The sequence below is a fragment of the Streptomyces sp. NPDC037389 genome (assembly GCF_040636475.1).
GTDB classification, from domain to species: domain Bacteria; phylum Actinomycetota; class Actinomycetes; order Streptomycetales; family Streptomycetaceae; genus Streptomyces; species Streptomyces hesseae.
Map to the genome: position 1 here is coordinate 1 of NZ_JBEZUS010000023.1, position 47399 is coordinate 47399.

The window sequence follows — 47399 nt, forward strand, 5'->3', positions numbered from 1 at the left end:
GCGTTGACTTTTGGCACGCTGTTGAGTTCTCAAGGAACGGACGCTTCCTTTGTACTCACCCTCTCGGGCTTTCCTCCGGGCTTCCCTTCGGTGTTCCACCACTCTATCAGGAGTTTTCCGCCCCCGTTTCCGCTCCGTTCACCTCGCATACACAAAGGCATGCAGGCACACAGCAGCGGATCCAGGGAAAGGATCTCATCCATTGGAGTGCCGCCCCCGCCTCGCCAGCAGCTTGCTGCGGGCCTCGGTGGTGGGCAGGAACCCGACAGTACAGCGACTGCCAGGTCGAGGCAAATCGATTACGCACCGCACACGGTTCCCGCCCCGGCTCCTACGCGTGCGCAGCGCGCACGCTCGTGCGGAATCCTCAGTTCCTATGACTTAGGCTTCCGACCAGTGCGCCGTCCAGGACAGGTAGTGACGGCGCGTGATGATTCTCCACCTCTGGGAGGCTTCCCATGACCACCGTGTCGTCCCCGATCGCCGGACGCGCCATCGGACTCGCGGCAGTGCCCGATCCGGTCTTCTCCGGCGCGATGGTGGGACCCGGTACCGCTATCGACCCGGTCCGTGAGCCGCACGCCGCGGTTTCCCCGGTCGACGGCGTCATCGTCTCGCTCCACCCCCACGCCTTCGTCGTCGTCGACGGCGAGGGCCACGGAGTGCTGACGCACCTCGGCATCGACACCGTTCAGCTCAACGGCGAGGGCTTCGAGCTGCTCGTCAACAAGGGCGACACCGTCACGCGCGGCCAGGAGATCGTGCGCTGGAACCCGGTCGCCGTCGAGGAGGCCGGCAAGTCCCCGGTCTGTCCCGTCGTCGCGCTCGAGGCGACCGCGGACTCGCTGGGCGACGTCGTCGAGGACGGCGACGTGAAGGCCGGCGACGCCCTCTTCTCCTGGCAGTGACCTTTCACCTTCGGTGATCTTGAGCCGTCCGGCCGGACGGCGCGTACGACATCCACCGCGGCGGCCATGAGCCGCCGCATCCAACCGGAGACGTGAAATGGAGACAACGCTGCGAGGCGTCGGCGTGAGCCACGGTGTGGCGATCGGCGAGGTCCGGCACATGGGCACGGCGGTCCTGGAACCGCCGGCCAAGCAGATCCCGGCGGACGAGGCGCCGCGTGAGCAGGGGCGCGCGCGACAGGCCGTCGAGGCCGTCGCCGCCGATCTGATCGCGCGCGGCAACCTGGCCGGCGGCGAGGCCCAGCACGTGCTGGAGGCCCAGGCCATGATGGCCCAGGACCCCGAGCTGATGGCCGACGTCGATCGACGCATCACCGTCGGCAGCACCGCCGAGCGCGCGGTGTACGACGCGTTCGCCGCCTACCGGGCGCTGCTCGCCAACGCCGGTGAGTACCTGGCCGGCCGGGTGGCCGACCTCGACGACGTGCGCAACCGCATCGTGGCGCGGCTGCTGGGCGTGCCGATGCCGGGTGTGCCGGACAGCGACGAGCCCTACGTGCTGATCGCGCGGGACCTGGCTCCGGCCGACACCGCGCTGCTGGACCCGGCGCTGGTGCTGGGCTTCGTGACCGAGGAGGGCGGGCCGACCAGTCACTCCGCCATCCTGGCGCGGGCGCTCGGGGTGCCGGCCGTGGTGGCGCTGCCCGGCGCCGGTGAGCTTGCCGAGGGCACGGTGGTGGCCGTGGACGGCAGCACGGGTGACGTCTTCGTCGACCCGAGCGAGGAGAAGCGCGCCGAGCTGACCAAGGCGGCCGAGGAGCGGAAGGCGGCGCTCTCCGCGTCGTCCGGTCCGGGTGCGACGTCCGACGGTCACAAGGTGCCGCTGCTGGCGAACATCGGTGGTCCGGCCGACGTGGCGGCCGCGGTCGAGGCGGGTGCGGAGGGCGTGGGCCTGTTCCGTACCGAGTTCCTCTTCCTGGACGACAGCGCGAAGGCGCCGTCCGAGGCCAAGCAGGTCGAGGCGTACCGCGCGGTGCTGGAGGCGTTCCCCGAGGGCCGTGTGGTCGTGCGCGTGCTGGACGCGGGCGCGGACAAGCCGCTGGACTTCCTGACCCCGGCCGACGAGCCCAACCCGGCGCTCGGCGTGCGTGGTCTGCGGACGCTGCTGGACCACCCTGAGGTGCTGCGCACTCAGCTCACCGCGCTGGCCAAGGCGGCCGAGGGGCTGCCGGTGTACCTCGAGGTCATGGCCCCGATGGTGGCGGACCGCACGGACGCCAAGGCGTTCGCGGACGCGTGCCGCGAGGCCGGGCTCCGGGCGAAGTTCGGTGCGATGGTGGAGATCCCCTCCGCCGCGCTGCGGGCCCGCTCGATCCTTCAGGAGGTCGAGTTCCTCTCGCTGGGCACGAACGACCTGGCGCAGTACACCTTCGCCGCCGACCGTCAGGTGGGCGCGGTCTCGCGTCTTCAGGACCCGTGGCAGCCGGCTCTGCTCGACCTGGTGGCCGTGTCGGCCGAGGCCGCCAAGGCCGAGGGCAAGAGCTGTGGCGTCTGCGGTGAGGCGGCGTCCGACCCGCTGCTGGCCTGTGTGCTGACGGGTCTGGGTGTGACCAGCCTGTCGATGGGCGCGGCGTCGATCCCCTATGTGCGGGCGACGCTGGCCAAGCACACGCTGGCGCAGTGCGAGCGGGCGGCCGCGGCCGCCCGTGCGACGGACTCGGCCGAGGAGGCCCGTCTGGCCGCGCAGGCGGTGCTCTCGGGCGAGTAAGGCCCTGTCACGCCATAAGTGACGAGTGAGGGGTGTCCCACCTGCCGGTGGGGCACCCCTCACCTCTTTCTATTCGAGCTGTTCGAGCTGGAGGCCCGCCAGATAGTCGACTCCGGGCTCCGGGGGTACGGGTTCGCCGGTGCGGGTGTCGGTGCAGTAGGCGGCGAAGACCTCGCCCGCCGTCAGGGGGCGCAGTCCGTCGCCGTCCAGGCACCAGCCGCGGACGGTCTCGGGCTCGCCGGGACGGTTGGTGCGGAGGACGACGCCGCCGGGGCTGCCCAGGGTGATGCCCGCCGCGAGGACCGTGCAGAAGAGCAGGGCCGCTGCTTCCCCGAGCCTCAGCAGTCCGTCGTGGCACTCGGCTTCGATGACGGCGACCAGCGGGGTGTTCGCGTCGTCGGGCGCGGAGACGCTGCACACGAGGTGGTGTCTGCCGTCGCCCGCCGTTTCGACGATGCGGCGCAGGAGCTTCGATGCCCTGGCGAAGGCGGCCCGGCCGGCGTCCTCGCCGGGTTCGAGGAGGGCGGAGGCGTATTCCCAGGTCGCCTGTTGTTCGGCTTCCCGGACGAGGTCGGGCAGCAGGTGAGCGAGGGGGCGGCCGTCGTAGGTGAGGGTGGCGCCGGTCGCCGCGATGTCGGCGGTGTAGCGGGTGCGGCTGGTGGGGGTGTCGGGGTCGAGGCGGGTGTCGGCGCAGTACTCCTCGTAGGCGGTGGGGTCGAAGAGGGCGAGGCTGATGTGGGTGCCCTGGGCGGCGAGTGCTCTGAGCAGGCCTTCGACCTGCCGGAGGTAGCCGGCGTGGTCGTCGAAGCGGAAGCTGCGGTATCGCCGCATGGCGGCGAAGTCCGTCTCGTCGGCGAGGACGGCCACGGTGCTCGGTGTTTCGTGGCGCAGCCTTTGTCGCGCGGTCGGTCGCTTCGGGCCGTTGCCGGTCGTGCGGCCGTTGTCGGTGTGCGGCATGAACTCCCCCTCGGCGCTACGTGAACCAATGCTCACTCAGCGTAACCAAGGGCACTGACAACGGCCCTCCGCGCTCCGTTCGCCCAGGTCAGCCGCGTTCGCGGGCCAGGCGCTCGTAGAAGCCCAGCAGTTCGGCGTTGTCGACGGACCCGGGGTTGACCGCCTTCTCCAGGGGGGTGCCCTGAAGGAGGCGCTTGACCGGGACCTCGATGCGCTTGCCGGTGAGGGTGTGGGGGACGGCGGGGACCTCGATGACCTCGTCGGGAACGTGGCGCGGGGAGAGCTGCTCGCGGATGGTGCTCTTGATCTTCGCGAGCAGGGTGTCGTCCAGTGTCGCGCCCGGTGCGAGGTGGACGAAGAGGGGCATCCAGTAGCCGCCGTCGGGCTGTTCGACTCCGATGACGAGGGACTCGCGGATCTCGGGAAGGCGTTCCACGGCCTCGTAGATGTCGGCGGAGCCCATCCGTACGCCCTGGCGGTTGAGGGTGGAGTCGGAGCGGCCGTGGATGACGACGGTGCCCCGGGAGGTGAGGGTGATCCAGTCGCCGTGCCGCCAGACGCCCGGGAACATCTCGAAGTAGCTCTCGCGGTAGCGGTGGCCGTCGGGGTCGTTCCAGAAGTGGATCGGCATGGAGGGCATGGGGTTGGTGACGACCAGCTCGCCGACCTCGTCGACGACGGGCTTGCCCTGGGCGTCCCAGGCCTGGAGGTCGGTGCCCAGGCAGGGGGCCTGGAGCTCGCCGATGTACACGGGGAGGGTGGGGACGGCGCCGGCGAAGCAGCTGCACACGTCCGTGCCGCCGCTGACGGAGGCGATCCACATGTCCTCGGAGACCTCGTCGTGGATCCAGCGGAAGCCGTCGGGCGGCAGCGGGGAGCCGGTGGTGGCGACGCAGCGGACGCGGGAGAGGTCGAAGTCGCGGCCGGGGTGGACGCCTGCCTTGCGGCAGGCCATGACGTAGGCGGCGGAGGTGCCGAAGAGGGTGGTGCCGGTGCGTTCGGCGACGCGCCACTGGGCGGCGGTGTCGGGGTGGCCGGGGCTGCCGTCGTAGAGGACGACGGTCGCGCCCACCAGGAGGCCGGAGACGAGGAAGTTCCACATCATCCAGCCGGTGGAGGTGTACCAGAAGAAGCGGTCGCCGGGGCCGAGGTCGCAGTGGAGGGAGAGCTGCTTGAGGTGTTCGACGAGGATGCCGCCCTGGGACTGGACGATGGCCTTGGGCAGTCCGGTGGTGCCGGAGGAGTAGAGCACCCACAGGGGGTGGTCGAAGGGGAGCTGTTCGAAGACCGGCTCGGTGTCGGCGGCGGTCAGGGCGTCCCACTCCAGCGTGCCCTCGGGGGCCGGGGTGCCGAGCAGCGGGATGTGGACGACGGCGCGCAGGGTGGGGAGCTCGGCGCGCAGCTCGGCGACGACGTCGGCGCGCTCGTGGCGCTTGCCGCCGTAGTGGTAGCCGTCGACGGTGAAGAGGACGACGGGTTCGACCTGCTGGAAGCGGTCGAGGACGCTGCGGGCGCCGAAGTCGGGGGCGCAGGAGGTCCAGACGGCGCCGACGGCGGCGGTGGCGAGGAGGGCGACGACGGCCTGCGGGACGTTGGGCAGGTAGCCGCTGACGCGGTCGCCGGGGCGGACGCCGAGGCGGCGCAGCTCCGCGGCGAGCGAGCCGACCTGGCGGCGGAGTTCCGCCCAGGTCACGGGGCGGGGGTCGTGGGTCTCGTCGACGTGGAGCAGGGCGGGCTCGTCGGCTCGCGCGGGGTCCTCCGCGGTGCGCAGGGCGTGCTCGGCGTAGTTGAGGGTGGCGCCGGGGAACCAGCGGGCGCCGGGCATGGCCCGGTCGGCGAGGACGCGCTCGTAGGGGGTGGTGAAGCGGACGTCGCACCACTCGGTGACGGCCCGCCAGAAGGTCTCCGGTTCGGCCACGGACCAGCGGTGGAGGGCCGCGTAGCTCTCCACGGGGTCGCCGGGGACGGGGGCGGGCGCGCCGTGGCGTTCGGCGGCCCGGGCGTGGAAGCGGGTGACCTGCGCGTTCGCGACGCGGTCCGCGCCGGGCCGCCACAGGGGCGCCGGCTGGTCGACGGGCTGCGGTGCGGTGGTCATGTGGCTGCTCCCGGGCTTCTGCGCGTCGTGGGCGGAGCTGTGCGCACGAACGGGGTGCGCGCGTGCGGTGGCTGTGAGGACGATGCCATGTGATCGACTCGTGCACCAGGGCCGGTGTCACACCGTCGCGGGAGGGGCACGTCCTTGCGGGGGTGAACGGGGGTTGAACGGTGCGCGGAGCGGCCCGGGCGGGTGGCAGGGTGAGCGGCATGGACGCGGGTGACCTTGTGCGATCGGTGAAGTGGATGGCCTCGTTGCGGGCGGTGGGGAGCGCGCAGGGGCTGCGGTCCGTGCGGTCGGCCTGGCGGCGGCACCGGGTGGACGCGGTGGCGCTGCCCCGGCAGGGGGCGGCGCGGGCCCGGGTGCCGGGGGTGGCGGAGGGCGCGGATCCGGAGCCGGGGGGCGGGGTGGTGCGGTTCGCCCGTTCCTCGCTGCGGGTGCGGGTGGCGGCGGGCGGCGCGGTGTTCTGCGGGTGGGACGGGGCGGTGCCGGAGCCGTCGTACGCGCTGGCGGGCGGCTGCCCGGAGGCGGACGAGCGGGCGGTGCTGGAGCCGGACACGGACGGCGGCTGGCGGGTGGTCTCCGAGCGGGTGCTGGTGGCGGTGTCCCGGCACGGCACGGTGGAGGTGCGTACGCCGGGCGGGGTGGTGCTGCGGCGCGACCTGGCGCCGCGCTGGTGGGAGCCGGCGGGCGCGGAGGGGGGCGGGCGGTGGGTGCAGCGCTCGGAAGTGGCGGCGGACGCGCGGTTCTTCGGGCTGGGCGGGCGGGCGTCGGGGCCGCGGCTGCGCGACGGCGTGTACCGGCTGTGGAACACCGATCCGGGCGGGGCGTTCGGGCCGGGGGACGATCCGCTGTACATCACGATGCCGGTGCAGCTGGTGGTGGCGGACGCGGGGACGCACCTGGTGTTCCACGACAACACCTGGGACGGCCGGGTCACCCTGTGGGAGGGCGAGGAGGGCGCGGGCTCGGGGCACGACCGGCCGGGGCGCTGCGAGACGCGGATGGAGGGCGGCCCGCCGCGCTACTGGGTGATGGTGGGCACCCCGGCGCGGGTGCTGCACGGCTGGGCGGCGCTGACCGGGGGTGCCGCGCTGCCGCCGGCGTGGGCGCTGGGCCATCAGCACGCGCGCTGGGGCTTCGGCAGCGAGCGGGAGGTGCGGCGGGTGGTGGCCGGCTACCTGGAGCGGGGGCTGCCGCTGTCGGCGGTGCACCTGGACATCGACCACTACCGGGGGCACCGGGTGTTCACCGTGGACCGGGAGCGCTTCCCGGATCTGCCGGGGCTGGCCGCCGAGCTGAAGGAGGAGGGGGTGCGGCTGGTGTCGATCGTCGATCCGGCGGTGAAGGCCGAGCCGGGGCTGGCGGAGTACGACACGGGGGTGGCGGCGGGGGCGTTTGTTCAGGACGCGCGGGGGCGTGAGGTGCGCGGCGAGGTGTGGCCGGGCGAGTGCGTCTTCCCGGACTTCACGGATCCGGGGGCGCGCGCGTGGTGGGGCGGGCTGTACGCGGAGCGGCTGGCGCAGGGCTTCTCCGGTTTCTGGCACGACATGAACGAGCCGGTGTCGTTCGCGGCCTTCGGCGATCCGACGCTGCCGCGCTCGGCGCGGCACGCGCTGGAGGGCCGGGGCGGCGACCACCGCGAGGCCCACAACGTGTACGGGCTGGCGATGGCCCGGGCCGGGTACGAGGGACTGCGGGAGCTGCGCCCGGACGAGCGGCCGTTCCTGTTCTCGCGCTCCGGCTGGGCGGGGATGCAGCGCTACGGCGGCACGTGGTCGGGGGACGTGGCGACGGGCTGGCCGGGGCTGCGGGCATCGCTGGCGCTGGTGCTGGGGCTGGGGTTGTGCGGGGTGCCGTATTCGGGGCCGGACGTCGGGGGGTTCACGGGGTTCCCGTCGCCGGAGCTGTATCTGCGGTGGTTCCAGCTGGGCGCGTATCTGCCGCTGTTCCGTACGCACGCGGCGATCTCGGCGGGGCGGCGGGAGCCGTGGGAGTTCGGGGCGGAGGTGCTGGAGCACGCGGGGGCGGCGCTGCGGGAGCGGGCGCGGCTGCTGCCGTACTTCGTGACGCTGGCGCATCTGGCGCAGCGCACGGGGGCGCCGTATGTGCGGCCGGTGTGGTGGCGTTCGCCGGAGGACCGGGCGCTGCGGGACTGCGAGGACGCGTTCCTGCTGGGTGATTCGCTGCTGGTGGCGCCGGTGCTGGAGCTGGGGGCGGACCGGCGGGCGGTGCGGCTGCCGCGCGGGCGCTGGTACGACACGGCGACGGGGCGTCCGTACGAGGGGCCGGGACAAGTGCTGCTGGACGCGCCGCTGTCGCGCGTTCCGGTGCTGGCGCGGGCGGGTTCGGTGATTCCGGTGGCGGGTGCGGACGGGGAGGTGGAGCTGGAGGTGTGGGCGCCGGCTCCGGGGCGTACGGGGGGTGGGGTGCTGATCACTGATGCGGGGACGGGGTGGGAGGGGCCGGAGGTGGTGCGGTTTACCTCGCGGGCGCGGGGTGGGGTCGTGACGGTGGAGCGGGAGGGGGCGGAGGAGGTGGGGTATCGGGTGCGGGTGCGGGGGTGAGCCTGGGGCCCGCTGCGCGGGTACGGCCCCTTCCGTACCGCCCCCGGAGCTGGTATTCCCGTGGCCATGTCGAGATTCTCCGCGCTCTGTCGCGCGCTCGTCCTTCCGTTCGCCGCGCTCACGGCCCTCGCCTCCGCGCCCGCCGCCCAGGCGGCCCCGTCCGGGCCGAAGCCGCCCCCGGGGTTCGTCGCCCTCGCCGACGTCGATCCGACGATCGTGCAGGAGATGCGGTACTTCACCCCGCACAACTTCACCGGCCACCGGATCGACGGCTACGAACGTCCGCGGTGTCTGCTGACGCGCCCGGCCGCCGAGGCGCTGCGGCGGGCGCAGCGGGTGCTGTTGCGGCAGGGGCTCTCGCTCAAGGTGTACGACTGCTACCGGCCGCAGCGCGCGGTGAACGACTTCGTCGCGTGGGCGAAGAATCTGGGCGACGAGCGGATGAAGACGGAGTTCTATCCGCGGGTGGCCAAGTCGCGGCTGTTCGAGGACGGCTACATCGCGGCGAAGTCCGGGCACAGCCGGGGCAGCACGATGGATCTGACGATCGTGCGGTTGCCGGCGTGGCCCACGCGTCCGTATGTGCCCGGTGAGCCACTCGTGCCGTGCTTCGCTCCGCGGTGGCAGCGTTTTCCCGACAATTCCCTGGACATGGGGACGGGTTTCGACTGTTTCGACACCCTCGCCCACACCCTCGACCCACGGATCCAGGGGCAGCAGCGCGCCAATCGGCTGCGGCTGAAGTCGGTGATGGAGGGGGCGGGGTTCGGCAACCTCCCGGAGGAGTGGTGGCACTACACGCTGCGCGGTGAGCCGTACCCGGACACGTACTTCGACTTCCCGGTCCGCTAGAGGTTTGTCAGACCGTTGCCGGGGTTCGCGCCGTGATGCCCGTCGCCAGGGCGTGTTCGACGACGGAGACCAGGACCCGCTTCACCGATTCGCGTTCGCGGGCGTCGCACATCACCACGGGCACCTCGGGGTCGAGGTCGAGGGCGTCGCGCACGGCCTCGGCGGAGTGGCGGGGGGCGTCGTCGAAGCAGTTGACGGCGAGGGTGAAGGCGATGCCGCGCCGTTCGAAGTAGTCGACGGCGGCGAAGCAGTCGGCCAGGCGCCGGGTGTCGGCGAGGACAACGGCGCCGAGGGCGCCCTGGGCCAGTTCGTCCCAGAGGAACCAGAAGCGGTCCTGGCCGGGGGTGCCGAAGAGGTAGAGGACGAGGTCTTCGCGGAGGGTGATCCGGCCGAAGTCCATGGCGACGGTGGTGGTGCGCTTGGCCTCGACGCCCGAGGTGTCGTCGACCGGGCGGCCCGCCTCGGTCAGCAGTTCCTCGGTGCGCAGGGGCATGATCTCGCTGACGGAGCCGACCAGCGTGGTCTTGCCGACGCCGAAGCCGCCGGCGACCAGGAGCTTGAGGGTCAGCGGCGCGGCCTGGGGCCGTATTCCGCGGTCGGGGCGCCCGAAAACCATGGGATTTCCTCCGAATTCAGGGTCGGTGCGACATGGCGCTCCCCCGTGGTCGTGCCCCCCGTGCTCCCCCTCGGTAGTGATCGTTCCGTACGGACGGCGGTCTGTTCAAGCCCCTTTCGGCCTCTGCCGTGGGCCGGCCGGCCTCACAGGGCGCGCAGGCCGTCGATCACCTCGCGCAGGATGCCCGCGTCGGGCAGTTCCGCCGGCGGGACCGGGCGGGAGGCCCGGACGTACCCGGCGTCGATCAGATCGCCGACCAGGACCCGGACCACGCCGACCGGCAGATCGAGCGTGGCGGCCAGCTCCGCGATGGAGTGGGGCTCCCGGCGGGCGAGGTCGGCGATGTCGAGGTGCTCCGGCGAGAGGGTCCGGTCGGCGATCGCGTACGCGCCGCCGGGGTGGGCCAGCAGGAACTCCTCGGCGATGACGAGCGCGATCAGGTCGAGCCGTCCCTCGGCCGGGGCCTTTGTGCGGCCCCGGGTCATGGTGTACGGGCGGACCACGGGGCCCGCCGCGTCGTCGTACCACTGGGCGGTGTGCTCGCCGCCGGGCGCCGAGCCCGGCCGGGCGGCCGGACCCCACCGGCCGGTGGTCCCGGCCGTGGGCCCGGAGGGTGTCTGCCGCGGGAACGCGGTGGGGTCCTCGGTCATACCACCGGTCACTCGCCGGCGACGCCGGTGCGCGGAGCGGTGGCCAGGTGCGCGCCCACCCGCTTGACGAGCAGCGTCATCTCATAGGCGACCTGGCCGATGTCGGAGTCGGCGTCGGCGATGACGGCCAGACAGCTGCCGTCGCCGGCGGCGGTGACGAACAGGAACGCCCGGTCCAGCTCGACCATGGTCTGGCGGACCTCGCCCGCGGAGAAGTGGCGGCCCACGCCCTTGGCGAGGCTGTGGAAGCCGGAGGCGACGGCGGCCAGGTGCTCTCCGTCCTCCCGGGACAGGCCCTTGGAGGTGCCCTTGGCCAGGCCGTCGCTGGAGAGCACCAGCGCCTTGCCGATGGTGCCGACGCGCTCGACGAGGTCGTCGAGGAGCCAGTTGAGCGCGCCGGATCCGGCGCGCGGGCTGCCCTCGCCCGTCGCCGACGGAGTGTTGCCTATCGCGGCCTGGTGCGCGGTCATCGACCGTCCCCCTCAGTTGTCGTTCCTGGTGCTGTGGTGCTCGTCGTCATCTCATTGTCCTCCCGTGCCCGTTGCCAGCCGCGCTGGAGGGCGGCCATGCGTGCCCGTACCTCCTCGGCGTCGCGGTCGGGTTCCGGGCCGGGACGGGTGCGGGCGGCCGGCGCAGGGGCGGGCTCCCGCAGCTGTGGGGCGAGGCTGGCCTGCCGGACGCGCCGGGGCAGGCCCCCGGTGGGGGTGCGCTCGTCGTGGGGGCCGTCGGCGGCCTGCTGGTGGGTCTCCTCGTCGGGGAACGCCGCGCGACGGGCCGGGGGGCGTACGGGGGGCCGGCCGCCGGTGTCCTCCCGGTCGGCCCGTCCGCCGCTCCGGGCGATCTCGGTGAGCAGCGCGGACGGGATGAGGACGACGGCGGTGGTGCCGCCGTACGGGGAGGGCTGGAGGGAGACGCGGACGCCCTGGCGGCGGGCGAGCCGGCCGACGACGAACAGGCCGAGGCGGTCGGTGTCGGACAGCTCGAACTCGACAGGATCGGCGAGGCGGAGGTTGGCCTCCAGCAGCGCGTCGGAGCCCATGCCGAGGCCGCGGTCGTGGATCTCCAGGGCGAAGCCGTTGGGGACGCGCTCGCCGAGGACGTGGACGGTGGTGTGCGGCGGGGAGAAGGCCGTGGCGTTCTCGAGGAGTTCGGCGAGGAGGTGGGTGAGGTCGGCGACGGCGGGGCCGTCGAGGGCCAGCCGGGGCAGTCTGCGCACCTCGATCCGCTCGTACGCCTCGACCTCGCCGACGGCGGCCCGGACGACGTCCATCAGCGGGACGGGCTTGCGCCACTGCCGGGAGGGGGCGGCGCCGGAGAGGATGACCAGGCCCTCGGCGTGGCGGCGCATCCGGGTGGTGAGGTGGTCGAGGCGGAAGAGGTCGGCGAGGTGGTCGGTGTCCTCGGTGCGGCGCTCCATGGCGTCCAGCAGGGTCAGCTGACGGTGAAGCAGGACCTGGCTGCGGCGGGCGAGGTTGACGAAGACGTCGGAGACGCCGCGTCGCAGGTCGGCCTGTTTGACGGCCGCCTCGACGGCGGCCCGCTGGAGGGTGTCGAGGGCCTGGCCGACCTGGCCGAGCTCGTCGGGCCCGTGGGCGGGCCGGGGGACCTCGGCCTCGACGTCGACGCGCTCGCCCGCCGCGAGGCGGCGCATCACGCCCGGCAGCCGGACGCCGGACGCCTCGTGGGCCTCCTTGCGCAGCCGGTGGAGGTCCTTGACGAGGCCCCGGCCGACGCGGAAGGAGATGACGACGGAGCAGACGAGGGCGATCAGGCCGAGGACGCCGGCGACGACGGCCTTGGCGATGACGCCGAGGGCGACGGGCCGGACCCGGTCGCTGAAGCGGTCGATGGCCTCGATGCTCATCCGGCCGAGGTCGTCGAGGACGGGCGTGACGGTGGTCTGCCAGCGCCGGGCGTCGATGGCGTGCGGGGCCCGGGCGGAGCCGGCGAGGACGACGGTGTCCTCGGCGGCGCGCAGCGCCTCGGCGTTGGTGCCGCGCCAGTAGTCCTCGTAGGTCTTCTGCTCGGCGACGGGCAGGACGGCGAGGTGAGTGTTGTAGAGGGTGCGGCGTTCGGCGATGTGGTCGGAGAACGCGCGTAGATCCTGACGGCTCATGCTGCCCGCGGCGAGGGCGGCGGCCAGCAGGGCGTCCTCGCGGGCGACGGCCTCGCGGGCGCGGCCGAGGCCCACCATGGCGCGGCTCTGCCGGTCCGTCTCGGCGTCCTGGAGGGCGGCGAGGCTGCCGAGGAAGTCGTAGTAGGGCTCGACGATGTCGTTGTACGCCTGGAAGGCGGCGTAGCGGGTGAGGGTGTCGTCCTCCACCTTGCGGCGGACGCCGGGGAGCCCGTCGAGGGTCTTCTCCAGGATGCGGAAGCGCCGGGCGGCGGTGGGGCTCATGTCCTCGCGCACGTCGCCGTGGATGCCGGCGCGGAAGGCGGCGACCGCCTTGTCGGTGGCGCGCTGCTCGGCGCGCAGTTCGCCCCGGACGTCGGCGCGGCGGGGGTCGGCGAGGTGGACGAGGGTCTGCCGGCGCTCCTTCTGGAGGGTGCGGACCATGTCCCCGGCGGGGTAGCCGACGGTGCGCATGACGTCGGCCGCCTCCATCAGCTGGACGGCCTCGTTGCCGGTGATGACGGTGGCGAAGGCCCACAGACCGGTCAGGGACACCAGGGGCACCAGGAGCAGCGTCACGATCTTCCGGCGGATCGACTTCCCGCGAAAGCGCATGGCCTCCCCTACGTCAACCCCGGCGCACGGGGATGGTGTTCCGATGAGATCGTGGCGACAGTGAGTGCGCCGCGAGCCTACTACTGCCACGCACTCGGCTCGAAGAGCAGTACGTCCGGGGCACATCGGTCTGGCCGGATTTCTCCTCGCAACGGGGAACCTTCCGGGCGTCCCGTTCGCTCTTCCCTCACAGGGGAGGCGGGGCTGTTCCGGGCGCTTCGGGAGAACCCGTGCGGGGCAGCCACAGGGGGAGGTGAGCCGCCATGGACCTGGAACGTGACGTCTCGTCCCATGACTCGGGCGCGCGCAGGTTGTTGTGGGTCGAGGAACCGGCGCGCAGGCCGCGTATGCCCGATCCGGTGCGTTCGTCCGCCGTGCGGGCGGTCCTCGTCATCGCGGGGACGCTTGAGGTGACCACCGTGACGGTGCTGTTCGCCCTCGCCGGGGTATGGCTGGTCCTCCCGGCCGTGCTGTGCGCGGTGGGGGGGACGGTGGCCGCGACGTGGGCGGTGCTCGATGTGTGGGTGACGCGGCAGGTGTGGCGCCAGCGGCACGGCGTGGTGTCCGTGCCGAGCAGTTCGGCCCGGGCGGTGCGCAAGGCACGACGCGCGCGGTTCCCCGGGGCGGTCAGCCCGGAAAGGTTGTAGGCGCGGTGGGCGTGGGCGCGGCGGCCGCGGGGGCGTGGGCGGGCGGTTCGGGCAGCCAGTCGCGCGCCGGTCGTACTCCAGTCGGCGGCCGCGCCCGGCTTCCCCGGCGCAGGCGGCGGTGAGGCCGCTCGGTCAGGCGCTGGTCAAGGTCGAGGCGTTCGCGCCGAACCGGGGCGGGACCTTCCTTCTCGAACGCCCCCGGCCGGGGCTGCCGCCCGGCAAGTGCCCCGGCTCGCCGACCACATCACGCGCGCCTTGGCGGGGTGGGCTTGCCCGCCCGGCGCGCCGGGCGGGCAAGCGGCGGATCAGGCGCGGGCGGGCTCGGCGAGCTCGTCGGCCGGGCGGCGGTACATGCGCGTGGCCGTGATCTGGCCGTGCACCTTCTCCTCCTCCGGGTCCTGCGGCTGCGGCAGGCCCGGACGCAGGTGCTCCTCGACGCTGATGTACTTCAGGCCCGCCCGCAGGTCCGCGTCATTGCGCAGCCGGATGACCAGCGGGAACTCGGCGAGAGCCGTCGTGTCGAACAGGCCGGTGGTGTAGAGCAGCTGGACGCCCAGCGCGTCGGCGACGGCCCGCTGGAGCTCCAGCAGGTACGTGGCGTTGGCGCGGCCGATGGGGTTGTCCAGGAACAGCGTTCCCGCGTGCGCCTGCTTGTCGCGGCCCCGGTCGTTGCTGCGCAGCGCCGCCATGGTGCAGTACAGCGCGATGGCGGCGGTCAGCAGCTGGCCGCCGGAGAAGACGTCGCCCATCTGGCCGACGGGGACGCGCTCGGCGCGCAGCACGGCGTCCGGCTTGAGGATCTCCACGGCCACGCCGCGCGGCAGCAGCGCCGCCCGGACACCGCGCAGCAGCAGCGACATGCCGTCGCGGCGCAGGTCGGAGTTCTTCTTGACGGCGGAGCGGGTCGCCTCGTCGATGACCTCGCCCAGCCGCTCGGTGAGCGTGGCCTGGTCGGGGTCGTCGAAGCGGATGCGCAGGAACTCCTGTCCCGACCACTCCCCCAGGCCCTCGGGCAGCCGGGAGAGCCGCTGCGCGGAGCGCAGCGTGGTCAGCGAGGACTCGACCAGCCCGCGCAGCCGGTCGACGATGCTGCCGCGGTTGCGCTCCAGCTGCTCCAGCTCGTCGGTCAGGACGCGCAGGCGGGGCGCGAAGGCCTCGGCCCAGGCGGTGGCGTGCTCGGGCAGGGCGGCGGCGGGCAGTTCGCGGATCTGCTGCCGGGCGGGGGTGCGCACCTGCTCGTAGCGGGTGGAGTTGGCGTGCCGGACGAGTACGTCGCTCGCCTCGCGGACGGCGGCGTCGGCGGCCGACAGATCGCCCGCGCAGCCGCGCAGCGAGCGCCGGGTCTCGGCGGCGGCCTGCCGGGCCTCCTCCAGCGTGCCGGTGTACGGCTCGGGCTGCTCGGCGTCGTCCTCGGGGGTGTTGTCACGCAGCAGGTCGCGCAGGAGCGCGGCCGTGTCGTCGAAGCCGGTCGCGGCGTCCTCGGCGGCGCGGTGGGCGCGCAGCAGGTCGTCGTGGGCGGTGCGGGCGCTCTCCAGGGCCTCCGTGCGGGCGGTGAGCTCGCCGGTGGCGGTGCGCAGCAGCTCCTTGGCCCGGTCGGCGCCGTCGGGCACGAGCTCCTCGGGGAGCTCGGTGTGGGCCTCGCCGTCGGCGGGGGCGAGGCGCTCGGCCTCGCCGCGCAGCCGGCCCAGCTGCTCGCTGGCGGCCGAGGTGCGGGACTCCAGCACCTGGACCAGCGACTCGGCGCGGGCGGCGGCGGCCTGGCGGGACGGGCCGTCGGCGCCGTCGGTGCCCTCCAGGAGCTGGGCGGCGCGGGTGCGCACCTTGTTGGTGAGACGGTCGAGTTCGGCGCGGGCGGCGGTCTCGTCGCTCTCGGCGCGGGCCTGCTCGGCGCGCAGGTCGGCGCCGACGCCGACTTTCTCGTAGACCTGGGAGGCGGCGCGGTAGGCCTCGCGGAGGGCGGGCAGGGAGGCGGTGGGCGCGTCATCGCCGGCGGCCGCGTCGTCCGGGGCACCGGCGATCTCCGCACGCTCGGCGCGCAGGGCGCGAGCGGTACGGCGCGCGTCGTCGGCCGCGCGCTGGGCGGCGCGGCGGTCCTCGTCGGCGGCGCGGGCGCGGTCGACGCAGACCTCGGCGCGCTCCTCGGCCTCGGCGGCCTCCTCGGCCAGTTCGCGCTGCCTGCTCTGCCAGTTGGCGCGCTCGCGCAGCCGGTAGGCGAGACCCGCGAGGGCGTCGGCGACGCGGCGGGCGCGCTGGGCGGTCTCCTGGCGCTCGTCGCGCAGCCGGGCCGCCTCGGTGGCGGTCTGGTCGGCCTCGGCGCGGGCCGTACGGGCCTCGGCCAGAATCCCCTGGGCGGTGTCGGCGGCGGTGCGGCAGCGCTCGGCCTCGGCGGCGAGCTCGGCGAGCCGCCCGGCGGGGCAGCCGGCGCGCCAGGACGCGATGCGGGCGGCGAGCGTGCGGTCGCCGGCCAGCCGGGCCGCGACGGACCGGATCTCTTCGTCGCGGGCCAGGGCCCGCTCGCGCAGGGCGTGCCGCTCCTCGTCGGCGGCGCGCTCGTCGTGCATGGCCGGGTTCGGCGGGACGAGGAACACGCCGTCGCCGCCGTCCGCGGCGGGAGCGGGGGCGAGGAGGGCGGTGGCGGTGCCGACGGCCACGGCCGAGCGCGGCAGCAGGGAGGCCGCGGCGAGCACCTCGCGGGCCCGGGCGTGCGAGTCGGTGTCGGTGATGATGACGCCGTCGACGAGCTCGGGGCGGGCGGCCAGGACGGCCGCGTGCTCGGCGGGGTCGACGGACTGGGCGAGGTAGCGCCAGCCGGGCAGGGCGGGGATGCCGTGCTCGCCGAGGTACTCCACCGCGGCGAGCACGTCGGCGCTGGGCGGCAGCAGGCCGCCGTCGCCGAGGGCGCCGAGGATGCGGGAGTCGTCGGCGGCGGCGGTGCGCAGGTCGAACAGCTGCCGCTCGGCGGCGGCGACGTTCTCGTCGAGCAGCTCGCGCAGCGCGTCGGCGCTGCGGTCGAGCTCCTCGGCGGTGAGGGCCCCACCGGGGGCGCTGCCGCGCGGGACGGCGCCGTCGCCGGGCGCGGTGCCGGTCCTGCCGTCGCCGGCGGCACCCGTGTCGTCCGTCCCCTCGGCGCCGGAGGCGCCCCGCTGGCCCGGGACCTGGCCGGAGGCCGTCGGCTCCGGCAGGCCGAGGAGTTCGACCAGGCGCCGGTCGGCGCCGATGGACTCCGCCGCCCGGCGCTCGGCGTCGTGGGCGGCCTCCGCCGCCGTCGCCGCGTCCGCGGCCCGCGCCGCGGCGAGCTCGGCGCGGCCCTCGGCCGCGGCGGTCTCCTTCGCCTGCTCGGCGGACTGCCGGGCCGCCTCGCGGGCGGTCTCGTAGGCGGCGACGGCCGGCTTCTCGGCGTCGCTGGCGGCGAGCGCGGCACGGGCCGGGTCGGCGTCGGGGCCGCTGTCGTCGATCCAGCCGGCGCGGACCGCCTCGGCGGTCTCCTGCTCGACCTCGGCGAGGCGCTGGCGCAGATGGCCCGATTCGCTGCGGGCGCGCTGGGCCTCGGTGGCGGCGGAGGTGGCGTCCCGGTGGGCGGCCTCGCCGGCCTCCTGGAGGGTGGCGGACCGTTCCTCCTGCTCATTGGCGACCCGCTCGCCCTTCTCGGCGGCGGTGTTGAGGGCCCGTACGAGCTCGGCGGCGGCCAGGGAGCGGGCGGCCAGCGCCGGGGCGGCGTCCAGCTCGGCCTCGTGGATGGCGGCGGCGACGCGCGCGGAGCGGTCGGCGGCGGCGCGGTGGCGCAGCACGGTCTCGGCGGCCTGCCAGGCGGCGTGCAGCGTACGGGCGTCGTTGAGCTCGCGGCGCTGGGCGGCGGCGGACTTCTCGGCGGCGGCCAGCGCGAGGGAGGCGTGGCGGTAGGCGAGTTCGGCGGCGACCAGGGAGGCGCGGCCGCGCCCGGTCTCGGCGTCGGTGACGGCGTGCGCGGCGGCGGCGACCCGCTCGGCGAGCTCGACGACGCGGCCGCGCTCCTCGGCGCCGCGCGCGGACAGCCGGCGGGCGAGGAGGCGGGTGCGGCGCTCGGCGCCGGTGTGCACGCCCCGGGCCCGGTCGCGCTGCTCGGCGGACTCGGCGATGCGGGAGAGCAGGTCGAGGGAGCCGGCGGTGAAGTCCCGTTCGGCGGTCAGCTCGGCGCGGCGGCCCAGCTTGTGGGCGAAGCCGTGGACCAGGTCGGCGAGGCCGTCGGTGTCCCGGGTGTCGGTGACCGCGCGCAGCAGCAGGTCGGTGAAGTCGGAGTCGTTCTTGACGGCGAAGAGGCCGGCGGCCTCGCCCTCGTCGGCGTTCATCTCGCGCTGGTAGCGGAAGAGCTCGGGGTCCAGGCCCAGCTCGCCGAGGTGCTCGTTCCAGCGCTCGTGGATCTCCTCCCACACCACGTCCAGGTTGGGGTAGGCCTTGCCTGCCTCGGTGAGGGCGTCGCGGAAGCCCTTCATGGTGCGGCGGCGGCCCCGGGCGCCGGAGGCGCCGTCCGCCTTGGGGCGCATCGCACTGGACTCGGCGACGGGCAGCGAGTCCAGGCTGAGACCGGGGCCCGGCCGGAAGGAGTACCAGGCCTCGGCGAACTTGCGGGGGTCGTTGGAGACCTGGCGGCCGCGCCACTCGCTGACCTTGCCGACGACGACGCTCTCGCCGGTGAGGACGTGCTGCCACTCCAGGGCGACGTGGCCGCAGTCGTCGGCGAGGAGGAACTTGCGGAGCACGCCGGAGCTGGCGCCGCCCAGGGTGTTGCGGTGGCCCGGCAGCATCACCGAGAAGATCAGCTTGAGCAGGACGGACTTGCCGCCGCCGTTCTCCAGGAAGAGCACACCGGCGGGCGCGGGGCGGCGCGGCGGGCCGACGGGCTCGTCCTCGAAGAACTCCGCCTGCGCGGGCGCGGGGTTCGGCACCGGCGCGCCGACCCCGCGCAGGTCCAGCACGGTGTCGGCGTAGCGCGCGCCGGCGGGCCCGATGGAGTAGAGGCGGACCCGGGACAGCTCGTACATGGCGGCGGACTCTCGTTTGTTTGTCGCTGGGTTGACGGTTTACGGACGGGCTGACGGCCGGCCGGGGGTTCTCACCCGTGGAAGGGCAGGCCCGCGTCGGCGACCAGTTCGAGGTCGTCGGTGTCGTCCGGCGGGAGCAGGGTGGGGGTGCCGTCCCCGACGGGGACGACGCCCAGCTCCAGCAGCTCGGCCATGGCGGCGGTGGCGGCCATGTCGCGGACCTGGAGCTGGTAGCGGGCGGTGGTGCGGAAGGCGCCGCCCGCGTCGTCGCCGGTGCGCTGGAGGAAGCCGGAGTCGACGAGGAAGGCGACGGCCTTGGCGATGATGCCGGTGGTGGATCCGGCGAGGCGGCGGGCGTCCTTGGTGGCGCCGGTGGCACTGCGGCGCGCGTAGACCCGCCAGGCGGCCTCCAGGCCGGGGGCGTCGCTGGTGGGGTCGGTGTTCTCGCCCTGCTCGGCGGCCCGCTCCTCCAGCCGGCGGCACGCCTGGCGGACGAACGCGTCGACGCCGTTGACGGTGATACGGCCGATGTAGCCGTCGTCGGCGAGGTCCTCCGGGCGCGGGAAGGCCATGGCCGCGACGGCGAGGTGGGCGAGGCCGTGGAGGAAGCGGTCGCCGGAGTCGACGGTGGCCCGGCGGGCGTAGTCGCCCATGCGGACGGCGAAGACGGAGTCCTCGGCGGCGGTGACGGCCATGCCGGCGCGGGTGGAGACCTCCAGCACGATGAGCCCGAGCCCGGCGGCGACCGCGTCGGCGAGGCGCGCGAACGCGGGCTCGTCGCGGTGACGGCGCAGCAGGTCGGCGTACTCGGCGTCGCGGGCGGGCTGGAGCTTGGGCTGGAGGCCGAAGGCGATGAGGCGGGCGGCGTCGGCGGCGTCGGCGGGGGTCACGCCGCCGCTCGCCGCTCGGGGTGCGCTGTTCTCGCCGGTGCCGGGCTCGTCGGCCGGGGCCTCGGCGTCGTACTCAGTCACGGTTGGTGCTCCTGCTGGGGGTTTGCGTGGGGTACGGGTGGTACGGCACCGCCGAACACCTCGCCGGGGGTTGCTCGCCGTCGCGGCGGGAGGGGGATGCCGAACCGGCCGTGGTCGACGGTGCTCACGACGCCTCCGCCCGGTCCGCCGCCATGCCCGCCGCGTCCAGAAGCGCCTTGCCCACGATGAGGTCGGCGCCGCCGAACCCCGGGTCGTCGAGGCGGGTTCCGTCGTCGACGGCGAAGAGCAGGGACTGCTCGCCCTGGCGGTAGGCCGTGCCGACGGAGGGGCTGGCGGCGTGGACGGCCAGCAGGGCGACGAGGTAGGGCAGTTCGGGGTCGCGGCGGCGGGCCTCGGCGAGCAGGCCGGAGAGGCGGCGCGGCGCGTCGGCGGGCAGGTCGAGCAGTTCCATGGCGCTCGCCAGCTGCTCCTCGCTGAAGCGGCTGTCGTCGGGCGTCTCGACCAGGTCCGGCTCGGGCATCTCCGCGCCCAGGTGCTCGCGCTCGACGGGCGGCGTGAGCAGCATCTCGACGAGGTCGCCGACCCGTACCGAGGCCGGGACGCGCAGGCCCGTGCCGCGGGCGAAGAAGGCGTCGGTGACCCGGCCCGCCCGCTCCAGGGGCAGCGGCAGCACGGGGGCCAGGAGCTGGCCGTAGAGGTCGAGGCCGGCACTGGCGGCGGGTGTGGCGAAGGCCTGCCGGTCCTGCTCGGCGCGGAAGAGCGGGCCGGCCTCCAGGAGGCGGGACTGGAGCTGGGTGTGCCGGCGGATGCAGTCCTTGACGATGTCGACGAGCTCGGCGGCGCGCCGCTTGTGCTCGGCCGTCTTCGGGTCGACCGCGGCTTCCGCCTCGTCGCGCGCCTTGCGGATGTTGGTGAGGATCGCGTTCTCGTGGCGGTAGCGGTCGGCGACGTGGTCGAGCGCCTCGGCGATCATGTCGGGGACGGTCTGGAGCCAGTCGACGGCGCGGACGTTGCGCCGGGTGGCGTCGAGGGTCTTGCGGAGGGTCTCCGCGTACTGCACGGTCCGGTAGCGGGCCTGCTCGGCGGCGAGCTGGGCGTCGGCGAGGCGGCCCCGGCTGATGAGGACCTCCAGCTTGACCTCGGCGGCGATCTGCGCGCTGGTGACGTCCGTGTCGAGGGCGCCGACCAGGACGTTGACCGCCTCGTCGGTGGTGCGCAGGAAGACCGTGCCGCCGGGCCCGGGGACCTCCTCGATGAGCTTGAAGTCGTAATCGCGGCGGACGTACGCGCCGTCGGCGCCGAACGTGCCGTAGACGGCGCGGAAGCCCCGGTCGACGCTGCCGACGTTGATGAGGTTCTCCAGGACCCAGCGGGCGACGCGCTCGTGTTCGGCGGCCGGGCGCTCGGGGGCCTGCGCGGCGACGCGCGGCTGGAGCCTGGCCACTATCTGCTCGTGGTCGGCCCCGGTGTCGAAGTCCATGTTGAGCGTGACGAGGTCGATGGCGGACAGTGCCACCTCCGCCATGGCGTAGACGCCGAACTCCCCCGCGAGGTTGGCCTTGCGCGCGTCGAGGTCGTGCAGCGGCGCGGTGCAGGCGAGCGCGCGCAGCCGACGGGCCAGGCCCTCGTCGGCGGCGGGGCCCGGGGCCGGCCTGGAAGGCCCGTTGAGCTGGGGCGGAACGGCCGCCGGGGCTGGAGAAGTCACGTCGCACAGAGTAGGTGGTCGCACCGACAACGGACGAAACGGCACGGGCTCGGCCGGGCCGGGGGCCCACCAGTCTAGGGCCGGGCCCCGCCCGGCCGGACGGCGCCCCTCCGGTCGCCCGTCACACCGCGAAAACGGACATGATGCCTATATTGCAGCCGAGCAGGACGAACGCCGTGGGCAGCTGTGCCTTGATGGGCCCGTACTGGTCCGTCAGCTCCAGCAGGGCCGCCGGGACCAGGTTGTAGTTCGCCGCCATGGGCGTCACCAGCGCGCCGCAGAAGCCCGCGAGCATGCCGACCGCGAGGACGGCGGCGGGGTTGCCGTGCGCCTGCTCCACGAGGACGGGCCAGCCGACGGCGGCGGTCATCACGGGGAAGGCGGCGAAGCCGTTGCCCATGAGGACGGTGAAGAGGAACATGCCGCAGCAGTAGACGACGACCGCGAGGTACACCGAACCCTCCGGCAGCACGGCCGCGGTGAGACGGCCGACCTGCTTGCCGACGCCCGCGTCGGCGAAGATGGCGCCGAGCGTGGCGAGCAGCTGCGGCAGCAGCATGGCCCAGCCCATGGACTCCAGCATCGAGCGTCCCGCGTGCAGCGGTACGGACGGCCGCCGTTCGCGCAGCATCACCATGCCGAGGGCGAGCGCGACGACGGCACCTATGCCCAGCCCCAGGACGGTCTCGCTGCCCTTCTGGAGGACCGGCTCCCCGCCGAGGGACACCCGCTTCAGCCCGACCGCGCACACCAGGGCGACGGCGGGGATGGTGAGGGCGGGCACGAAGAGCGCGTTGCCGTGCCGGCGGGCGCCGGCCGCCCGCCGCTCCGGGCCGGCGGTGCGGGGCGTACCGCGGCCGGTGAGACCGAAGCCGGCCAGGCAGGCCATGACGAGGACGGCGGCGCCCAGCGGTTCGGGCGGGGCGCTCCCGTCGGCCACCCACGTGCCGTAGCAGAAGCCCGCGCCCAGCAGGCCCCAGAAGGCGGCGGTGCCCAGGCGCCGGGGGTTGGTGCGGTCGGCGAGCATCTGGGCGGACATCGCCAGGAGGACGCCGCCGACGAGCCAGTAGAACCACTCCGCCTTGATCACTTGGCCGCGTCCTCCGGTTCCCTGTGGCGTATCGGCGGGTGCGCGAGGGCGCGGTCCAGGCGCAGCAGCCGCCAGCCGTGGACGGCGAGTGCGCACAGCGCGGTGGGCACGGCCCACAGCGCGAGGTCCAGCGGCTCCAGGCGCGTGTGGTAGGTGGTGTTGACGAATCCGGTGATCAGCAGGATCGAGCCGACGGCGAGGAAGACGTCCTCGCCGAAGAAGAGCCCGACGTTGTCCGCGCTGGCGGCGAACGAGCGCACCTTCTCCCGGGCCCGGCCGGACAGCGGCCCGTGGCCGCGCTCGGCCGCGCCCTCCGCCATGGGCGCGGCGAGCGGGCGCACGGTCTGGGCCTGCCCGAACACTCCGTTGAGCCCGAGGGCCGCCGTGAGCTGCCGCAGCAGGAGGTAGAGGGCGAGGAAACGTCCGGCGGTGAGCCCGGCGAAGCGGCCGATCAGATGCTGGGCCTGTTCCCGGAGGCCGTGGCGCTCCAGCAGGCCGATGACGGGGAGGGTGATGGCGAAGACGGTGACCGCGCGGCTGGAGGCGAAGCCGGTGCCGAAGTCGGCGAGGATCCGCTGCGGGGACAGCCCGCCCAGCAGGCCGGTGACGATGCCGGCCGCGCCGACCACCAGCAGGGGGTTGCGCCTCGTGGCGAAGCCCGCCACGACCACGAGGACACCCAGGAGTACGAGCATGCGTGGGCCTTCCGCATTCTCGGACCTCACTCGATCAGGTGAGGCGACTGCGGAGGACGCTAAGATATTGTTCAACAATCCTCAATAGGTGACGCTGGACGAATGAGCGAACCCATGGCCCGAACCACCGCTTCCGGCGCCCAGCGCGTCGCCGCGGCGCTGCGTGACCGGATCGAGGGCGGGGAACTGCCGCCCGGCACCCGGCTGTCGGAGGAGGCCCTGGGGCGGGAGCTCGGGGTGTCGCGCAACACGCTGCGCGAGGCCTTCCGGCTGCTCGTCCACGAGAACCTCGTCGCCCACCTCCTCAACCGCGGGGTGTTCGTCCGGGTCCTGGAGCCCGCCGACGTCGCCGACATCTACCGGATGCGGGCGGCCCTGGAGACCGCGGGCATACGGGCGGCCCCCGGCGCCCCGCCCACCGCGCTCTCGGCCGTCACGGCCGCCGTGGCCGAGGCCGAGCGGGCCGCCGTCGACGGCGACTGGCGCCGGGTCGGCACGGCGGACCTGCGCTTCCACCGGGCCCTCGCCGCGCTCGCCGGCAGCGAGCGCGTCGACACGGCGATGGACCGTCTGCTGGCCGAACTGCGACTCGCCTTCCACGAGATGCCCTCGCCCCGCCGCTTCCACGAACCGTTCGTCGCACGCAACCGCGCGATCGCCCGGCTGCTGACGGAAGGCGCGCACGAGCGCGCCGAGGCGGAGCTGACCACCTATCTGGACGACGCCCGGGCGATCGTCCTCGACGCGATGAGGGAGACCGACCGATGACGCCGATGGTGACGCCGATGGACCTCAACGCCGACCTCGGCGAGGGCTTCGGCCGCTGGCGCCTGACCGACGACGACGCCCTGCTGTCGGTCGTCACCAGCGCCAACGTGGCCTGCGGCTTCCACGCCGGCGACCCCTCCACCATGCGGTGGGTGTGCGAGCGCGCCGCCGAACGCGGGGTGCGCGTGGGGGCCCAGGTCTCCTACCGCGACCTCGCGGGCTTCGGGCGGCGCGCCATGGACGTGCCCCCGGACGAGCTCGCCGACGAGATCACCTATCAGATCGGCGCGCTGCGCGTCTTCGCCCGGGCCGCCGGGACGGATGTGACCTATGTGAAGCCCCATGGCGCGCTCTACAACCGTGTGGTCACCGACGCCGAGCAGGCCGAGGCCGTCGTGAGCGGGGTGCTGCGCGCGGGCGGGGCGCTGCCCGTCCTGGGCCTGCCCGGGTCGCGGCTGCACGAGGCGGCGGAGCGCGCCGGACTGCCGGTCGTCGCCGAGGCGTTCGCCGACCGCGCGTACACCGCGCTCGGCACGCTCGTACCGCGCCGGGACCCGGGGGCCGTGGTCCTCGACCCGGACACGGTCGTCGCCCGGTCCGTCCGTATCGCCCGTGACGCGGAGGTCTCCGCGCTCACCGGTGAGGACGTCGCCGTCCGGGCGCGTTCGCTGTGCGTCCATGGCGACACCCCGGGGGCTGCGCTGCTGGCCCGGCGGGTGCGCGAGGCGCTCTCGGCGGCGGGGGTCGCGGTGGAGGCGTTCGCGTGAGCGCCGCCGGCGGCTCCCCGGGCGTACCGCTCGACGGCGGCGCGCGGCGCGTCCTGCCCGTCGGCCGGCACGCTCTGCTCGTGGAGGTCGCCACCGCCGAGGAGGCCCAGGCCCTCCACGCCGAACTGCTGCGGCGCCGCGAGGCGGGCGCCCTGCCGCCCGTGCGCGAGATCGTGCCGGCCGCCCGGACCGTGCTGCTGGACGGGCTCGCCGACCCGCACGGCCTCGCCGCCGAACTGCCCCGCTGGGACGTGCCGCCCGTGGCCGCCGCCGACGCGCCGCTCGTCGTGTTGCCCGTCCGCTACGACGGGGCCGACCTCGCGGAGGTCGCCGCGCTGTGGGGGGTTGCCGAGAACAAGGTGGCGCGCGTTCATTCCGGCATCGAATTCCGCGTCGCCTTCTGTGGATTCGCGCCGGGATTCGGCTATCTCACCGGGCTTCCGGAGCGTTTGCACGTACCGCGCCGGGACACGCCGCGCACCTCCGTACCCGTCGGCGCGGTCGGGCTGGCCGGCCCGTACACCGGCGTCTACCCGCGCTCCTCCCCCGGCGGCTGGCAACTCATCGGACGGACGGACGCGGTGCTGTGGGACCCGGAGCGGGAGCCGGCGGCGCTGCTCGCGCCGGGGACGCGGGTCCGCTTCGAGGAGCGCGGATGACCGACGTGAACGCTCTCACCGTCGTTCGAGCCGGGGCGCTCACGACCGTCCAGGACCTGGGCCGCCCCGGCCACGCCCACCTCGGCGTGCCCCGCTCCGGCGCCCTCGACGAGCCCGCCCACCGGCTCGCCAACCGCCTGGTCGGCAACCCGGTGGACCACGCCACGCTGGAGACGACCGTCGACGGCTGCGTCGTACGGGTCGACGCGGCCGTGACCGTGGCCGTGACGGGCGCGCCGTGCGCGGTACGGGCCGGTGGGCGGCCGGTGGCGTGGGGCGCGCCGGTGCGGGTGCCGGCGGGGGCGGTCCTGGAGGTGGGCGCCGCCACGGCGGGGCTGCGGTCGTACGTGGCCTTCGCGGGCGGGGTCGCGGTGCCGCCGGTGCTGGGCAGCCGGTCGCGGGACCTGCTGTCGGGGCTGGGTGCGGAGCCGTTCTCCGACGGCGCCCGGCTGCCGCTGGGGGCGCCCTGCGGGCCGCCGGCAGGCGTGGACGCCGTGCCGTGCGAGGCGTTTCCGCTCGGTGAGCTCGTCCTGCCGGTCGTTCTCGGGCCTCGGGCGGACTGGTTCGCGCCGGAGGCGGCGGGGGTGCTGGGGGGAGACGGTTTCCGGGTGTCGTCCGCGAGCAACCGGATCGGGCTGCGGGTGGACGGGCCGGGGTTGCCGCGGATCCGGGGCGGTGAACTGCCGAGTGAGGGGCTGGTCCTGGGGGCGGTCCAGGTGCCGCCGGACGGGCGGCCGGTCGTCTTCCTCGCGGACCACCCCACGACGGGGGGCTACCCGGTCGTCGGCGTCGTCCCCGAGCCGTCCCTCCCGGGCGCGGCCCAGTCCCCACCGGGCACCCCGATCCGCTTCGTCCCGCGGCGCGGGTGACCCTCTTGCCGGACGGCACCGCGCACACGCGGGCGCGGCGGCCGGGGCGGCGCAGGTCAGGAGTCCGGTTCGCCCTGTCTCCCCGTGTTGTCGCTGACTCTGATCAGCAACGCCACCATCAGCCAGTTCGCCACCAGCGACGAACCGCTCTTCGCCAGGAACGGCAGCGCCTTGCCGGTCAGCGGGATCAGGCCCATCACTCCGCCCGCCACCACGAAGACCTGAAGCGCCAGCGCCGCCGCCAGGCCCATCGCCAGCAGCTTGCCGAACGGGTCGGCCGAACGCAGCGCCGTGCTCAGACCCCGCTGCGCCAGCAGCGCGTAGAGGACGAGGACGACCATCGTGCCGGCCAGCCCCAGATCCTCCCCGACGGTCGTGAGGATGAAGTCGCTGCGGCCGGCGAAGCCGATCAGCTCCGGGTGGCCCCGGCCCAGCCCCGCGCCCGTGACGCCGCCGCTGCCGAAGCCGAACAGCGCCTGGGCGGCCTGCGGGGAGAACGTGCTGCCCGGCTCGAACGCCCCGAAGGGGTGCAGCCAGGCATCGACCCGGCTCTTGACGTGCGGCTCCAGCGAGCCGACGACGCCCGCCCCCACGACGGCCATCAGCAGGCCGCACACCACCCAGCTGGTCCGCTCGGTGGCCGCGTAGAGCATCACCACGAACAGCCCGAAGAAGATCAGCGAGGTGCCCAGGTCCCGTTCCAGGACCAGCACCATCAGGCTCAGCACCCACACCGTCACGATCGGCCCCAGTTGCCGGCCGGGCGGCAGCCGTACGCCCAGGAACCGGCGGCCGGTCAGGGCGAGCGCGTCGCGGTGGGTGACCAGATAGCCCGCGAAGAACACCGCGATCATGGTCTTGACGAACTCGCCGGGCTGGAAGGACAGCGGCCCGATGAAGATCCACCGCTTGGCGCCGTAGGTGTCCCCGGGGAAGAACGCGGGCGCCATCAGCAGCACCAGCGCCACGGCCATCGTCAGATAGATGTAGCGCTGGAGCCGGCGGTGGTCGCGCAGCAGCGCCAGCACGGCCACGCACAAACCCACCCCGATCACCGTCCACATCAGCTGGCCGGAGGCGGTGGGCTCGGCGTGGTACCGCGCACGGTAGGCCGGGTCCAGCCGGTACAGCAGCACCAGCCCGAACGCGGAGAGCAGCACCGCCAGCGGCAGGATCAGGGGATCGGCGTACGGGGCCCAGCGGCGCACCGCCAGATGCGGCACCAGCGCCAGGCAGATCATGCTCCCCGCGAACCCCGGGAGCCCGCCGGGCACGCTCCCCGTGGTCGCCAGGCCGGTGTACACATAGCCGAAACAGCTGATGAGGACGGTGAGGCCGAGCAGCAGCGCCTCCCCGCGCCGGCGCCGGTACGCGGTGGCTCGTACGGTTTCCACGGTCACACCGGCCATGGTGATCGGCGGGTGCTGAAAGAAATCTGAGGTTCCTGAAGGCTCGTTCAGAAGCTCCGGAATCAGAAGCCCCGGAAGCGGCGCTTCCCGACCGGTTCGCCCGTCCCCTCCGGCAGCGGGAAGCGCGCCGCCAGGAGCGCCCCGCCGCCCGCCCTCGCGCCCGCCGCCAGATCACCGCCGTGCGCCCGCGCGATCTCCCGGGCGATGGCCAGCCCCAGCCCGCTGCCGCCGCTCTCCCGGTCGCGCGCCGCGTCCAGCCGCACGAACCGCTCGAAGACCCGCTCCCGCTGCTCCGGCGGGATCCCGGGCCCGTCGTCGACGACCTCCAGCACCGCGCACCGGCCCGTTCCCGCCTCCGCCGCAGCCTCCGCCTCCATGACGTACGCCCGCACGGTGACCCGTGAGGCGGCGTGCCGCAGGGCGTTGTCCACCAGGTTGGCCAGCAGCCGCTCCAACTGGGCCGCCCGGCCGCGCAGCGGTACGGGCACGGGGGCGTCCACCGTGACCGGCACCCGGGGCGCGGGGCGGCGGGCGGCCTCCTCGGCGGCCAGCAGCGCCAGGTCGACGGGCTCCGTCGCGCCCGAGGGGACGCGCGCGTCGAACCGGGCGAGCAGCAGCAGGTCCGCCGCGACGCGCTGGAGCCGCACGGTGTCGGCCAGGGCCGCCCGTACCGACTCCGGCGTCGGCCCGCCGGGCGCGCTCAGCGCGACCTCCAGCTGGGAGCGCACGGCGGCCACGGGGTTGCGCAGCTCGTGGGAGGCGTCGGCGACGAACTGCCGCTGTCTGCCGACCGCCTGCTCCAGCCGGTCCAGGGTGGCGTTGACGGTCAGGGCCAGCCGGGCCACCTCGTCGTCCGCCGGCGGCTCCGGCACCCGGCGGTCCAGCTCGCTGGCGGTCACCGCCGCCAGCTCGGTACGGATCCGGGTCACCGGGCGCAGCGCCAGCCCGGTGACCGCCCAGCCGAGGCCGGCGGCCAGCGCGATGAGCAGGGGCGCGGCGGCGAGCAGTCCCATGGCGATGGTGTGGGTGGCGTCGTCGACGTCGCTGAGGACGGTCAGCGCGTAGACGTAGCGCTCCTGCGCGCCCGGCGGTGTGGCGCGGACGACCACCAGGTCGCCGCGCTGGCCGCCCATGGCCCGGCTCACGGCTCCGGCGGTGTCGGCGCCCGGGGCGGGTCGCAGCGGGGCGACCCGGCGGGCCAGGGGCTCGGCCGAGGGGCGGGTCGTGGCGATCACCGTGCCGTGCGGGTCGAGGACGAGCACGACGTCGACGCCGTCCCGGGGCGCGGGCAGCAGCGCGGGCAGCGGACCGGCGTCCGCCCGGGCCGCCACCTCGCGGGCGGCCAGCTCGGTGCGGCCGCTCACGTTGTCCAGCAGGTTGGCGCGCAGGACCGTGTAGAGCCAGGCCCCGCCCGCCGCGAGCAGCAGCGCCATCGCCAGCGCGGCCGCCGCCGCGCAGCGGCCCCGGACGGTGCGGGGGAAGGGGCGGGGAAGACGGCGGGGAAGGCGCGTCTCAGCCACCGTCGGGTCAGCCACCGTCGGGCGCCATGCGGTAGCCGGTGCCGTGCACGGTGAGGATGGACCGGCGGCCGAAGGGCGCGTCGATCTTCCTGCGGAGGGAGGAGACGTAGACCTCGACGATGTTGGGGTCCGTCCCGCCGGGTGAGTCCCACACCTCGTCGAGGATGTCCCGCTTGGCCACCGTCCCTCCCTCGGCGGCCATCAGGCAGCGCAGCACGGCCAGCTCGCGGGCGGTCAGCTCGATCTCCCGGCCGCCCCGGCGGCAGCGCCGCCCGGCCGTGTCCAGCTCCAGGTCCCCGGCCCGCAGCACTGGGCTGCCGGCCGCGCCGCGGCGGCGGCCCAGTGCCCGCAGCCGGGCGAGCAGCACCACGAAGGAGAACGGCTTGGTGAGGTAGTCGTCGGCGCCCGCGTCGAGCCCCTCCGCCTCGTCGTACTCGCCGTCCCTCGCCGTCAGCATCAGCACCGGCGTCCACACGCCCAGCCGGCGCAGCCGACCGCAGACCTCGTAGCCGTCGAGGCCCGGCAGCATCACATCCAGGATGATCACGTCGTACGGGCCGGCCAGGGCGGCCTCCAGGCCCCGGTGGCCGTCGTGGACGACGTCCGCCCAGTGTCCCTCGGCGGCCAGCCCTCGCCGGAGGGTGTCCGCGAGACCCGTCTCGTCCTCGACTATCAAGATGCGCACGCCCCAAGCCTCACATAGCCGACGGGACGCAACTCGTGCACCGCCATCCGGAGTCACGGTGCGTGATGTCGCGCACACTTAGTGGAAGGGTCGTAACCGGGCGGTGTCGCGGCGGGTTGACGCACCGGCACCGCAGGATCGACGACGCAGGACGGAGCAGTGGTTCAGCGATGAGCAAGCGCCAGAAGGGCCGCCGACACCGCAGGGTCAACCGCACGCCGCGCCCGGTGGGCCCCTCCCGCCACGGCGCGGCCCGGCCCGAGCCGAGGCCGGAGCACCGGGCGGAGCAGCGCCACGAGCCGCGTGTGGAGGGGCGCGTGGAGGCGCGTGCGAAAGCGCGGTCCAAGGAGGTCCCCGCGCTCGGCCGTCATGAGGCACGCACCTGGGACGGGCTGCTCGCCCGCGGCGCCGAGGGCGCCTCCGTCGACGAACTGTGCCTCGCGGTGGGCTATCAGGCGCGCACCATCCTCAAGCACGTCGCCGGGCTCGCCGATCACGGTCTGGCGGAGCTGCGCGACGAGCGCTGGTACGCCACGGCCGAGGCCCTGGCGAGCACCGGCCGGCAGCCCGCGGCCGTCGGCCGCTGACGCGCTCCGGGCCGGGGGGATCCCGCACTCCCCCGGCCCGGGGTCCTCTCTCACCGGCCGGTGTTCCGCGCGCCTCCGCCCTCGCGCCGGGTGCGGGCGAGGGCGGCGAGCACGGCCTCGTGGCCGAGGAGCGCGTCGGCCGCGCGCTCCAGGGACCGGGCGGCGGTCTCCGCCCGGCCCGCGTGGGCGAGGAGGTTCCGCCGCAGGGCCGTGCCCTCCGTGCCGGGCAGCGCCACGGCCTCCGCCCCCGCCCGCAGCCGCCCGGCCTGCTCGCGCAGCCGGCCCGCCTGGGCCCGCACCCGCCCCGACCAGGGCGCCCCGCCCCCGGCGTCCGGGGCGCTCACCGCGCACCCGGCCAGGGGGCGAAGACATTGCGCGCGCCCTCCAGAGCGGGCGCCAGCTCCGGGTGGTGGCGCAGCAGGACGTCCCGCATGCCCGTCCGGTCCACCCACTCCAGGCCCTCCCGCGTATAGACCTCCGGCCGGTAGTCGACGGTGAAGAAGCGGTCGCTCTTCAGCCGCCGGGACGCCATCAGCACGAACACCCGGAACGCCGTGTCGCTGAACGCGAAGCCGCGCGGCCGGGGTTCGGCGTACATGCCCACCATCGTGTCGACCCGGTCCAGCCGCCCGTCGTAGACCTCCCGCAGCTCGGCGGCCAGCGCCCGGTCCCCGCCGGTGAGTTCCTCGAAGTCGCGCACCGGGGGGCGGTGGAGGGCCGCGCGGAAGGCGGTGTAGCGGGGGACGCCGCGCTCGCGGTCGCGCAGCACGTCGACCGTGCCAAGGTCCACGCGCTCGCCGGAGATCCTCAGCAGGTCCCGCAGACAGTCGGGGTGGTTGTGGAGGGTGATGGCGCCGGGGTGCATGGTGCCGAAGGAGTAGAACAGGTCGGTGAGGCCCCATTCGTCCACGGTCTTGCGGGTGGCCAGTGCCTGGAGCGGCTCGAAGCCGCAGCGCTCGACGATCTCACCCGTGCGGTGCGAGCGGATCTCGTACTCGTCGCGGATCAGCGGGTGCAGCCGGTAGGAGGTGACGAACTCCTCCGTCATCGAGTACGGGGCGCTGTGGTGCGCGGTGGGGGATCCGAGGATGCCGAAGAGCGCCTCGCCCCCGCCCCGGCGGCGCACCCGCCGGCGGATCCGGGCGGGCAGCACGCCGTACCAGTTGAGGTGCATCGCCGCCCGGGTCACCGGCTGGTCGATGGCCGCCGGGGTCCACTCCACCGTGTGGATCTTCGCCATCACGGCGGCGTTGACCAACCGGGCCGTCTGGAAGAGCCGTTCGTCGTCCCAGGTCGGATGGGCGGCGGCGATCCGGTCGCAGATCGCGTTGTGCTCCTTGGCGAAGAGCGTGTGCAGCAGCGACAGCCCCACCCAGTAGTTGTCGATGAAGCCCGTGGCGTCGATGCCGGAGAGCCCGGGCGCGCTCTCGTCCGGCAGCCTGCCGTCGACGACGGTAAGTCTGCCACCCTCGCCCGTCCTCAGCTCCCGGCACCGCTCCTCGCTGGAGCCGTAGATCTGCGAGCCGTCCCACCAGTGGGTGACCGTGTTCTCGTACGTCGGCGGCCGCCCGGAGCCGGTGTGGGCGACGGGGTCGGGGCGGGTGCGGCGGACGAGCATGGGGCACTGCGGCCAGTCGTCGCCCTCGCCGAGCGGCACGTCCAGGGGCCGGTCGGTGGTGTTGTCGCCGTGGCTGAACCAGCCGTGGTTCTGGAACTGGATCCAGGCCGCCGCCAGCAGGTTGAGCGTCGGGGCCGGGCGGAAGCCCCCGTCGCGGGCCAGCAGCCGCCGGCTCACCTCGCGGGGGCCGGGGGCGAACAGCCCGTCGTCCTCCGCCTCCGGGAAGGTCCCCGGAAGCGCGCAGTTCCGGTCGAAACGGGTGCCCGCCCGGCCCATGTCGGCGTCGTCCGGGTCGTAGCCGGAGCCGTCGTAGCTGCGGTGGGGCAGCAGCCGCGGGGTGGGCCGGCGGGGGCGCTCGCCGCCGGCGCCGTAGGTGTCGTGCAGGTTGTGGGCGCGCAGCAGCTCCCGCTGCCGCCTGATCTCCAGCAGGGCCAGCGGGAAGGGCAGGGAGTGCCATTCGCGGCGGGGCCGCGGTACCGGGGTCATCCGTCACTCTCCAGGGGTCGGTTCAGCGGTCGTGGAGCCGGAGGACGACGGTCTCCTCCACCCGGCCCCGGTACTCGCCCAGCAGGGCGTCCACCCGGTCGCGGGCGTCCGGCACCACCTCGTCGAGGCTCTGCGCGTACACCGCGGCGTTGTGGCACTGCGGGAAGTCGTGCGCCCGGTCCACCCAGGTGATCTCCAGCCAGCCGGCGGGCACCGGGAAGACCGACACGGGGCTGCGGCCCTCCAGGTTGGGCACCACGTCGTGCTCGTTGACGAGGCTGACCACCTTCGTGCGCGGGTCGTACGGGCGTTTGAAGTCGATCGGCGAGCCAACGGCGACGACGTGCGTGATCCGCCAGCGGTCGTTGACGTCGGGCAGCTCGGCCAGGTTCATGGCCGTGATGCCGCCCAGGCTGTGCCCGATCAGCGCCACCGACGCCCCCTCCGGCACCGTCCGGTCCAGGGCCTTGCGGACGGCACGGGTGTACGGGGTGTCGTTGCGGCCCACGGCGGTGACCGCCCCGACCAGGTCCTGCGGGGTGGAGTTGCGGGGCCGGCCGAAGGCCATCCCGGGCAGCAGCACCACATGGCGAATCTCGCCGTCCGGCCCGGCCACCCGGGTCACCAGCATCCGGCCGTCGGTGCCCAGGGCGGCGATGTTGCGCACGTGCGCGCTGACGCTCCCGCCGTGGTCCAGCCGGGCCGCCAGGCCCTCGTCCGCCACCACCTCGGCCCGGCCCGGGCCCCGGTCCCAGCGGGCCCAGGCGCCGATGGACGTGCCCAGCAGCGGATCGCCGTCGGCGCGCGTGCCGGTGACGATGTGCCAGGCGGCCGCGTCGTTGAACGGGTTCTCGTCCATCAGCGCGTTCCACGCCATCACCTCGGTCAGCGACGGCGCCAGCCGGGCCAGCGCCCGCTCGGCGCCCTCCTCGCGGACGTGCTCCCGCAGCACCCGCAGGGCCCTCGTCTGCCGCCCCGCCTCGATCGCGTCCAGCAGCCGCCGCACCGGCCCCTCCGGCCCGAACTCCGGGTGCCGCACCGCGCACAGCCGGATCCGCAGCTTCAGCGAGGCCACCGCCACGGCGACGGCCAGGCTCTCCCGGCCGGTGAGCACCCCGCCGAGCCACGCGGCCCGGCCCAGCCCGCCGCCGTCCGGGGCGTAGCCCAGTCCGGCGGGAGCGGTCAGCGAACGGGCCAGGGCCGTGAGGGCCCGCAGTCCGGTGCGCGGGGAGCGGGTCAGCGAGCCGGCCAGTGCCGGGTCGGTGGCCACGGCCGTCAGGGCCCGGCCCGCCGCGCGGATCTCGCCCGCCACCTCGCCCAGGGTCCGGGCCACCGCGGCGAGGGCCGCCAGGTCCTCCTCGGACGGCCGCCCGGGCACGGCGAGGGCGGTGCCCGCCGTCATGACCCCTCCGGCGTCCGGTAGGCGCGGTAGCCGATGCGCAGCCGCGTCGCGTCGAAGGCGTACGGCAGGGGCCGCTTGGGCCCCAGCCGCACCCCGGCCACCGCCAGTTCCCCGCCGCGCAGGAACTCGGCGACGAACCCGGTGGCCAGCAGGAGCCCCAGCTCCATGCCGCTGCACCGCGCCTCGCCCCGGCTGAAGGGGCTGATCGCCCAGTCCCGTTCGGCCGTGCCGTCCAGCCACTTCTCCGGCGCGAACCGGTGCGCGTAGTCGATGCGCTCCGCGTCCCGCGCGTGGAACGTGGCGGGCACCAGCACACTGACGCCGCCCGGGGCCACAGCCGACCGCCAGCGGGTCTCGGCGGTGGTGCGTCGCATCAGGTTCGCCACCGGCGGCCACAGCCGCGCGGCCTCCTGCACACAGGCCCGCAGATAGGGCATCGCCAGGAACCCGGGCGCCGTGTGGGCGCCGTGCGCCCGGTCCGCGTCCCGTACCTCCTCGGCGGCCTTCCGGTAGTGCGCCGGGTGGGTGGCGAGCAGGGCCAGCGTCTGCACCACCGCCGCGTGCACCACGGCCAGTGCCATGAACCAGTGGGCGACCTGTCCCTCGGGAGCCGTCTCCGGGCCCCGGGGCGAGGTCCGGAACAGCCCGCCGAGGCTGCGCGGGTCGGCGTCGCACAGATAGCGGGCCTGCCGCTGCATCATCCGGCGCCGCACCCGGCGGGTGCGTGCCGTCCGCCAGCGCCGGGCGCCCATCCAGTTGGCCTCGGCCAGCAGTTCGTCCAGCAGCCGGGAGAACTCCAGGTCGTCGGCGGCCGCGTCGCCCAGGAAGCAGCGCCGCCCCACCCGGTCGAGACTCTCGCGCACCCGGCCGGCCGGCAGCCCGGCCTCCGCCTCCGGGCCCAGCAGTTCCCGCGCCTCCTCGCCCACCACCCGCAGGAAGTGCCCGGCGAGCCGGTGCGCCGGGCAGCCCGCGTCCAGCACCGCGTCGTTGAAGGCGCGCCGTGCCGTGCGCTGCCGGCCGTGCGAGGCGATCAGGGCCTCGGGCTGCACGGCGGCGAAGCCGCTCACCTTCTCCCAGGTGTCCACCGCGTAGATCTCCACGGGCCCGGCCAGCACCTGCCGGGCGTCCCCGGCGTCCAGCACCAGCAGGGTGGGGCCCGAGGTGCCGCGCACCACGACCGGTCCCTTCCCGTGCCGGCTGCGCAGGGCGCGCATCAGCTCCGCGCCGTGCCGGCCGGGGTCCAGCCGGGCCACGAGCCGGGCCACGCGCGGCCGGGGCCGGAAGACGCCCTTGAGGTAGTTGGGCAGGAAGTAGGCCAGCGTCAGCCGCAGGTTCTCGCTCCGGGAGGCGACCGGCAGAGCGGTGCCCGCCTCGTCCCGGACGGTCGTGGTACCGGAGGTCTCGCTCGTCCAGGTCATGCCAGCACCTTCCCCGGGTTGAGGAGCCCCTCGGGGTCCAGCAGCCGCTTGATGTCCTGCTGCAACCGCAGGTTGCGGGCGGGCAGTTCGCGCTCCAGCCAGTCGCGCTTGAGGATGCCCACGCCGTGCTCGCCGGTGATGGTGCCGCCCAGCTCCAGCCCGGCGGCCATGATGGCGTCGTAGGCCTCCTCGGCCCTGCGCACCGCGTCGGGATCGGAGCGGTCGAAGACGACGGCCGGGTGGAGATTGCCGTCGCCCGCGTGCCCGGCCGTGGCGATGTACAGCCGGTATTCCTCGGCGATCTCCTCGATCCGGTCGACGAGGGCGGCCAGCCGGTCGCGGGGCACGGCGACGTCCTCGATGAACGCCGCCGCCTCGCCCGCCACCTCCCGGGCGCGGGCCGTGAGCGCGGGCATCACCATGCGGCGGGCGTCCAGCACTCCCCGGGTCTCCGCCGCGTCGGCGGCGACCGTCACGGACAGCGCCTTGGCCTCCCGGCACAGCCCGGCCATCTCCGCGAGACGCTCCGGAGCGTCGGGCGCGTCGGAGGCCACGATCAGCGTGGCCGCGTCCCGCCCGGCGTCGTCCGCCAGCAGCGGGTGGCCCAGCGCCGCGACCGCGGCGGTCGTCGTACGGTCCATCAGCTCCAGCGCGGACGGTGTATGGCCCGCGCGGACGATCGCGGCGACGGCCTCGCCCGCGTCGGCGGCGGACCCGAAGCGGGCCAGCAGCGCCAGCTCCGGCGGCCGGGGCGGGCGCAGCGCGAGCGTCGCCTCGACGATGACGCCGAGCGTGCCCTCGGAGCCGACGAACAGCCGGGTCAGGTCGTAGCCGGCGACGCCCTTGACGGTGCGCCGCCCGGTCCGCAGGATCTCCCCGTCGGCCAGGACGACCGTCAGCCCCAGGACGTAGTCGGCGGTCACCCCGTACTTCACACAGCACAGCCCGCCCGCGCCCGTGGCGATGTTCCCGCCGATCGTGCAGGTCTCCCAGGAGGCGGGGTCCGGCGGGTAGCACAGCCCGTGCCGGGCGACGGCCGCCGCCAGGTCGGCGGTGACCACGCCGGGTTCGCAGCGCACCAGCCGGTTGGCGGTGTCGATCTCCAGCACACGGTCCATCCGGACCAGGGAGAGCACCACACAGCCGTCCACGGCGTTCGCGGCGCCCGCCAGCCCCGTCCGCGCGCCCTGCGGCACCACCGGGACGCCGAGCGCGCGGGCCGTGCGCACCACGTGCCGCACCTGCTCCACCGTCTCGGGGAGCACGACCACGGCCGGCCGTCCCGCCACGCCGAAGGGGGCCGCGTCACGGCTGTGGAGGGCGCGTTCGGCGTCCCCGGTGAGCAGCGCGTCGGGGGGCAGTCCCGCGCCGAGGGCCGTGAGCAGCGAGGTGCTCTCCGGGGGGCTTGCTACGGAAACGGACATGTTTCAGCTCCATGCGGTGGGGGGCCGGTGGAAGACGTGGTGGAGCGGCCGCGCGCGGGCGGACGCCGTGCGCGGCACCGGGAAGCGGGAGGTGTCAGAGGACGGGCGGCACGGTGGTCACCGGGGCCTCGATGAGCACGGGCCCGTCCTGGCCGGCGGTGGCGGCGCCGACCAGCTCGGCGAGGTGGGCGGGGTCGGTCGCGCGGTGCGCGGGCACCCCGTAGCCCCGGGCCAGCGCGCACAGGTCGAGCCCGGGGAGGTCCAGGCCGGGCACGCCGGGGGTGTTCTCGAAGCGGCCGAACCATTTGAGGATCGCGTACTCGCGGTTGGCGGGGACCACGAAGGTGACGGGCACCCGGTAGGCGGCCGCCGTCCACAGCGCGGTGATGGCGTACTGCGCGGAGCCGTCGCCCACCAGCGCCACCACCGGCCGGTCGGGGCGGCCGAGCTGGGCCCCGACGGCGGCCGACAGGCCGAAGCCCAGGCCGCCGCCCGTCGTCATCAGGAAGGAGCCGGGCCGGTCGATGCGGACGTGGTCGCGGAACGCCTGGATGTTGGAGGGGGATTCATTGACCCACACGGTGTCGGCGGGGGCCGCGCTGGCCATGGCGGCGAGCGCGATGGACGCCGACATCGGCTCCCCGTCGGCCTCCGGGACCTCGACGGGGGTGTCGTCGGCCCGGTGCGCCGCCTCGTCGTGCGCGCGCTTGTCGACCAGCTCGCACAGCAGCTCCAGGGTGGGCCGCAGCCCCGCCACGAGCGCGTCGCCGACGGGCGCCCGGGCGGCCTCGCCGGGGTCGCTGGTGAGCAGCGTCAGCTCGGTGCCCTCGGGGAGCAGCGGGCCGGGGACGTACGGGTAGTAGCGGAAGACGGGCGCGCCGACGACCAGGACCAGGTCGTGCCCGGCGAGGGTCTGCGCCAGCGGCCCGATGGCCGGGGGCAGGACGCCCTGGTAGAGCGGGTGGGTCTCCGGGAAGCCCACGCGTCCCTCGATCGGCGAGGCCCACACGGGCAGCCCGCGGCGCTCGGCGAGGGCCACGGCCGCGTCCCAGGCACCCTCCGTGTCCACCGCGCCGCCCGTCACCAGCACGGGGTTGACCGCCGTCATCAGTTTGCGGGCGAGCGCCTCGACCTCGGCGCGGTCCGCCTGGGCGGCCCCGCCGACCCGGCGGGCGGTGGCGTGCCGGGCGGCCCGGGCCTCGGCCGCGTCGAGCTCCACGTCGAAGTCGTCCATCGGCAGCGAGAGGAACACCGGGCCGCGCGGGGCGCTCTCGGCGATGTGGAACGCCCGGGCGAGCGCGGCCGGCACGTCCTGGGCGCGCGGCGGCTCGTAGGCCCATTTCACGGCGGGGCGCGGCAGGAGGGTGGCGTCGACGTTGGTGAGCAGTGCCTCCATGGTCATCATGGCCCGCACCTGCTGCCCCGCCGTCACCACCATCGGGGTGTGGTTGGCGGCGGCCGTGACGATCGCCCCCATGGCGTTGCCCACCCCGGGCGCGGTGTGGAGATTGACCAGGGCCGTCCGCCCGGTGGCCTGGGCGTGGCCGTCGGCCATCCCCACGACCACGGCCTCCTGGAGGCCGAGCACGTACCGGAAGTCCTCGGGGAAGTCCTGGAGGAAGGGGAGCTCGGTGGAGCCCGGGTTGCCGAACACCGTCGTCGCTCCGCGGGACCGCAACAGCTCACGAGTGGCTGCGCGTACGGTCGTCATCGCCTGGCACCTCTTGGGATCCGTGGGCCGATCGGGGGAGGGGAGCATTGCCACTTCCCGCCCGCCGAAGCCAGGACCCCGGAAGATCACCTGAGTATTCATCCGAGCGGGTGAATACGCCTTGACCTGCGGGCTGTTGCCGTCGGGCGGGTTCTAGCGTCCCCCGTATGCCAGATATGGATCAGATCATCCGACGGATTCGCAGAGACATGAACACCGAGCTGCGCAAGCGGGCGCGGCGGGCGCTCGACGGGCCGTCGGGGTGGGCCGTCTCGGGCGAGACCGGTACGGGTGAGGCCGTCTCGGGCGAGACCGGCGCGAGCGGGGCCGGGGAGCCCGGCGAGGGCGTGCGCTCCGGCGCGGAGTCGGCCGCGCCCGCCGCCACGGGGCCCGCGCAGCAGAGCGAATAGCCGAAGCGCCCCGCCGTCCGGGGCATCGGACGGCGGGGCGTCGGCGGGAGGGGGAAGGGCGGGGTGCCGGGGGCGGGGGTCAGCGGCGGCCTCCCGGAGTGCCTCTGCCGAGAGTGCCCTTGCCGAGTCCCATGCGCGCGCAGGCGAGGGCGATCAGGCAGCACAGGGCGCCGATGACGACATTGCTGACGACGGCGCGGGTGGCGAAGGCCGTGACGAGGGCGTGGCCGGCGACGACCCAGGGCGAGACGATCGTCCAGAGGGCCAGGCCGACGGCGGCCCAGCTCATGGCGTGGGTGCGTTCATAGGCGGAGCCAAAGCCTCCGACCAGGCATGCGAAGGCGATGCCCACGATCAGATTATTGATGGCCAGGTTGGTCGCGAAGCCGAATCCCACAATCCATGGCGAGGCGGCCAGGTAAACGCCGCAGAGGAGTGCGAGGGCCTCGACGGCCTGGGCGGCGGTGGTCGCCGTCGTCTCCTCGGAATGGGCACGGAGCGCCAGGATGTCGGGGTGGGTTTCGATCCGGGGCGACGTAGGGACGGTCACGTCAGCCACCTTCTTTCCCTGTGGGTCTGGACCTGGCGCCATTTTACCCCAATTACCCTTTAATTCACCCAAATGGCCGGTGTATCGAGTGAGGGTTGGGGGAAGGCTTACGGGTCAGAACCGAACGGCAGGGGGAGGCGACCCACCATGGAAGAAGAGTCCGCAGGACGCGAAGAGCGCGCCCGCGCCCGCACCGACGCCCCGGACAAGGCGGCACCCCCGCCCACCGAGGACGATCCGGAGGGAGCGGAGGCCGCCGAGTCCCACATCATCCGCGGCATGGACTGACGACCGACCTGACGCTCACGGGACGTTTCCCGGGCGGAAAGATCCACGTGGCCCGACGGGCGTGCGGAACCCCGACAACAGCCGTATGCGTGTCGTCATCGTCACCGAATCGTTTCCGCCCGACGTCAACGGCGTCGCGCACTGCGCCTGGCAGACCGCCCGGCACCTCGTGCTCCGCGGCCACGAACCACTGGTCGTGGCCCCGGCAGGGCCCCGGGGCACGGAGCCCGGGGCCGGCGCGGCCGGGCCCTGCCCGGTCGTACGGGTACGGTCCGTCCCGCTGCCCGGCTACGCGCAGATCCGCGTCGCGCTGCCGGGCAGGCGGCTGGCCGCCGCGATCGGCGCCCACCGGCCCGACGTCGTCCATCTCGGCAGCCCGTTCGTCCTCGGCGCCCGCGCCGTGCGCACCGCCGGGCGCCTCGGGCTCCCGGCGGTCGCCGTCTACCAGACCGACCTCGCCGGTTACGCCCGGACGTACATCGGCGCGGGCGAGACCTACGCCTGGCACCGGCTGCGCGCCATCCACGGCGCGGCCGACCGCACCCTCGCGCCCTCCGCCGCGGCCGTCCGCGACCTGGTGGCGCACGGGGTGCCCCGGGTCCGGCTGTGGCGGCGCGGGGTGGACTCCGAGCGCTTCCACCCGGCCCGGCGCGACCTGGAGCTGCGGCGCGCGCTCGCGCCCGGCGGCGAGCTGATCGTCGGCTATGTGGGGCGGCTCGCGCCCGAGAAGCACGTGGAGTTACTGGCCCCCGTCTGCGCCCTGCCCGGCGTACGGGTCGTCATCGCGGGCGACGGACCGCACGCGGCGCGGCTGCGCGCCCTGCTGCCCGGGGCGCGCTTCCTCGGCACCCGCACCGGCGACGAACTCGCCCGCGTCTTCGCCTCGCTGGACGTCTTCGTCCACACCGGCCCCCAGGAGACCTTCTGCCAGACCATCCAGGAGGCCCAGGCCAGCGGCGTGCCGGTCGTCGCCCCCGCCGTCGGCGGCCCCCTGGACCTGATCGACCACGCCCGCACGGGCCTGCTGGTCCGCCCTCGCGACCCCGAGGCCCTCCGCGAAGCGGTCCTCACCCTGGAGACCGCCCGCGGCACCCGCGACGCCTACGGCCGCGCGGGCCGGGCCGCGGTCCTCACCCGCACCTGGAGCGCGATCGGCGACCAGCTCCTCGACCACTACCGCGAGGTCCTCACGGAACGGTCGGAGGGGCGGGAGGGGACGCCTCAGCTGATCCCGCGGCCGCGGTGACCGCTGTGGTCCGCCCGCCGGCCGGCTACCGGTCGACGTCCGCCGGGCAGAGGCGGCGCGGCTGCTTGTCGCCGCGCAGCTTCGCGTCGGCACAACCCCCCGGCAGCCCGTCGTGCGCCTTCGTACCGAAGTTGGCGGTGACGGTGAGCACGCCGTCACCGAAAACGGTCCGCTGGACGGTCCGGTCGTCCGTGAGCATACGGAAGTCCGTCATCGCCTCCGCTCCCACGGCCTGGCGCAGCGGCGAGAAGTGCTTCTGGAGCGCCGCCAGTTCCGTACCGCGCTTGTCCAGCGAGTCCCCGTCGAGGACGAAGTTGAGCGGCGTGTTGTAGAGCATGGCGAGCAGCGCCCGGTCCGTCTTCTGCGCGGGCAGCTTGTCGTACGGGATCTCCCAGCGCTCGGTGTTGACGACGGAGTCGTGGAGCGCGGCCTCGTAGAGGGGGACGCGGTAGGCCGGGTCGTACATGGCCTTGGCGACGTCGGCGGGGAGTTCGGCGGGCTTGAAGAAGACGCCCGGCGCCTTCGCGGGGGTGCAGCCGCCCCACTTCTCCTTGTCCCTCTCGGCCTTCCACAGCCCGTCGTGGACCGGGGCGCCCGAGCCGTGGTCGAAGGCCACGACCTGGTTGGCCCAGTCGCCGGCGGACTCGGAGCCGAGGACGAGACGGGCGTCGCCGGAGAGGCGCTTCATCCGGGCGAGGCGGTTGGCGCGGGGCTCGGCCTTCTCGAAGGCCTCGGAGCTGAGGTAGCAGCCGCGGTCGTGGAAGCCGGGCTCGGGGTGTCGTCGGCCCGCCTGACGCAGAAGTCCGGGTAGACGCTGTCGGGCCAGACCTGGGCGGGGGCGTCGGAGGTCTTGGGGTCCTGGCCGTCGGCGAAGGAGTCGTACGGGCCACTCCTCCCCGCCGGCCGCCCCAACCACCGCCCCGGCCGGGGGTACTGAGGGGCCGTCACACCGCCGCGCGGCACCCCCGGCCGGCGCCGGTCAGCCGCCCTGGAGGAGGTCCAGCATGTCCTGGCGGGCGAACATGGCCGCGGTGTCGACGGCCGAGGGCATACCGGCGGCCGGGTCCGCGCCATGGGCGACCAGAAGGCGGACGACCTCGCTCTCCCCCTTGAAGACGGCGCCCGCCAGCGGGGTCTGGCCCCGGTCGTTGGGACGGTCCGCGTCGGCGCCGCGCTCCAGGAGGGCGGTGACCGTCGCGATGTGACCGTGATAGGCGGCGAGCATCAGCAGCGAGTCGCCCCGGTCATTGGTGAGATTGACCGGAACCCCAGCGTCCACATATGCGGCCAGGGTATCGGTGTCGCCGTGCCGCGCCAGGTCGAAGACCTTGGCCGCGAGCTGGAGCACCTCCGGGTCGTGTGCGGGCTCGCCGGATACGGGTGTCGGCTCGGTCATAATTCGTCATCCTCCGTACGGGTGTATCCCCAGTTGCTTAAAAAATACTTTCTGTGAAGCTGGAGGAACTTGTGGTGACCGCCCCCAGTTCCCAGGAGATTCCCATGATCCTCTCCATCTCGGGCGTCGTACTGCTCGGTGTCGTCGTATTCCTGTTCTTCCGCAAGGACAACCTCAAGCCGTCGCACGGCCTCGTCTGCGCCCTGTTCGGCTTCTACCTCGCGGGAACCGGCATCGCCCCGAGCATCAAGGCGGGCGGCGCGAGCCTGGCCAGCCTGCTGGGCGGCATCAAGTTCTAGGAGAACGACGTGGGCCGGCGTTCACTCCCCCGCATCCCGACCGGACCCGCCGTGCCCTCCCCGGGCCGGGAGCTGGCGCGCGGCCTCGCCGACAACGCCCGGGACATGTTCCACCCGCTGCTCGTCGTCGCCCGCGGGCTGCGGTCGCTGGCCACCACCGGACGCCACGGCTGGGGGCGGATGCCACGGGAACGCCGCGGTCCCACCCTGCTCCTGGTGGCCTCGTGCCTGGCCATCGTGGCGCTCGTCCCCTACGGGCCGACGCTGGGCACGGCGGCCCTGCTGGCTGCGGGCGCCTGGGCCGGGCGCGACCGGGGCGGGGCGCGGGGGGCGGCGGCCGAGCCGGACGAGGAGCAGAGCCACCGGCTCCAGGCGCTCTACGAGGCGCTCGTGCCCTACTTCTCCGCCCCGCAGGACCCCCGGCCGCTCTACGAGCACGGCGGCGACTGGAGACGGGCGTTCGAGGAGTACGCGTTCGACGGCCTGGGCCGGCTGACCGCCCTCCGGCTGCGCTACCCCGGCTACTTCACCGACGGCGAGGAGGGCGCGCGGAGCAGGATCGAGCAACTGCTGCACCTCAAGGCGGGCCGGGGCCCGGAGTACCGCTTCGACTGGGACGAGGCCGCCAACCGCCTCGGCCTGGGCGTCCTGCCGGTGCTGCCCACCGACGTCTGGGCCCAGCGCTTCGTGACCGCGCCCGGCGAGACCGTGCTGGGCTTCACCGACCCGTCCGCCGTACTGCGGACCGTGCCCGTCACCGCCGGCGAGGAGACGTACGACGCGCCGCCCGTCGTCTGGCGCACCGGCCCGCGCTCCACCGAGCCGCACCTGCTGGCCCTCGGCCAGCCGTCGGCCGGCGTCACGACGCTGCTGCGCTCGGTCGTCCTGCAATCCCTGCTCCACGGCGACGTGGTGGTCGTGGACGGCGGGGGCGCGGGCGAGTACGCCTGTCTGGAGGGCCGGGACGGGGTGCTGGCCGTCGAGACCTCGCTGCCGGGCGCGCTCGCCGTCCTGGAGTGGGCCTCCCACGAGACCGAGCGACGGCTGCTCGCCGCCGGACGCGCCCGGCGGGAGGGGCGGTCCCTGCCGGACGACGTGCGGCGCCCGCTGTGGATCGTCGTGGACCGGCCCGGGGCGCTGAGCCATCTCGCCGCGCGGGAGGGGCGGCCCGATCCGCAGGAGCTGCTCGCGGTGCCGCTGCGGCACGGGCGGACGGCGCAGGTCACCGTCGCGGTGGGGGAACAGCTGGAGGGCGTGGGGCGGCTCGCCGAGGCGGTGCTCGCCCACACCCGGGCCCGGGCCGTCCTGGGAGCGGTCGCCCCGGAGCAGGTGACGGCCGTGCTCGGCGCCCCCTCGCACACCACCCCGGCCGACCACGTGCCGCCGGGGCGCGGCTACGCGCGGGTGGGCACGGGACCGGTCCACCGGCTCCAGGTGCCGGCGACGCCGGATCCCTACGACGAGGAGACGTCCGACGCGCAGCGGCGGGCGGTGCTGGCCTTGCTGCCGGCCCAGGCGGTGTAGCGCCGGGGCCGGAGCCCCCGGCCCGTCAGGCGACGTACGTGCGCGGCATCTCCACCGCCGCCGTCGCGCCGCTCGCGACCAGGCGGGCGGCTTCGGCGAGGCGGCTGGCGGCCTCCTCCGCGACGGCGCCGTTCACGGTGAACGGCAGCCGCACATAGCCCTCGAACGCTCCGTCGACGCCGAAGCGGGGACCGGACGGCACCCGCACCCCCAGGCGCTCGCCCGCCTCGGCGATCCGGGAGCCGGAGAGGCCGCCGGTGCGCACCCACAGGGTGAGGCCGCCCCGGGGGACGGTGAACTCCCAGTCGGGGAGGTGGCGTCGCACAGCGGCGACGAGCGCGTCGCGGTTCTCGCGCGTCTGGTCGCGCCGTATGGCGATGGACTCGTCCCAGCCCCCGGTGTTGAGCAGCCAGGTGACGGCGAGCTGGTCGAGGACGGGCGTGCCGAGGTCGGCGTAGGCGCGGGCGGCGATCAGGCTGCGGATCACCTCGGGCGCGGCGCGCACCCAGCCGATGCGCAGGCCTCCCCAGAAGGACTTGCTGGCCGAGCCGACGGTGATGACGGCGTTTCCGGCGGGATCGAAGGCGCAGACGGGCCGCGGAAGTTCGATGCCGGGGTCCAGGGCGAGCTCGGACATGGTCTCGTCGGCGACGAGCAGCGTGCCGGCGGCCCGGGCCGCCTCCACCAGCGCCCGGCGCTGCTCCTCGGGGGCGAGGGCGCCGGTGGGGTTGTGGAAGTCGGCGATGACGTAGGCCATGCGGGGCGCGGCGTCACGCAGGACCTGGCGCCAGGCGGCCAGGTCCCAGCCGGCGAGCCCGCCGGCCATCGCCACGGGGACGAGCCGGGCGCCGGCCTCGCGCATCAGCTGGAGGACATTGGCGTACGAGGGGGACTCGACGGCGACCCGCTCGCCGCGCCCGGCCATCAGCCGGCAGATGGCGGCGACGGCTCCCATGGCGCCGGTGGTGACCATGATCTGCTCGGGCATGGTGGGGATGCCGCGGGCCGTGTAGCGGTCGGCGAGGGCCTGGCGCAGGGCGGGCAGGCCGGCCGGGTAGTCGCCGTGGGTGTGGGCGTAGGGCGGCAGCTCCTCCAGGGCGCCCTGGACGGCGCGGGTGAGCCAGGGCTCGGGGGCGGTGAGGGCGGCGCAGCCGAGGTCGATCACGGAGCCCGCGGCCTCGGGCGGCAGCGGGTCCAGGGCTCTGGTGGGCAGCGGGTTCCCGGCGGGCACGGCGGTCCAGCTGCCGGCGCCGCGCCGGGACTCCAGGAAGCCCTCGCCGCGCAGGGCCTCGTAGGCGGCGGCGACGGTGGTGCGGCTGACGGAGAGGGCGGCGGCCAGTTCGCGCTCGGCGGGCAGCCGGGCGGCCACGGGGACGCGGCCCTCCAGGACGAGGAGCCGGATGCGGTCGGCCAGGGAGCGGTAGGCGGGGGTGCGCCGGCCGCCGAGCGGCGTGACGGTGTCGCGGTTGTGGGGTGAGCCGAGGAGGCGGGCCAGCTGCGGCGCCCCCACCGAAGAGGTCCACTGGGTCATCGCGTGCAGTCCACCTTTCCGGGATTGGCCATGGATCAATGTTCGATCCAGTCCACAGACTGTCATGCCTCAGGCCACTCGCACCACCACAGGGGGGATTCTCTTGTCCGCGCACACTTCCGCGCCCCGGAGTCCGGGGCTGGCCCGTCGTCTCGTCCAGCTGTACGTCGGGCTCGTGCTGTACGGGGTGAGCTGCGCGTTGCAGCTGCGCGCCGGGCTGGGGCTGGCCCCCTGGGACGTGCTCAACCAGGGCGTGGCGCGGCACACGGGCCTGTCGATCGGCACGGTGGTGATCGCCATCGGCGCCCTGGTGCTGCTGCTGTGGATCCCGCTGCGGCAGCGCCCCGGGCTGGGCACGATCTCCAATGTGGTGATGATCGGCCTGGTGATGGACGCCACACTCGGCATCACGCCCACCCCGGGTTCGCTGTGGATACGGATTCCGCTGCTGCTGTTCTCGGTGGTGCTGTGCGGGGTGGCCACGGGGCTGTACATCGCACCGCGCTTCGGCCCGGGCCCGCGCGACGGGCTGATGACGGGGCTCCATCGCAGGACGGGGTGGTCGGTGCGACTGGTACGGACCTTTATCGAGGTGGCCGTGCTGGCGACCGGCTTCGCGCTGGGCGGGTCGGTGGGCGTGGGCACGGTGCTCTTCGCGGTGTGCATCGGGCCCCTGGCCCAGTTCTTCCTGCGCCTCTTCGCCCCCGCGGAGCGGCGGCCGACGATACCGGTGGCACGCTCGGCGGACGCGCCGGAGGCCACTGATCAGGCCAGGTCCGCACAGGACGCACCGGACCCGGTTTAGGCGCGAAACCAGCGGGCCGGTAGTGTACGCCTCTGACCCGCCGGACGGACCGTTACTGCGCGCTCAAGTAGCAACAGCACAGGGTGACATCTATTGCCAGATGTGACAAAACGGGCGTTGGTGGGTACAACAAGGGGCGGCACGACGGGCGACGCATGTCCCTCAACGGGGAATCTTCACCGCCGACCGGACGTTGACCGGATGACGACGACAGCGACACCTGTCCTGTGGGCGACAAGCCCGGGAGGCACGAATTCATGAGTGAGCGAGCTCTCCGCGGCACGCGACTTGTGGTGACCAGCTACGAGACCGACCGCGGCATCGATCTGGCACCGCGCCAGGCGGTGGAGTACGCATGCCCGAACGGCCATCGATTTGAGATGCCGTTCTCGGTAGAGGCGGAGATTCCGCCGGAGTGGGAGTGCAAGGCGTGCGGCGCCGTGGCACTCCTCGTGGACGGCGATGGTCCCGAAGAGAAGAAGGGCAAGCCCGCGCGTACGCACTGGGACATGCTCATGGAGCGGCGCACCCGCGAGGAGCTGGAGGAGGTGCTGGCCGAGAGGCTGGCCGTCCTGCGCTCCGGCGCCATGAACATCGCCGTGCATCCGCGGGACACGCGCAAGTCCGCCTGACGGCGGTCCCGCGCGTTTCCATTCGCACGATCAAGGGCCCGGGCCACAGCGAGAGCAGTGGCCCGGGCCCGTTTATGCCCTGGGGCGGCCGAAGAGTTACGAAGAGCGGGGTGTAGGGGAAGAGTGTGGGGGTGGATGTGTTGATCTCGGTGGGGGGCGGGTGATTA

General features: G+C 74.5%; 40 protein-coding genes and 1 pseudogene. 17 read left to right on the forward strand and 24 right to left on the reverse strand.

Features of this window, described 5'->3' with window-relative positions; translation table 11 throughout:
* Positions 1-458: 458 nt before the first annotated feature.
* Positions 459-908 carry a PTS glucose transporter subunit IIA gene (locus AB0E98_RS31730; RefSeq protein ID WP_311610670.1) on the forward strand — a complete coding sequence of 150 codons (450 nt, stop codon included), beginning with the start codon at positions 459-461 and terminating at the stop codon, positions 906-908.
* Between the two features lie 97 nt (positions 909-1005).
* Positions 1006-2676, forward strand: coding sequence for a phosphoenolpyruvate--protein phosphotransferase (gene ptsP, locus AB0E98_RS31735; protein ID WP_361709440.1), 1671 nt, complete (start codon positions 1006-1008; stop codon positions 2674-2676).
* Between the two features lie 69 nt (positions 2677-2745).
* Here ptsP and AB0E98_RS31740 read toward each other — a convergent pair whose 3' ends face one another.
* Positions 2746-3633 carry a hypothetical protein gene (locus AB0E98_RS31740; protein WP_361709442.1) on the reverse strand — a complete coding sequence of 296 codons (888 nt, stop codon included), beginning with the start codon at positions 3631-3633 and terminating at the stop codon, positions 2746-2748.
* Between the two features lie 88 nt (positions 3634-3721).
* Positions 3722-5728: an acetoacetate--CoA ligase gene (locus tag AB0E98_RS31745; protein ID WP_361709445.1), complete on the reverse strand. Its 2007-nt coding sequence runs from the start codon at positions 5726-5728 to the stop codon at positions 3722-3724.
* 209 nt (positions 5729-5937) lie between these two features.
* Between AB0E98_RS31745 and AB0E98_RS31750 the strand changes: the two genes are divergently transcribed.
* Complete coding sequence (locus tag AB0E98_RS31750) at positions 5938-8295, forward strand: glycoside hydrolase family 31 protein (RefSeq protein ID WP_361709447.1); 2358 nt, start codon at positions 5938-5940, stop codon at positions 8293-8295.
* 66 nt (positions 8296-8361) lie between these two features.
* Positions 8362-9147, forward strand: coding sequence for a M15 family metallopeptidase (locus AB0E98_RS31755; RefSeq protein WP_361709450.1), 786 nt, complete (start codon positions 8362-8364; stop codon positions 9145-9147).
* 7 nt (positions 9148-9154) lie between these two features.
* Here the strand turns inward: AB0E98_RS31755 and AB0E98_RS31760 are convergent, their stop codons facing one another.
* The 4 genes from AB0E98_RS31760 to AB0E98_RS31775 form a co-directional block, all read right to left on the reverse strand.
* Complete coding sequence (locus tag AB0E98_RS31760) at positions 9155-9763, reverse strand: ATP/GTP-binding protein (RefSeq protein ID WP_361709452.1); 609 nt, start codon at positions 9761-9763, stop codon at positions 9155-9157.
* Between the two features lie 143 nt (positions 9764-9906).
* Positions 9907-10413: a DUF742 domain-containing protein gene (locus AB0E98_RS31765; RefSeq protein ID WP_361709454.1), complete on the reverse strand. Its 507-nt coding sequence runs from the start codon at positions 10411-10413 to the stop codon at positions 9907-9909.
* Positions 10414-10421: 8 nt separating this feature from the next.
* On the reverse strand, positions 10422-10883 hold the full coding sequence (locus AB0E98_RS31770; protein ID WP_361709457.1) for a roadblock/LC7 domain-containing protein: 462 nt from the start codon (positions 10881-10883) through the stop codon (positions 10422-10424).
* The gene (locus tag AB0E98_RS31775) at positions 10880-13141 is read right to left on the reverse strand and encodes a nitrate- and nitrite sensing domain-containing protein (protein ID WP_361709460.1); all 2262 of its coding nucleotides are present in this window, start codon (positions 13139-13141) and stop codon (positions 10880-10882) included. The genes AB0E98_RS31770 and AB0E98_RS31775 overlap by 4 nt, the downstream gene beginning before the upstream one ends.
* Positions 13142-13404: 263 nt before the next feature.
* Between AB0E98_RS31775 and AB0E98_RS31780 the strand changes: the two genes are divergently transcribed.
* On the forward strand, positions 13405-13788 hold the full coding sequence (locus AB0E98_RS31780; protein WP_361709463.1) for a hypothetical protein: 384 nt from the start codon (positions 13405-13407) through the stop codon (positions 13786-13788).
* 305 nt (positions 13789-14093) lie between these two features.
* Here the strand turns inward: AB0E98_RS31780 and AB0E98_RS31785 are convergent, their stop codons facing one another.
* The 5 genes from AB0E98_RS31785 to AB0E98_RS31805 all read right to left on the reverse strand — a co-directional run bounded on the left by AB0E98_RS31785 (position 14094) and on the right by AB0E98_RS31805 (position 23228).
* Positions 14094-18806 carry a hypothetical protein gene (locus AB0E98_RS31785; protein WP_361709466.1) on the reverse strand — a complete coding sequence of 1571 codons (4713 nt, stop codon included), beginning with the start codon at positions 18804-18806 and terminating at the stop codon, positions 14094-14096.
* 71 nt (positions 18807-18877) lie between these two features.
* Positions 18878-19696, reverse strand: a complete 819-nt coding sequence (locus AB0E98_RS31790) for a hypothetical protein (protein ID WP_311610697.1) — start codon at positions 19694-19696, stop codon at positions 18878-18880.
* 205 nt (positions 19697-19901) lie between these two features.
* Entirely contained in the window at positions 19902-21443 is a 1542-nt protein-coding gene (locus tag AB0E98_RS31795) for a hypothetical protein (RefSeq protein WP_361709468.1), read from the reverse strand.
* A 121-nt stretch (positions 21444-21564) separates the two neighbouring features.
* Positions 21565-22533 carry a DUF979 domain-containing protein gene (locus tag AB0E98_RS31800; protein WP_361709470.1) on the reverse strand — a complete coding sequence of 323 codons (969 nt, stop codon included), beginning with the start codon at positions 22531-22533 and terminating at the stop codon, positions 21565-21567.
* Positions 22530-23228, reverse strand: a complete 699-nt coding sequence (locus tag AB0E98_RS31805; protein ID WP_361709472.1) for a DUF969 domain-containing protein — start codon at positions 23226-23228, stop codon at positions 22530-22532. The genes AB0E98_RS31800 and AB0E98_RS31805 overlap by 4 nt, the downstream gene beginning before the upstream one ends.
* A 114-nt stretch (positions 23229-23342) precedes the next feature.
* Between AB0E98_RS31805 and AB0E98_RS31810 the strand changes: the two genes are divergently transcribed.
* Genes AB0E98_RS31810 through AB0E98_RS31825 form a run of 4 tightly spaced genes read left to right on the forward strand, consistent with a single transcriptional unit; the run spans position 23343 to position 26291 of the window.
* Positions 23343-23996 carry a GntR family transcriptional regulator gene (locus AB0E98_RS31810; RefSeq protein ID WP_361709474.1) on the forward strand — a complete coding sequence of 218 codons (654 nt, stop codon included), beginning with the start codon at positions 23343-23345 and terminating at the stop codon, positions 23994-23996.
* Entirely contained in the window at positions 23993-24763 is a 771-nt protein-coding gene (locus AB0E98_RS31815) for a 5-oxoprolinase subunit PxpA (protein WP_361709477.1), read from the forward strand. Before AB0E98_RS31810 ends, AB0E98_RS31815 begins: the two co-directional genes overlap by 4 nt.
* Positions 24760-25422 (forward strand): allophanate hydrolase subunit 1, encoded by a 663-nt coding sequence (locus AB0E98_RS31820; RefSeq protein ID WP_361709480.1) that lies wholly within the window; start codon positions 24760-24762, stop codon positions 25420-25422. The genes AB0E98_RS31815 and AB0E98_RS31820 overlap by 4 nt, the downstream gene beginning before the upstream one ends.
* On the forward strand, positions 25419-26291 hold the full coding sequence (locus AB0E98_RS31825) for a biotin-dependent carboxyltransferase family protein (protein WP_361709483.1): 873 nt from the start codon (positions 25419-25421) through the stop codon (positions 26289-26291). The genes AB0E98_RS31820 and AB0E98_RS31825 overlap by 4 nt, the downstream gene beginning before the upstream one ends.
* Before the next feature lie 56 nt (positions 26292-26347).
* Here AB0E98_RS31825 and AB0E98_RS31830 read toward each other — a convergent pair whose 3' ends face one another.
* From AB0E98_RS31830 to AB0E98_RS31840, 3 genes are all read right to left on the reverse strand, one after another.
* A complete protein-coding gene (locus AB0E98_RS31830; protein WP_361709486.1) occupies positions 26348-27700 on the reverse strand; it encodes an FtsW/RodA/SpoVE family cell cycle protein in 1353 nt (450 codons plus the stop codon).
* A 62-nt stretch (positions 27701-27762) separates the two neighbouring features.
* Positions 27763-29220 (reverse strand): HAMP domain-containing sensor histidine kinase, encoded by a 1458-nt coding sequence (locus tag AB0E98_RS31835; RefSeq protein ID WP_361709489.1) that lies wholly within the window; start codon positions 29218-29220, stop codon positions 27763-27765.
* 7 nt (positions 29221-29227) lie between these two features.
* On the reverse strand, positions 29228-29905 hold the full coding sequence (locus tag AB0E98_RS31840; RefSeq protein ID WP_361709492.1) for a response regulator transcription factor: 678 nt from the start codon (positions 29903-29905) through the stop codon (positions 29228-29230).
* Between the two features lie 170 nt (positions 29906-30075).
* On the opposite strand from AB0E98_RS31840, the gene AB0E98_RS31845 reads away from it, so the two are divergent.
* Positions 30076-30492: a hypothetical protein gene (locus AB0E98_RS31845; RefSeq protein WP_361709495.1), complete on the forward strand. Its 417-nt coding sequence runs from the start codon at positions 30076-30078 to the stop codon at positions 30490-30492.
* A 50-nt stretch (positions 30493-30542) separates the two neighbouring features.
* Here the strand turns inward: AB0E98_RS31845 and AB0E98_RS31850 are convergent, their stop codons facing one another.
* From AB0E98_RS31850 to mdlC, 6 genes are all read right to left on the reverse strand, one after another.
* On the reverse strand, positions 30543-30836 hold the full coding sequence (locus tag AB0E98_RS31850) for a hypothetical protein (protein WP_361709498.1): 294 nt from the start codon (positions 30834-30836) through the stop codon (positions 30543-30545).
* Positions 30833-32596: a peroxidase family protein gene (locus AB0E98_RS31855; RefSeq protein ID WP_361709501.1), complete on the reverse strand. Its 1764-nt coding sequence runs from the start codon at positions 32594-32596 to the stop codon at positions 30833-30835. The genes AB0E98_RS31850 and AB0E98_RS31855 overlap by 4 nt, the downstream gene beginning before the upstream one ends.
* 22 nt (positions 32597-32618) lie before the next feature.
* Positions 32619-33998 carry a hypothetical protein gene (locus AB0E98_RS31860; RefSeq protein ID WP_361709504.1) on the reverse strand — a complete coding sequence of 460 codons (1380 nt, stop codon included), beginning with the start codon at positions 33996-33998 and terminating at the stop codon, positions 32619-32621.
* Positions 33995-35416 (reverse strand): cytochrome P450, encoded by a 1422-nt coding sequence (locus AB0E98_RS31865; protein ID WP_361709507.1) that lies wholly within the window; start codon positions 35414-35416, stop codon positions 33995-33997. Before AB0E98_RS31865 ends, AB0E98_RS31860 begins: the two co-directional genes overlap by 4 nt.
* Positions 35413-36840 (reverse strand): FAD-linked oxidase C-terminal domain-containing protein, encoded by a 1428-nt coding sequence (locus tag AB0E98_RS31870; RefSeq protein WP_361709510.1) that lies wholly within the window; start codon positions 36838-36840, stop codon positions 35413-35415. Before AB0E98_RS31870 ends, AB0E98_RS31865 begins: the two co-directional genes overlap by 4 nt.
* A gap of 94 nt (positions 36841-36934) precedes the next feature.
* Positions 36935-38551 (reverse strand): benzoylformate decarboxylase, encoded by a 1617-nt coding sequence (gene mdlC / locus AB0E98_RS31875; protein ID WP_361709513.1) that lies wholly within the window; start codon positions 38549-38551, stop codon positions 36935-36937.
* Between the two features lie 209 nt (positions 38552-38760).
* On the opposite strand from mdlC, the gene AB0E98_RS31880 reads away from it, so the two are divergent.
* On the forward strand, positions 38761-38961 hold the full coding sequence (locus AB0E98_RS31880; protein ID WP_361709516.1) for a hypothetical protein: 201 nt from the start codon (positions 38761-38763) through the stop codon (positions 38959-38961).
* A gap of 79 nt (positions 38962-39040) precedes the next feature.
* On the opposite strand, the gene AB0E98_RS31885 is transcribed toward AB0E98_RS31880, so the two are convergent.
* Entirely contained in the window at positions 39041-39511 is a 471-nt protein-coding gene (locus tag AB0E98_RS31885; RefSeq protein ID WP_361709518.1) for an SPW repeat protein, read from the reverse strand.
* A 147-nt stretch (positions 39512-39658) separates the two neighbouring features.
* Between AB0E98_RS31885 and AB0E98_RS31890 the strand changes: the two genes are divergently transcribed.
* Both AB0E98_RS31890 and AB0E98_RS31895 read left to right on the forward strand, forming a co-directional pair.
* Positions 39659-39799, forward strand: coding sequence for a hypothetical protein (locus tag AB0E98_RS31890; protein WP_361709521.1), 141 nt, complete (start codon positions 39659-39661; stop codon positions 39797-39799).
* A gap of 85 nt (positions 39800-39884) precedes the next feature.
* Positions 39885-41045 carry a glycosyltransferase family 1 protein gene (locus AB0E98_RS31895; RefSeq protein WP_361709523.1) on the forward strand — a complete coding sequence of 387 codons (1161 nt, stop codon included), beginning with the start codon at positions 39885-39887 and terminating at the stop codon, positions 41043-41045.
* A 25-nt stretch (positions 41046-41070) separates the two neighbouring features.
* Here the strand turns inward: AB0E98_RS31895 and AB0E98_RS31900 are convergent.
* Together AB0E98_RS31900 and AB0E98_RS31905 are read right to left on the reverse strand one after the other, a co-directional pair.
* A pseudogene (locus AB0E98_RS31900) lies at positions 41071-41933 on the reverse strand (glycoside hydrolase); the annotation flags it as partial.
* Between the two features lie 91 nt (positions 41934-42024).
* A complete protein-coding gene (locus tag AB0E98_RS31905) occupies positions 42025-42441 on the reverse strand; it encodes an ankyrin repeat domain-containing protein (RefSeq protein WP_361709526.1) in 417 nt (138 codons plus the stop codon).
* A gap of 104 nt (positions 42442-42545) precedes the next feature.
* Here AB0E98_RS31905 and AB0E98_RS31910 point away from each other — a divergent pair, with 104 nt between their 5' ends.
* Entirely contained in the window at positions 42546-42740 is a 195-nt protein-coding gene (locus AB0E98_RS31910; RefSeq protein WP_126913219.1) for a hypothetical protein, read from the forward strand.
* 9 nt (positions 42741-42749) lie between these two features.
* On the forward strand, positions 42750-44264 hold the full coding sequence (locus AB0E98_RS31915; RefSeq protein WP_361709529.1) for a hypothetical protein: 1515 nt from the start codon (positions 42750-42752) through the stop codon (positions 44262-44264).
* A 25-nt stretch (positions 44265-44289) separates the two neighbouring features.
* Here AB0E98_RS31915 and AB0E98_RS31920 read toward each other — a convergent pair whose 3' ends face one another.
* Complete coding sequence (locus AB0E98_RS31920) at positions 44290-45795, reverse strand: PLP-dependent aminotransferase family protein (protein WP_361709531.1); 1506 nt, start codon at positions 45793-45795, stop codon at positions 44290-44292.
* A gap of 64 nt (positions 45796-45859) precedes the next feature.
* Between AB0E98_RS31920 and AB0E98_RS31925 the strand changes: the two genes are divergently transcribed.
* Both AB0E98_RS31925 and AB0E98_RS31930 read left to right on the forward strand, forming a co-directional pair.
* Positions 45860-46600 (forward strand): hypothetical protein, encoded by a 741-nt coding sequence (locus AB0E98_RS31925; RefSeq protein ID WP_361709534.1) that lies wholly within the window; start codon positions 45860-45862, stop codon positions 46598-46600.
* A gap of 257 nt (positions 46601-46857) precedes the next feature.
* A complete protein-coding gene (locus AB0E98_RS31930) occupies positions 46858-47232 on the forward strand; it encodes an RNA polymerase-binding protein RbpA (RefSeq protein WP_004948858.1) in 375 nt (124 codons plus the stop codon).
* Positions 47233-47399: the final 167 nt, after the last annotated feature.

Bases quoted from the DNA above. Each gene is read 5' to 3' on its own strand.
- AB0E98_RS31730 (WP_311610670.1), top strand. From the start codon at position 459: ATGACCACCGTGTCGTCCCCGATCGCCGGACGCGCCATCGGACTCGCG.
- ptsP (WP_361709440.1), top strand. From the start codon at position 1,006: ATGGAGACAACGCTGCGAGGCGTCGGCGTGAGCCACGGTGTGGCGATC.
- AB0E98_RS31740 (WP_361709442.1), bottom strand. From the start codon at position 3,633: ATGCCGCACACCGACAACGGCCGCACGACCGGCAACGGCCCGAAGCGA.
- AB0E98_RS31745 (WP_361709445.1), bottom strand. From the start codon at position 5,728: ATGACCACCGCACCGCAGCCCGTCGACCAGCCGGCGCCCCTGTGGCGG.
- AB0E98_RS31750 (WP_361709447.1), top strand. From the start codon at position 5,938: ATGGACGCGGGTGACCTTGTGCGATCGGTGAAGTGGATGGCCTCGTTG.
- AB0E98_RS31755 (WP_361709450.1), top strand. From the start codon at position 8,362: ATGTCGAGATTCTCCGCGCTCTGTCGCGCGCTCGTCCTTCCGTTCGCC.
- AB0E98_RS31760 (WP_361709452.1), bottom strand. From the start codon at position 9,763: ATGGTTTTCGGGCGCCCCGACCGCGGAATACGGCCCCAGGCCGCGCCG.
- AB0E98_RS31765 (WP_361709454.1), bottom strand. From the start codon at position 10,413: ATGACCGAGGACCCCACCGCGTTCCCGCGGCAGACACCCTCCGGGCCC.
- AB0E98_RS31770 (WP_361709457.1), bottom strand. From the start codon at position 10,883: ATGACCGCGCACCAGGCCGCGATAGGCAACACTCCGTCGGCGACGGGC.
- AB0E98_RS31775 (WP_361709460.1), bottom strand. From the start codon at position 13,141: ATGCGCTTTCGCGGGAAGTCGATCCGCCGGAAGATCGTGACGCTGCTC.
- AB0E98_RS31780 (WP_361709463.1), top strand. From the start codon at position 13,405: ATGGACCTGGAACGTGACGTCTCGTCCCATGACTCGGGCGCGCGCAGG.
- AB0E98_RS31785 (WP_361709466.1), bottom strand. From the start codon at position 18,806: ATGTACGAGCTGTCCCGGGTCCGCCTCTACTCCATCGGGCCCGCCGGC.
- AB0E98_RS31805 (WP_361709472.1), bottom strand. From the start codon at position 23,228: ATGCTCGTACTCCTGGGTGTCCTCGTGGTCGTGGCGGGCTTCGCCACG.
- AB0E98_RS31810 (WP_361709474.1), top strand. From the start codon at position 23,343: ATGGCCCGAACCACCGCTTCCGGCGCCCAGCGCGTCGCCGCGGCGCTG.
- AB0E98_RS31815 (WP_361709477.1), top strand. From the start codon at position 23,993: ATGACGCCGATGGTGACGCCGATGGACCTCAACGCCGACCTCGGCGAG.
- AB0E98_RS31825 (WP_361709483.1), top strand. From the start codon at position 25,419: ATGACCGACGTGAACGCTCTCACCGTCGTTCGAGCCGGGGCGCTCACG.
- AB0E98_RS31830 (WP_361709486.1), bottom strand. From the start codon at position 27,700: ATGGCCGGTGTGACCGTGGAAACCGTACGAGCCACCGCGTACCGGCGC.
- AB0E98_RS31845 (WP_361709495.1), top strand. From the start codon at position 30,076: ATGAGCAAGCGCCAGAAGGGCCGCCGACACCGCAGGGTCAACCGCACG.
- AB0E98_RS31855 (WP_361709501.1), bottom strand. From the start codon at position 32,596: ATGACCCCGGTACCGCGGCCCCGCCGCGAATGGCACTCCCTGCCCTTC.
- AB0E98_RS31860 (WP_361709504.1), bottom strand. From the start codon at position 33,998: ATGACGGCGGGCACCGCCCTCGCCGTGCCCGGGCGGCCGTCCGAGGAG.
- AB0E98_RS31865 (WP_361709507.1), bottom strand. From the start codon at position 35,416: ATGACCTGGACGAGCGAGACCTCCGGTACCACGACCGTCCGGGACGAG.
- AB0E98_RS31870 (WP_361709510.1), bottom strand. From the start codon at position 36,840: ATGTCCGTTTCCGTAGCAAGCCCCCCGGAGAGCACCTCGCTGCTCACG.
- mdlC (WP_361709513.1), bottom strand. From the start codon at position 38,551: ATGACGACCGTACGCGCAGCCACTCGTGAGCTGTTGCGGTCCCGCGGA.
- AB0E98_RS31880 (WP_361709516.1), top strand. From the start codon at position 38,761: ATGAACACCGAGCTGCGCAAGCGGGCGCGGCGGGCGCTCGACGGGCCG.
- AB0E98_RS31890 (WP_361709521.1), top strand. From the start codon at position 39,659: ATGGAAGAAGAGTCCGCAGGACGCGAAGAGCGCGCCCGCGCCCGCACC.
- AB0E98_RS31895 (WP_361709523.1), top strand. From the start codon at position 39,885: ATGCGTGTCGTCATCGTCACCGAATCGTTTCCGCCCGACGTCAACGGC.
- AB0E98_RS31905 (WP_361709526.1), bottom strand. From the start codon at position 42,441: ATGACCGAGCCGACACCCGTATCCGGCGAGCCCGCACACGACCCGGAG.
- AB0E98_RS31910 (WP_126913219.1), top strand. From the start codon at position 42,546: ATGATCCTCTCCATCTCGGGCGTCGTACTGCTCGGTGTCGTCGTATTC.
- AB0E98_RS31920 (WP_361709531.1), bottom strand. From the start codon at position 45,795: ATGACCCAGTGGACCTCTTCGGTGGGGGCGCCGCAGCTGGCCCGCCTC.
- AB0E98_RS31925 (WP_361709534.1), top strand. From the start codon at position 45,860: ATGCCTCAGGCCACTCGCACCACCACAGGGGGGATTCTCTTGTCCGCG.
- AB0E98_RS31930 (WP_004948858.1), top strand. From the start codon at position 46,858: ATGAGTGAGCGAGCTCTCCGCGGCACGCGACTTGTGGTGACCAGCTAC.